Source organism: Enterococcus lactis (assembly GCF_015751045.1).
In the GTDB taxonomy this organism is placed as follows: domain Bacteria; phylum Bacillota; class Bacilli; order Lactobacillales; family Enterococcaceae; genus Enterococcus_B; species Enterococcus_B lactis.
Genome location: NZ_BNJW01000008.1, coordinates 1 through 57671, shown reverse-complemented (window position 1 = coordinate 57671; position 57671 = coordinate 1). Strand labels below are relative to the sequence as shown.

Here is a 57671-nt window from a genome sequence, read left to right as displayed (position 1 = left end):
CAATCAAGGCGAAGAAACATAGTAAGAAGCAGATCAACCTGTCCTTTGATGAATGGAATATTTGGTATCATTCAGCGGAACAAGATGAGCAAGCAGCGCCTTGGCAGATTGCTCCTCCTTTACTAGAAGATAACTATAATTTTGAAGATGCATTACTATTAGGCTGTCTATTAATCACTTTATTGAAACATGCAGACAGAGTAAAGATAGCTTGTCTTGCTCAATTGGTAAATGTTATTGCACCAATCAGGACAGAAACAAACGGAGAAGCTTGGAGACAGACGATTTATTATCCATTTATGCAAGCTGCTATGTATGGACAAGGAGAGGTGTTAAGCCCACAAATTCATTCAGCAAACTATGCGACGGAAGATTTTGAAGAAGTGCCGTATTTAGAAAGTGTAGCAGTAATAAATGACAAAGAACTTGTCATATTTGCAGTTAACCGTGGAGAAGAAGAAATGAATCTAACTGTTCGCTTGTCTGAATTATCAGTAGCAGGAGTGATTGATTTTTCTGAAATGAGTGGGTTTGATACGAAAGCAACCAATCTTCCTAAAAGTGAACAAGTAAAACCAAGCCATTCAACGAATGTAAAAGCTGAAGATGGGAAAATCAATTGTTTGTTGAAACCGCTATCTTGGAATGTAGTCAGATGTCATTTATCAGATGAAGGAGGAACAAAGAATGAAAGGTAAAAAATGGTTAATTGGCTCTTTATTGGTAGTTGCAACAGGTATTTTAGGTGCTTGCGGTGGCGGAAGTTCAACATAATCTGATTCTGATAAAGAAGTGACTTTGACTTTTTGGAATGGGTTTACTGCATCTGATGGGGAAATATTGCAAGAAATCGTTAATGAATTTAATAAAACAAATGATAAAAACATCAAAATTGAAATGGATATCATGACTTGGGCCAATTTGAATGAAAAACTTCCTACAGCGATTTCTTCTAAAAAGGCACCTGACTTTATTGCATTAAATTATCCAGATTTTGCACAGTATGTAGAAAACGGAGCGGTACAACCATTAGACGATTTCTGGGAATATGATGGAGTAGATAAATCTGATTTTAAAGAAACGGCTGTTGAATTAGGTCAAGTAGAAGGTAAACAGTATTTTGTCCCCATGCAGGTACAAGGAATGTATATGTATTGGAATAATGATTTGTTTAAACAAGCTGGTTTAGACACTGAACAACCACCTACTACTTGGGAAGAATTGACAGAAATGGCACCACAATTAACTGATAGTAGTAAAAATGTATCAGGTTTTGTCTTCAATAAGGATGGAACTGCACCATTATATAACTGGATGTTAGCAAATGGCGGTAAATTAGTGAACGATGATTATACTAAGTCTGAATTTGCCTCTCCTGAGAACCTTAAAACGTTAAAAGCAATCCAAAAAATGATTCATATAGACAAGACTGGCCCAGAATCGATTTCTGGCGCCGAAATGGACAATTTAATGAATGCTGGTCAACTAGCCATTGAAATCAATGGGCCATGGTTAAATAACGGATTGAAAGCAAACGAGATTGATTATAATGTGACTACCTTACCACAAGGGAGTGACTTGGACAAAAAAACAGCTATTTTAGATGGCGTAGGATATGCCATTCCGGCAAGTACAGATAATAATAAAAAAGAAGCTATCTATGAGTTTTTGAAATATTGGAATACAACTGAAATTGGTAAAAAATGGAGTATCGAAAATGGGTTTCCTGCCTACTTGGATTCAGTAGCAAAAGATGAAGAAGTCAAAAATGATCCTATTGTTTCTGAATTATCGAAACAAATGGACTATGCAGAGCCATATTTACCAGGTTTTACCCAAATCTCTGCGATTAATAACGATATCATCAACCCATTGATTGAAAAATTATTAGCGGGAGAAGACCCTGAGACACTCATGAACGATGCAGATGATGCCATCAATCAATTATTGCAAAAATAGTACAGACCTTTATATAGGATAGACTGTTAACAAGATACAGATATCTGAATGATCGATGTAGTGTTTACAGATAGGTGTTATTGCAGAAATCACAGCGATCGTTCGGATATCTTATTCAGATTCGATTAAACCAAGCTCGTATATTTTATCAAAATGAAAGATGAGGTGGACTATATGAACGGATTTACCAAATATTGGAATCGCCCTGAACGTGCTGCGTATTTGTTTTTGACTCCATCTTTTTTAGTTTTATTATTATTTACTGTCATACCGCTTTTAGGAACATTTGCTATTAGTTTTACAGATTTGAATATTTTCTTTACATCAAGAAATTTTGTAAGTTTTGAAAATTTCACACGTATATTTAGTGATGAACGAGCAGTTAATTCGTTGATTCATTCTTTATATTTTACCGTACTTGAAACGCCAACACAAATTATCGTTGGTTTATTAGCAGCAGTAGCATTATCTAAAAATACCAGATTCAATCGGTTTTGTCGTTCAACGTTTTACATTCCAGTTATTTGTTCATTGACGTCAATTGCGATTATTTTTTCTATGTTACTTGATCCGAATGTAGGGGCGATTCCTTACTTGTTTTCACAAGTCGGCTTGCCGATTCCTCAATTTTTTCGCGATCCAACTCTTGCCATGCCAACTGTAGCCATCATGACTGTTTGGAAGAATTTTGGTGTTACTATGACGATTCTCTTGACTGCTATTCAGGGAATCTCTCCCTCTTTGTATGAATCTGCTCAAATGGATGGTGCAACAAATCGGCAGCAGTTTTTTAACATCACACTACCTCAGATCGTTCCCTCCTTAGGTTTTTGTGTTTTAACGAATCTGATTGGTTCGATGCAAGTGTTTGACCAAGTATATGTTGCAACCGCTGGTGGCCCACAATTTAAGACAGAAACAGCTGTTCAATATATTTACAGTCGAGGATTTACAGCACCTTATGAATTGGGTTATGCATCAGCATTGTCTTCGGTTTTGTTTATCATTGTTGCAACTATAGCTATCTCCACTAATGTGTACATGTCACGGAAAGAAAAACAAATGAAATAGGAGGGAAACCTGTATGGCACCAGAAAGCTCGATTACAGTTACTGTGAATAAGAGGAAAGCAGTTAGTGGTAAAAAAATCATTCGAACGATTAGTATGCTAATTATATTGTTTGTTATTGCTTTTCCTTTTTTGTGGCTGATTATTTCTTCTTTTAAACACGAAAAAGACATTATCTCATTTCCGCCTAGAATATTTGCAGACAGCTATACCCTAGATAACTATATTAAGGTTTGGACAACGATCCCTTTATTAGATTACATCAAAAATACAGTAATTTTTGCTGGAGGGACAGTGATTACTTCTGTATTCTTTGATTCTCTTGCGGGGTACGCATTTGCTCGTATGCGTTTCAAAGGGAAATCAGTTTTGTTCTATTTCGTTTTACTGACAATGATGATCCCATTCCAAGTCTTCATGATTCCTCTATTTATTGAAGTCAATTTGCTTGGCATGCTTGATACTTATGCAGGTTTAATCATTCCTCGTATGACAACTGCATTTGGTATCTTCATGATGCGCTCCTTTTTTATCACTTTACCAGATTCTTTGGAAGAGGCAGCACGCATTGATGGACTAAGTGAGTTTAATATTTTTTTGAAAATCATGTTGCCATTGAGCAAACCTACTCTTTTATCATTAGGGATTTTCACGCTGATGAATAGTTGGAATGACCTGCTTTATCCATTGATATTGACAAGTAGTTCAAAAATGAGAACTTTACCAGCAGGGCTAGCTTTATTTACGGGGCAGAACATTTCTTTCTATGGACCTGTAATGGCTGGAACTGTTATTTCAATGTTGCCATTACTAGTGGTTTATATTTTTGCACAGAAATATTTTGTTCAAGGAACAGCTATGTCTGGAATGAAAGAGTGAGGAAGATGAAAATAGTTGAGACAAAATTTTATGGACAGTTGATTGTGGTTTCTGATCACATCTTATTAGGAATTCTCTGGGTAATCGTGTGTTTGCCGGTTATTACTATCGTGCCTGCTACATGTGCTGTTTTTTATGTAATGGCGCAATGGAAAGGTAAGGGATCAGGACACATCATTTATTTTTTCTTTCAAGGAATAAAGCAACATTTTGGTAAGAACTTGTTCCTTAGTATGTTAACGACCGTTATTTATTTTCTTGTTAATCAATTATTAGAAGAACAGACAATCGGACTTTCAATTAGTGGATATGTAGTTGCACTTATTTATTCCATGTTTCTTTTATCCTGGGTATATGTGATTTCTGAAAATAAAGATACTTCGTTTCTACAAATTTTTGAACAAAGTACATGGAAAGTATTTTTTGATTTTTTGAGAAATATTCTTTGTTGCGCTTTGTTATTAGGTTTTGTACTACTCATATTTCTTTTTCCTCCGTTTATTTTTATCTTTGCTGGTGGCGTATGGAAACTTGTATCTATTATCTTGACTATAGGAAATGAAAGGTAGGGAAAGCTGTTGGACGAAGAAATAAAAGTAAAAATCAGAGAGGATTTTACAGTAGGAGAGATCAGTTCTCGGCTGTTTGGCTCATTTGTTGAACATATGGGAAGTGTCGTCTATACAGGTATTTATGAACCGAGCCATGAAACAGCTGATGGTGACGGGTTTAGACAAGATGTCCTCTCTTATGTAAAGGAATTGGAATTAGGTGTCATTCGCTATCCTGGAGGGAACTTTACATCTGGTTATGATTGGTTGGATACTATAGGTAGGAAAGAACAGCGACCGAAAAAGATTGATTTAGCATGGCGAGGTATAGAACCAAATTCTTTTGGAATCCACGAATTTTTTAAATGGATCAGTCATGTACAAGCGGAACCGATATTCACAGTGAATTTAGGAACAAAAGGCATCGATGAAGCAAAAAATTTAGTAGAATATTGTAATTTTCCAAAAGGAACCTTCTGGAGTGATTTGAGAATAAAAAACGGGCAAAAAAAACCTTTTGGCGTTAAATTATGGTGTTTAGGGAATGAGCTAGATGGGCCATGGCAAGTGGGTGCTAAGAGTGCTTATGAATATGGTAGGTTAGCAAATGAAGCCTCGAAAGTCATGAAGTTAGTAGATGATTCAATTGAAACAATCTTAGTTGGAAGCTCTACGCCACGTTTACCATCGTACCCTAAATGGGATCGTATCGCATTAGAAGAAGCATATGAGAACGTAGATTATTTAGCTTTGCATAACTATATTGACAAGTATGATGAAGAAGACTTGACTAAACCTCCTAAAAATGAGCGTGATGATACAGCGACATACCTGGCAAAAGCTTATCGATTCGATCGTCAAATTGAAGAAATCGTTGCTACTTGTGATTATGTAAAAGGATATTTGAGAAGTGAGAAAACAATGTATCTAGCGTTCGATGAATGGAACGTACATGCCCAACCGGAAAAAAGACACAGGGATTTTGAAATCGGTAGTCCCATTGATTGGTGTTACTTTACTATGGAGGATACATTATTATTTGGTTCATTAGGATTGGCTATTTTACGACATGCAGATCGCGTAAAGATTAGTTGTCAATCATTGTTAGTAAACACAATACCTTTAATACTGACAGATGCTAAAGGCCAAGCATGGAAGAATCCAACTTATTATGTGATGCAACACTTATCGAAATATGCTAAAGGTCAAGTATTGGAACAACAAATCATTTGCCCTGTTTATGATTGTGAAAAGATAAAAAAAGTTCCTTATGTAGACAGTGTGGTCGTAGATAACGGCAATCAACTGACTATTTTCTTGATCAATCGCACTAATGAACAACAAAATGTAATGATTGAACATGATTTTAATTTGCTAGATCAAGGAGAGCACTACACATTGACCAGTAGTGATCTATTGGACAAAAATACACGTGAAGAACCAGAAAAGATAAAACCTGAAATAAACTATTTTTCAATAGAAAAACATGACGAGTTAAATGTAGGGATAGAAAAATACTCTTGGAATGTAATTAGAATAAAGAAAATGTGAGGAAATTTGTTATGATGAAGACACTTTATAATAATCCTATCGTTCAGCAACGGGCAGATCCTTGGGTATATAAACATACAGATGGTTATTATTATTTTACAGGATCGGTTCCCGGCTACCAAGTGATTGAATTAAGAAGGGCAAAGTCACTGAATGAATTAGAACATGCTGAAAGCCTGATTGTATGGCAGGCTCATGAAGAAGGACCGATGAGTGAATTGATCTGGGCACCTGAAGTCCATTATATCAATGGAAAATGGTACATTTACTTTGCTGCAAGCAATCATAAAACCATACGTGATGAATCCCATCATCACCGCATGTTCGTACTTGAAAATCAGCATATGGATCCAATGAATACAGATTGGATAGAAAAGGGACAAATAAAAACGAAAAGGGAAACTTTCAGTTTAGATGGAACAACTTTCTCTTCTCAGGGAAAGTTATATTACGTGTGGGCTCAACAAGATCCTGAAATTGCTGGGAATTCTAATCTTTATCTATCCGAAATGGCTAATCCTTGGACGTTAAAGGGAGAGCAACTCCTCCTTTCTATACCTGAGTATGAATGGGAAAAACGGGGTTTTTCAGTAAATGAAGGTCCAGCAGTCCTTACTCGTAATGGGAAAATATTCATTACGTATTCTGGTAGTGCAACGGATGAAAACTATGCCATAGGTCTGCTGTGGGCTGATGAGCACAAGAATCTTTTATTAAATGAATCATGGCATAAATTATCGGAGCCAGTATTCGTTTCTTCTGAAAAAAATAAGCAATTGGGGCCTGGTCACAACTCGTTTACGATTTCAGAAGATGGATGCTTTGATATTTTGATTTATCATGCTCGACCAGAGAAGAACCAAAAAGGGGATCCATTAGACAATCCCAATCGGCACGCGAACGCGCAATGCTTTACGTGGAATGAGCAAGGATTTCCAGAATTTGGTGAACCTGTACCGTATGACTTATGAGAACAAGAAACCTTGATTTTTGCTTGAATAAACCTTGCAGACTCGTTATGATATATGTACGTACAAATAAAAAGGGGCAAGGTAAATGGCAAAATATCAAGATATTGCAGAAGAAATAAAACAAAAGATTCTTCATGAGGAATACGAAGTAAATACAACCATTCCCTCAGAATTCAAGCTGCAAGAAATATATGACGTCAGCAGACATACGATTCGGCAAGCAATCGCTGTGTTGGTAAATGAGGGCTATCTGCGTAAAGAAAAAGGATCGGGCACATATGTAGATGACAGCTATAAGACAGAAAAAGCACCATTGAACAGAACAAAAACGATCGGTGTCATCACCACATATCTCTCTGATTATATTTTTCCGTCGATTATCCGAGGAATCGAAAATGAATTACGAGAATCTGGGTATTCATTGCTTTTAGCCAGTACGAATAACGATCACGAATTGGAGAAAGAGTGTTTGAAGAAAATGATTGCTTATGGGGTAGATGGTTTGATCGTTGAGCCTACGAAAAGTAATCAGTATAATCCAAACTTAGCACTTTATGTTGCTTTGAGAGAACAAGGCATTCCGATGGTGATGATCAATGCTGCTTATGAAGAGTTAAATGCCTCTTATATTTGTTTAGATGATGTGAAAGTCGGTTTTATGGCAGCAGAATATTTGATAAAAAAAGGACATCAACGTCTGTTGTTCATTACAAAAATCGACGATCTTCAAGGAAAATACAGGATGAAAGGTTTTATCAGCGCGTGTGAACAGTATAATGTGCGATTTTTGACAGAAGATATCATTACTTTCACCACGGAAACACGAGAAACGATCGCTGAAAAAACAGTACAACGGTTGAAAGAAGAACAAGCTTTAGATGGCATCATTTGCTATAACGATCAAATAGCTAGTTTATTGCTAGATAAGCTGACAGAAAATGGTTATCAAATTCCAGATGACCTATCGATCGTAGGAACAGACGATTCTTCTTTAAGCCATTTAGGAAATAAAAAATTGACAACATTGACGCATCCAAAAGAAAAGTTGGGACAAGATGCCGCACGGTGGATCGTCACAACGATTGAAAAAGGACAGGCACAGCCGAATATTCTTTATGAGCCTGTACTAGTTGAACGGGAAACAGTAAAAGAAAACGAAAAATAAGAGACGGGTTTTTACCGCCTCTTATTTTTTATATCAATTTGAGACTGTGGCAAAAATCATCAAACATGAGAAACTGTGTTTTGAACTTGTTCCTTGTGACTCGGAACTAAGCGGCTCCTCTTGTTTCTTGAAGTTGCCTACTTCTGTCACAACCTCTTTAAGAATGATGGATAGAAATACGTTTAGGATAAGTTTTTTTAGATGCACTTTGTTCGATTTCCTCTAAAGATTTCCCACGAGTCTCTGGTACGATCTCTTGAATAAATAAAACCCCTAAAAAGCAGATGATCCCAAAAATACCGAAAACGATTTCTTGAGACATAGAAGCAGTCATCACAGGAAAAAGCAAGCCGACTAGGAAAGAACCAATCCAATTGAAAGAAGAGGCCAGGCCAGATGCTCGCCCGCGGACAGCTAGTGGGAATATTTCGCCTACGATTACCCATGTCAGTGGAGCCCATGTGCAAGAATAAAATGCGACATAAATACATAAAAACAAGAGAATCAACAACGAATTTGTATGAGCATCCAGTACAGTTCCTAAAACAGCTGGTAGGATGAAAGAAAGTCCCATCACGCTACCGCCTATTTTCAATAAAGTTCGCCGATTGAACTTGTCTGCAATAACCAAAAAGAGCAAAGAACCAGCAACTAAAATGATTCCTTGGATGATCGGCCACATCAATGCATCGCTCGCTGCATGCCCAGTCGCTTTTTCTACGATCAGTGGAATATAGTAAAAAATAGCATTAGCTCCTTGAAATTGCTGGAATACTGCTACACCAATACCGGCAATAACTAACGAACGATACTTTTCTAAAAATAAAGTATGCCAAGAAGTTACGGTTGTCTTTTCTTGTTTGACATTCAGCTGGATTTGTTCGAATTCCTGTTCAGCTTCGTTTGGTGTCCGAATATAGTTCAATACTCTTTTTGCCTCTTCCAAGCGACCAGATTGCACAAGAAAACGCGGTGACTCTGGTAGAGCTAAAACGCCGAAAAATAAAATCAGTGCAGGGACAGCAGCGAGTCCTAACATCACGCGCCAAGCCATCGTTTCAGGTAACCCTTTTAGCAAATAATCTGCAACATAGGAAAGGAGCATGCCAGAAGCAATCATCACTTGATTGATCCCTGACAATCTTCCCCTTAGTCTAGCAGGAGCCATTTCAGACATATAAGCAGGAACTAGGGCAGATGCAGCGCCAACAGCTAAACCTAGAAGAATCCTTGCTGCAATCAGAAAATAAGAACCATTGTGAGGGGCAGATGCAGAAAGGACAGAACCAGCCATAAAAATAAGTGCAGAAAGAAGAATCATTTTTCGTCGTCCAAGCTTATCAGAAAGAAGACCAGATAAAGAGCCACCAAGGATCGCACCTAACATGACCGAAGACGTGATCCATCCTATCAAAGAAGCCTTACCCGCCAAACCCCAATCATGTTGTAAAAAAGGTAAAGCGCCGGTCATAACACCAATATCATATCCAAATAGAATGCCACCAAATGCGCCAAAAAAATAAATAAACGATGAGGAAACTTTTTTTTCTTTTTTCATAAGTATTCTCTCCTTCTAGAATTTCGAGAAGGCGGTTGATCAGATTTTGTAAGCAATTTCATTCTATAACTTATGTACGTACAAAACAAGCGTTTTTTATTATATTCTTGAAAATAACCACTTGACATGTACGTACAAAAGTATACAATAATCATTGTAAGCGCTACTAAAAAAGACGGTTTGATCAGGTTTGACGAGAAGGAGGGAGTTAAATCATTATGAAGGAAGTAAATGCGCAAAGTATGTTAGATGTCATAGATGGTCGTACATCTTTAGGAATTGAGTTTGGATCAACTAGGATCAAAGCTGTATTGATTGATTCATCTTTTACTCCTATTGCCGCTGGTAGTTATGAGTGGGAAAACAAACTAGAAAATGGTATCTGGACCTATTCATTAGAAGATATTTGGAAAGGACTGCGCGTCAGTTACCGAAAAATGGCAGCAGAAGTATTCGAAATCTATGGCGAGAATCTTACAACGATCGGGTCGATTGGGTTCAGTGCAATGATGCACGGTTATCTAGCATTTGATAGCAAGGAACAGTTACTAGTACCATTTCGTACTTGGCGAAATACAATCACTGAAGAAGCAGAACGAATATTAACGGAAAAATTTCAATACAATATTCCGCAGAGATGGAGTATCGCTCATTTGTATCAAGCTATCTTGAATAAAGAAGAACATGTGAGAGAAATTGATTTTTTGACAACGCTTGCAGGGTATGTTCATTGGCAGCTTACTGGTGAGAAAGTACTAGGCGTAGGAGATGCATCAGGCATGTTTCCTATCGATCCTTCAACGAAAACCTACCATCAAGAAATGAAAAATATTTTTGGTCAATTAATCGAAAAAGAGCGTATAGCGATTGATTTGGATCACATTTTGCCTAAAGTTCTAGTAGCAGGAGAAGAAGCTGGCAAGTTGAGCGAATCAGGGGCTTATCTGATCGACCCTACGGGAAACCTGAAGCCAGGAATCCCGATTTGTCCGCCAGAAGGAGATGCAGGAACCGGTATGGTCGCTACGAACAGTGTAGCCAAACGGACAGGGAACATTTCGGCTGGTACTTCCGCCTTCGCTATGATCGTATTAGAAAAAGAACTAGAAAATGTCCATCCGGAAATCGACATGGTCACTACACCTTCAGGAGAACTAGTAGGTATGGTTCATACGAATAACTGCTCTTCGGATATCAATGCTTGGGTCAATATTTTTGAAGAATTTACCAATTCTTTGGGTATGGAGATAAGCAGAGATAAATTATTCACGGTATTATTCAACAAAGCGCTAGAAGGCGATACGGATTGCGGGGGATTACTTTCTTATGGTTATTTTTCCGGTGAAAACATTACAGGAGTAAATGAAGGAAGGCCATTATTTGTACGTACACCAGGTAGCCGTTTTGATTTAGCGAATTTCATGCGGATCCATTTAGCCAGTGCTTTTGGCGCAATGAGAATCGGAATGGATATATTGAAATCTGAGGATGTCCAAATTGATCGTTTAGTGGGGCATGGGGGGATTTTTAAAACACCAGAAGTTGGACAGCGGATTCTAGCATCTGCTATGGAGGCGCCAGTTACAGTGATGGACACAGCCGGAGAAGGTGGAGCGTGGGGGATCGCGTTATTAGCAGCCTATATGATGTATCGACACGGGAAATCTTTAGAAAACTTCTTGGCAGAAGACGTGTTTGGACAAGACCAAGGAATCACCATCACACCTTCAGCAGAAGAAATAGCAGGCTATCAGATATTTATGAGTCGTTACCGTGAGGGGATCGACATTGAAAAAACAGCGATTCATCAATTGCAAGAAAAAGGAGTGATAGAAAATGCTGGAACAACTGAAAGAAGAAGTGTATCAAGCAAATCTTGACTTGCCTAAACACGGACTTGTCAAATATACATGGGGAAATGTGAGCGCTTTTGATCCTGATACACGATATTTCGTTATCAAACCTAGCGGGCTCAGCTATGAAGAGATGATAGCAGACGACATGGTCGTTGTGGACTTGGACAATCATATCATTGAAGGTAAACTCAATCCCTCTTCGGATACGCCTACTCATGCTGTTTTATATCGTTCATTTCCTCAAATCGGAGGAATCGTCCATACTCACTCGACATGGGCGACGATCTGGGCACAAGCAGGATTGGATGTTCCTGCGATGGGGACGACGCATGCAGATACTTTTTATGGATCGGTACCTTGTGCTCGATTTTTGACACAACAGGAAATCGACAGCGGATACGAATATGAAACAGGAAAAGTTATCATAGAAACATTCAAAGAACGCAAAATTGATCCCTTAGCAATTCCAGGGGTACTTTTACACGGACACGGTCCATTTACTTGGGGGAAAGATGCGCAAAGTGCGGTAATGAACGCAGTCGTACTAGATGAAGTATGCAAGATGAATTTATTTACCAGACAGCTCAATTCATTTTCAGAAGAGCTGCCTCAACGGATTTTAGATAAACATTATTTACGAAAACACGGAAAAAATGCGTATTACGGACAAAACAAATAAAAGGAGTGGCTAATTATGTTGAATATTGGAGAAAAAGAATTTTGGTTTGTTGTAGGATCACAGCATTTATATGGGGAAGAAGCACTGCGAGAAGTAAAGAAACATGCACAAGAAATGGTCGATGAACTGAATGAAAATGGCCAATTGCCTTATCCTATCCGCCTTCAAGAATTAGCAGTTACTGCTGATACGATCACAAAAATCATGAAAGAGGTCAATTATCGAGAAGAAGTAGCAGGTGTGATCACTTGGATGCATACTTTCTCACCAGCAAAAATGTGGATCCATGGGACAAAGCTTCTACAAAAACCATTGCTTCATTTAGCTACGCAATATAACGAAAGCATTCCTTGGAAAACGATCGATATGGATTTCATGAATTTAAATCAATCCGCTCATGGCGACCGCGAATATGGGTTCATCAATGCTCGATTAAATAAACAAAATAAAATCGTCGTTGGCTACTGGAAACGACCTGAGATCCAAAAAGAGATTGCTGATTGGATGGATGTTGCAGTAGCCTATAATGAAAGTTTTGGAATAAAAGTGGCTCGTTTTGGTGACAACATGAGAAACGTGGGTGTCACAGAAGGAGACAAAGTGGAAGCACAGATTCAATTTGGATGGACTGTTGATTATTTTGGTATCGGAGATCTTGTACAAGTAATCGATCGCGTGTCAGACGAAGAAGTCGAACAATTATTTGAAGAGTACAAGGAATTGTATACCTTCGACTATGGTGATTATGAAGAAAAGACATGGGAAGAACATGTAAAAGTACAAGCTCAGCAGGAAATCGGTATTCGCCGTTTCTTAGAAGAAGGAGGCTATAACGCTTTTACGACTAATTTTGAAGACCTTTATGGAATGAAACAACTGCCCGGACTAGCTGTACAACGTTTGATGGCAGAAGGATACGGTTTTGCTGGGGAAGGCGACTGGAAAACTGCAGCGATTGATCGGTTGCTGAAAATCATGGCTCGAGGAAAAGATACAGGATTCATGGAAGATTATACTTACGAGCTAGCTAGTGGCCAAGAAGCAATCTTGGAATCCCATATGATGGAAGTAGATCCGACGCTTGCTGCGACGAAACCAAGAATCGTTGTTTCTCCTTTATCAATGGGAGATAGAGAAGATCCGGCGCGTCTTGTATTTGATGGGAAAGCAGGAGAAGGGGTAGTCGTATCGATGGCAGATTTCGGTACGCATTATAAACTGCTGATCAATGAAGTAGAAGCCTTTGAACCAACGACTGAAGCACCTAACTTGCCTGTTGCACGTGTGTTATGGAAAACTAAACCGAATTTCCATGAAGGTGTCCATTCATGGATTCAGGCAGGTGGCGGTCATCATACCGTTGTCTCGCTAAATCTAACAACAGATCAAATTGAAACATGGGCAAAATTATTTGAGTTGGAAACAGTTGTTATTAGATAAAAAGAGGTTGTGAAAAAGCCACTTAGTTTTAAGAAATAAGAAGAGATTGACGAAATTTGCTTTTCAACTATTTTTGAAATTTTGGCTTATTATCAATGTCAGCTAACTGAACACCATTTATCAAGAAATCTCACCCACAATATTTTGCTCTCAAAAATAAGGCTTATGGCAGTAACTTGTCATGGCCTTATTTTTATCACTAAGCCTACTCTGCTCTAACTGCTATTTTTGTTTCTAGGAAGTCAAATGGTAAACAGTTGTCTAATTGCAAAAATTTCGAGATACTTGTTAGTAAGGAGGGGGTTTTATGTATCACGTTCATTTGATTGATGCTATTCCAGAACAAGAGATAGAAAAGTTACAAGGGGAATATTTCAAAATAATAGATGATTTGCCAGCCGAAGGAATAGTCATTCGTAGTACGAAAGTGAAAGACGAATGGCTTACACCAGATTTGCTAGCAATTTCAAGAGCTGGTGTTGGGGTGAACACGATCAACGTTGAAAAAGCTTCTGAAAACGGGACGATCGTCATGAATACACCAGGTGTAAATGCTAATGCAGTAAAAGAGCTTGTTTTGTGCTGTTTGCTCTTATCTTCCCGTCCGATAATCGAAGCAAGTCGTATGGTACAAACACTAACAGGTCCTAATATTTTAGAACAGGCAGAAAACAAAAGAAGTGCTTATGTGGGACGAGAGTTGCAAGGCAAAACCATTGGCCTTCTTGGTCTTGGCGCGATAGGTACAAAAGTAGCGCTAAGTTGCTATGGCTTAGGGATGGATGTCTTGGGTTATTCTATCCGCGATGCCCAGTTGGATTATGTTCGGCAAGTAGATTTAGAAACAGTTCTTTCTGCCTCGGATTACATCGTAGTCATGCTGCCATTGACAGAAGATACAAAAGGATTGATCGATCAGGTGAATATAGAAAAAATGAAAAAAGATGCTGTACTTATCAATGTAGGAAGAAGTGAAATCGTTGATAAATATGCTGTTATGCAAGCATTGGAAAAACAACATCTGGCCAAATACGTGACTGATTTCCCAGAAGAAGAGTTCTTAGAAAATGACCGTATACTTATGTTGCCTCATCTAGGGGGATCGACTCAGGAAGCTTTGGCAGACAGCGGACGTTTGGCAGTTGAAGCCTTAAAAGATTATCTTTTGTTCGGTACGGTTAGAGAAGCGGTCAATTATCCATCCGCACGAATGTTTTTCCAAGCGCCGTTTCGATTCACTATATTTTATCAAAAGAAAACCAATATATTAGCAGAGATATTTTCTCTGCTGAATGAGAACGAGCTAGCGATCGCAGATATATCGCGTAACCATAAGAATGAGCATGTCTACATATTGATTGACATAGACAGTACTGATTTTGAACAGCTCAATCAAGTGAAACAACAGCTAGAAAAAATTTCTGGAGTACGAAAAGTCCGCTTATTAAAGAAACCAGAAAGGTCATAAAGCAAGAGAATATTTGGATTTCATTAATTCTTCTTTCCGTTCTTTACTTTCGAATTTCGTACAACTAAAATAAGAGAAACAACATTCTTTTGTTGATAGAAATGAAGGAGCAAGCATTTGAAAAGATATATAAGCAGACTTTCAACCAAACAGAAAAAGATTTTAAAAGGAACAGCAACGATCATCAGTATCTTTTTTCTTGTTGTTTTTAGTAATTTGTTTTTGCAATGGTGTCAAAATGATCTATCCGTAGACCTTGCGTTGAAATTTGCTTTTTCTTGGCATACGGAAAAATTCTTCTTAGCCTGTCTCGTCTTGCTGATCATTCTTATTTTTCTGATTGCACTAGCAGGATCTGTCCCTTTAGGTTCCCTTACGTATGTCGTAACCATCGGTGTGTTAGGTTTTGCAAATTATATGAAAATGAGTTATCGGCAAGAACCGATTTATCCAGACGATTTGAAGATGATCACTGAAATCGGATTGCTGAAAGATATGACCGGCACTATGCTGTTTACAGTGATCTTAGCTGCCGCAGGAACCGTGCTAGGATTGTTTTGCTGGTACATGTTTCGAAGCCTGAAAAAAGGAAGGCGATTCCAATTGATCCGATTAACGACACTGCTTGTGGCAATTGGACTACTAGGGTATATCAGTAATTTCAACAATCCCGATAATTTGTTGCGAAAAGCATATAATAAAACGGCACTATGGATACCTTACAGTCAGAAAATGAACTACTATAACACTGGTTTTATCGGTGGTTTTTTGTACAATCTGAAGGTAGAACCAATGGATGAACCTGAAGGATATTCGAAAGCAAAGATCAAAGAAATCACTGAAAAATACCAGAAGCTAGCAGATGAAAAAAATAAAGCTGTAGAGGAAGAGTCGCCGAACATCGTGTTCGTGATGAGTGAAAGTTTCTCAGATCCTAGTCGATTAAACGGCGTAGAAGTATCTGGTGAGCCATTGGCAGATTATTATGAAGTAGCTGATCAAACATATAGTGGCAATATGCTTTCTCAAAACTATGGCGGTGGAACAGCAAATATCGAATTCGAAGCATTGACTGGTTTTTCTATGGCGTTATTTAATGCGCAACTCACCACCCCTTACACGATGCTTGTACCAAAAATGGATCAGCTTCCTTCTATCGTTTCAGCGTTAAACGCACAATCATACCAGACGACAGCGATCCATCCATACAATACTTCGATGTATAAAAGAGAGGATGTTTATCAGACATTAGGATTTGACCAGTTCATCAGCGAGCGTACGATGACCTATACGGATACGATAGAGAATAATCCATATATTTCTGATGAGTCAGCTTACAAAGAAGTAATGACACTTCTCAAGGAAGAAAAAGCACCTCAGTTCATTCATTTAGTCACGATGCAGACACATATGCCTTACAATGGAAAGTATGATAGACTGGGCTATTCTGCAGAAATTTCAGATGGAAGTGGGACGCTTGACTTAGAGAATTATCTGCAAGATATTTCCTATAGCAGCGCGGCACTGAAGCAATTCACGGAAGAATTGAAGAATCTTTCTAGAAGGACACTAGTTGTTTTTTGGGGGGATCATCTGCCAGGAATCTATTCAGATACCATCCAAGCCAAAAATGATAAACAAACATTACATGAAACACAATTCTTGATGTTTGACAGTAAAGGGAAATTAGAAAAGCAAACGACTCAAGATGCAATCACCAGTCCTTTTTATTTTGCAGCGAATCTAATGGAACAGACGAATCAGACAACGAATGGCTTTTATCAGCTGCTTTTATCATTAGAACAAGAACTTCCGGCGTTTGAACGAGAACTGTACTATCAAAACGGACAGTGGTATAAAGAAGCGCAATTCAATCGCTCGCAACAAGAGATTTACGACGAATATCAATTGATCCAATATGACATTGTCGCAGGGAAACAATATAGTTTAGCAGATGGTTTCTTTGAGCACGAATAAGAATGGCGAGCTGTATAGAAACCATTAAATTTTTTCAAGTACTTGTCATTTGAGGATAAAAACAAGTAGAATAAATAATAACAACAATGGAGAAAGTAGGAAAACAAGCATGTTACCGAATATTGGCTATTATGTGCAGTCCATCGATCAAATCGTCAAGGAAACCGAAGCAATCGGAGAAGGAATGCATCCGAAATATGAAGTGATCAGAAACGCAATCGATGAAGGAAAAACAAGTGAACTGGACAGATCGACCCTTGAAGAGACCGTCCAGTTATTTGAAGAAGGAACAAAAAAATATCGGGCAATGCTTAAGAAAGTCAGTACATTGCGCCCACCAGCAAAAGCAATGGGCATTCATAAAAATTTTGAAAAAGCTTATCTTTCATATGTAGCAGGCTGTGAAGAAATGATTCAAAGTATTGATCTTGAGTCAGGAGTAGATAAAGATTTATTCAATACATCTGAAGCAAAACAAGACCAAGCGACTGACCAATTGACAGCTGCCATCCAAAAAATGACTAATTTGTTATTGAAAAAATAAAAGAAAACTTTGATGACAATAAAAACTAGAGTTATCTAATATAAATGTAATATTGTCTTTATGATAGAGTGAACAAAATCCTTTATGATAAGAACATACCTATAACCAACAACCTTGTACTTACTCAAAATTGAGTAAATACTCCTTTTCCGCAGAGTCTAACCAACTCGGCGGTTTTTTTATTTATAGAAAAGGACATCAGAACAGACGAAAAAGTCTTGCGCTGATGTCCTTTTCAGATAGTATGGAAGGTTGATTAGTTTTCTACATTCCGTACATATTGTTCAAAGTAGTTCTGTAAATCGGCTTTGAGTTTCTGATATTCCTCTTCGCTATACTCTTTATCTTCGATTTTTCCATCAAAGAAAGGAATATTCAGTTCTTCCCGCAGCCTGTCTAATACGTCTTGCTGATTCATTTTATTCTCCTTTTCTTGCTAACGATCAAAATAAACACAGACACATTCTGGTGCATAGACATCTTTTTGCAATAATTCCAGTAATCCTGTTTCAGGATGACGGCGGTATAATGTCAGATTATCGGTATTCTGATTGGCACATACGACAAAACCATTGCTTGGATCTAGTGCGAAATCGCGAGGGAAATCGCCTTCTGTTGAGATGATTTGTTTATTTTGGATGTGAGAACCATCTTCGGAAACTGCGAATACGGCAATCGAGTTGTGTCCCCGATTAGAAGCGTAAAGGAACTTGCCATCATTGGAAATGCGAATAGCAGCCCCTCCATTTTCACCATCGAATTCTTCTGGCAAGGTCGATATTTTCTGTAATTCTTCAAAATCACCTGTTTCTTTATCATAAGAAAGCACTCGGACTGTGCTGTCTAATTCACCAAATAAATAGGCGAATTGTCCATTCGGATGAAAGACGAGATGGCGAGGGCCTGTTCCTGGCTCTGCAGTGAAGGTAGTTACAAGATTCAATTTGCCGTTTTCGGACACATCATAAGTATACACACGATCTGTACCAAGATCACATACGACTAATCGTTGGTCAGGAGTCAGATCCGTATAATGGACATGCGCATGATCTTGGTTTTTATGAGGGCCTGTCGCTTCTTGATGGAATACTGAATCCGCTGCTTTCAGCTCGCCATCTCCTAATATGTGATAGACATTTACTTCGCCTTTATGGTAGTTGGCCCCATAGAGCAATTGCCGTGTTTCATCAACCGCTACATAACATAAAGGAGCCCCAGACTCTGTTACCGCATTCAAAAAATGAAAATCCTTATCGTACGCACCGGCACCACCTAATCCGTCTACACTGGTAACCGTGTAAAGATTGCCAGCTTTGCTTTTTGCTAGGTAGGTAGGGCTGTTCTCTTCAACAGCCAATGAAAGACTGGATAATTCTTCTTTTTCTGTATCAAGATCGATCGTATAGATTCCTTTGCTTTCGCGGCGCGTATAGGTTCCTAAAATTATCTTTTCGATCATATGAGCTGATTCCTCCTAATGGTAATGAAATAGTTTTCGTTTTTATTCTATCACATAATTATTCCCCACGGCTAAAGAATGAGAATGTGTTATACTGTTTTTGAAAGCAAGTAAAGGAGAGAGTGCGATGATTCAGGCAACGATTACAGAAATTGGAACAGAAGCAATAAACAAGGAAGAACCGATGCTGATTTTGTTCGATAAAACAGCAACAGCTGCCTTGCGAAAATATTCGGTGATTCAAGAGGTGTCGAAAGATGAACCTTTTTCTTTGAAAGCAGGCGGAACGATTACTTTTGATGGTCAGTCGTATACAATCGATTATGTCGGTCCGATGGCCAATGGAAATTTAGAGACGGTAGCTCACGTATCATTGATTTTTGATACCTGTCCAGAAGAAGGACAAATTGCAAACGGAATCTATCTCCATCCACATGAACTGCCTGCTATTGGTTTGGGAAGCCAAATTATTTATAACTAACGGGAGGACTTATGGAAGGGAAAAATAAGAAGAACAGACCGGTGTCTTGGTTTTGGCGCTGGTTTTTAAATAATCAAGTGGTCACAGCTTTACTTGTTGTATTGTTAATATTGCTGATCGTCTTTTTATTTACAAAAGTTTCTTATTTGTTTGCACCGATCTGGCAATTTTTAGCAATCGTAGGACTACCTATCATTCTAGCAGGCATCTTGTATTACTTGATGAATCCAGTAGTTGATTACTTTGAGAAGCGAAAAGTACCAAGGCTCTATAGTATCATTGGGCTGTTTGTTTTGGTCGTTGCATTAATCGTATGGGGAAGCGTAGTGATCATACCTAAGATCCAGGAACAAACAGTCAGCTTTATCAGTAACTTTCCTCAATACGTTGATACGATCGATAATAAATTGACCGAGATCTTGAGAGACCCGCTGTTCAACCAATTTCGAGAACAGTTGGAAACAGCAGGTGATAAGTTCATGAATTCAGCAGGTGATATGATCCAAGACATATCTAAGAGTACAGTTCAGAGTCTTGGGAGTTTTGTTGGTGCGGTAGCGACTATTTTAGTAGCTTTGCTGACGATGCCGTTTATCTTATTTTATTTATTGAAAGATGGTAAGCGATTAGCCCCTTATTTCGTCAAGTTTTTACCAACACGCATGCAAAAACCGACGTTGAATGTGCTGAGTGAAATGAATAGTCAAGTTTCCTCATATATAAGAGGGCAATTAACTGTGGCTTTTGCTGTGGCAATCATGTTTATGATTGGTTTTGCAATCATTGGTTTAGAATATGCTGTCACGTTGGGAATCATTGCAGGGTTCTTGAATCTGATCCCATACTTAGGCTCATTTTTAGCAATGATTCCAGCCATCTTTTTAGCTATTGTGGCAGGTCCATTCATGATCATCAAGGTACTGATCGTTTTTGCAGTAGAACAGACAATAGAAGGACGCTTGATCTCTCCGTTAGTATTGGGAAATCAGTTAGCAATCCATCCAGTAACGATCTTATTAGTGCTGCTGACGTCAGGGAAATTGTTCGGGATCGTTGGTGTGATCTTGGGGATTCCTGTTTATGCAGCAGCTAAAGTAGTGATCACTCATGTTTTTGAATGGTATACAACGATTTCTTCTCTTTATGAAGAAAATCCGTTGAAAAAGCAGAAAGAATAACAAAAAGAGACAGAGGAAAATATCCAAAGCACAAATGTTGCTTTGAAGATTTTTCCCTCTGTCTCTTTTATATACATTTACCTCAATTTTAAAATGATTTACCTAAAGCAGCAGCTTTATCTAATGCATTTTGCATCAACTCATCTGCACGGTCAGGGTCATAATCGATTCCTTCGATGAATAGTTGTTCTACTTGATCGATGCCTGCAAAGTTCAAAATACCTTTTACATATTGAGAGGCAAAGTCTTGTCCGTTGTATACACCGCCATTAGATTGGATGTGCAGTGCTTTTTTACCTGTCACTAATCCTTCTGGCCCGTTTTCTGTATAGCGGAACGTTTTTCCAGCTACATTGACAGTATCGAACCAAGCTTTTAATTTTGTTGGGATATTTAGATTCCATAAGGCGTTTGCGATAACGACTTTATCAGCAGCAAGGAACTGCTCAGTCAATTCATTGAAACGAGCGATTTTTTGTTGTTGACTTTCTGATAAGGAAGTGAATTCTGCACCAGCACGTAATGCTTCCCAACCTGATAATAATTCTTCATCAATTTCTGGAATATCATCGCGATAAAGTTCCAAAACAGTCACTTCATCATCTGGATGATTTTCTTTATAACTTGTTAAAAAAGACGTCAATGCCTTAACTGTACGTGATTCTTCTGCAGTTAGGGGATGACCTTTGACTACTAAAACAGATGCCATATGCTTACCTTCTCCTTTTATTGCTATGATTGTTATAACTATGACTAACAAAATCAGTTTACTCGAAAAAGAAAAGGCTATCAAGTCATATTGATAAGGTTGAAGAATAAATAACTAAAAAAACAGGATATAAAAGAGGCTGTGACACGATTTTTGTCACAGCCCCCAGCAATGTTCAAGCAACGCTTGACTGAAGAGCTTCCATCCCACCAATGATATAAACAGCACGAAATCCGCTAGCAGTAAGTTGATCGGCTAATGCTTCTGATCGTCTGCCTGTGTAGCTTAGAATATAATAAAGTTTTTTTGGATCTAGATTTTTTAATTGTCTTGGCAAGATAGCAGCGGGGATAGAAAGCGAGTGGCTTAAGTGTTTTTTTGTGTAATCTAAAGTATTTCTTGTATCTAAAACGATGCTGTCAGCATCAAGAGGCAATTTATTGAAGTCTTGGACACTAATTGATTGGGCCATTTATCTCATCCTTTGTTTAGTATGTGGCTATTTTAATGGGCAGCTCTCATTAATTCAAATGAAAGGATTCCTCTTATCATTTTTTTAATGTATCGGATAATAATGAAAAAAACTATGCAAATGTCTTGCAAAACAGGTGGGAGGTGTTATAATGACATAGCGTCATATGACAATGTGTCATCTTAGAAGAAAGGAGGATCCATATGCCGACACAGACATTTTTCCATTTGCCGAAAGAAAAACAAAAAAGGTTAATTGAAGCGGCGAGAATCGAGTTTTCTAGAGTACCTTTGAAAGAAGCCTCGATTGCTAATATCGTCAAATTAGCGGATATCCCTAGAGGCAGTTTCTATCAGTATTTTGAAGATAAAGAGGATCTTTATTTTTATTACTTTGAGACAATGAGACGTGACAGCTCTAAAGATATGTTGCAACTAATGAAAGAATCCGATGGTGATCTATTCAAAGGATTCGAATCCTATTTTTCTAAAATGATTTATGAGATTTTGGAAGGTGAGAATGCTTCTTTTTATCGTAACTTGTTTATGAACATGGATTACCGTGCCTCAAGAAAAGTCGCTCCTCATACGAGTCGCCAAAAAACGCCTCATGATCCACATAAAGAACACAAACAAGATGCAAAAGAGTTGCTTGAATTGATTGATCGGACGAAGTTGAAAGTAAAAAATGATCATGAATTGGAGTTACTGATCCAATTAGTCATGAATACTGTATTTACAACAATTGCGCATTCGTATCGCTTATTTTCAACATCCGAAGATTACTCAGCAGAGCAAGCAATCAGTGAATTCAATTTGAAACTTTCTTGGCTGAAAAACGGAGTATATAAATAGAAAGAAGGGAACTAGATGCTAAAAATCGTAAAACGGATCTCCTTGACTTCAGCAATTGCAGCTGCAGTTTTCATGGTGATCCAAGTACTGGCAGATTTATATTTGCCGACACTTACCTCCAATATCATTGATAAAGGGGTAGCGCAAGGAGATGTCGATTATATTTGGCATACAGGTTTTGTGATGATCGGTTTTTCTTTGATCAGTATCTTAGCCGCTATTGCAAATACATTTTTTGCTACTCGAGAATCACAGAAACTGGGTAAGCAATTGCGTACGGATGTCTATAAAAAATCAGAGAGCCTGACAAAAGATGCGTTTGACAAATACGGAACGGCCTCTTTGATCACAAGAACCACCAATGATGTGACTCAAATCCAAATGGTCACACAAATGTTTTTACGTATGATGATCAATGCACCAATCACGTTGATTGGCGCGAGTATACTTGCTTATCAAAAAGATCATCAGTTGACAAAAATCTTCTTAGTCGTCATCCCAGTAATGATTATTTTGATTGGCGGAATCATGTATTTTGCTGTTCCATTATTCAAAAGCATGCAAAAGAAAACTGACCGTTTGAACCTGGTATTTCGAGAAGGGTTGACAGGTGTCAGAGTCATCCGCGCATTCGATAAGACGCGCTTTGAAGAAAATCGTTTTGATTTAGCGAATAAAGACTATACAAATACGGCAATCAAAGTGAATACGATCGTCGCATTGATGATGCCGATGATGACATTGATCATGAGCGGTACAAACGTAGCAATCACTTGGTTTGGTGGACACTACATAGCAGATATGACCTTAGAAGTCGGTAATCTGATTGCATTTATGACTTATGCGATGCAGATCTTGATCAGCTTTATGATGCTTTCCGCTATTTTCATCATGGTACCTCGTGCACAAGCTTCAGCTGACCGTATCAATGAGGTGTTGGATGAAAAAATCGGTATCCATGACCCTGAAAATCCTAAAACCGTTTCTTTTGCTGGAAAAGAAGCAACATTGGCCTTCAATCATGTCAATTATCGATATCATGGAGCAGAAAAACTTGCATTGGAAGATATTGATTTTCAAGCTAAGTCGGGCGAGATTGTCGCAATCATAGGAGGAACTGGTTCAGGTAAAACGACCTTAGTCAATTTGATCCCCCGATTATATGACATCGAATCTGGTTCGATCCAAATAAACGGAACGGACGTCAGTGAAATGACTCAATATAATTTGCGGGAGCTAATGGGCTTTGTTCCTCAAAAAGCAGTTCTTTTCTCTGGAACGATCCGAGACAATATGCAGTATGGTAAGCCGGATGCAACAGATGAAATGATTTGGAAAGCATTAGAAATCGCACAAGCTAAAGATTTTGTTTCAGAGATGGAAGATGGCTTAGACAGCCATGTGGAACAAGGAGGAGGAAACTTCTCCGGCGGACAAAGACAGCGTCTAGCAATTGCACGGGCATTAGTCAAAACAGCAGACATTTATGTGTTTGATGATTCCTTCTCAGCATTGGATTTCAAAACGGATGCCAATCTTCGCCAAGCATTGAAAACGAATATGAAAGAAAGTATCACGGTTTTAGTTGCTCAACGAGTAAGTACAGTAATGGATGCAGATATGATCCTTGTACTAGATGAAGGAAAACTAGTTGGCAAAGGAACACATGAAGAACTATTGGCAACAAATGAAACTTATCAAGAAATCGTTCATTCACAACTAAGAGAGGAGGACTTAGCATGAGTAAAACAAACACACGTCCCTCTCACGGACCAGCAGGCGGTCCAGGACACGGCGGACCTGGCAGGAATCTAGGTGTAAAAGGGGAAAAGCCTAAAAATTTCTGGGGAACAGTACGCCGATTGTTTGGCTATATGTCTAAACGTATGGTTGCAATCATCGCTGTATTTGTACTAGCAATAGCAGCCGTGATTTTCCAAATCCAAACACCAAAAGTTTTGGGGAAAGCAACTACAGAAATATTCAAAGGTGTAATGGCTGGCGCGCAACAGATGCAACAAGGGCAACAAGTAACAAAATTTCCGATAGATTTTGATAAAATTGCGCAAATCATTGCAACAGTAATCGTGATGTATTTGATCTCAGCTGTATTCAACTTTTTACAGCAGTTTATTATGACACGTGTTTCACAGCGGACAGTTTATGAGTTGCGTCATGACTTGGAAGCCAAAATGAATCGTGTACCGATTTCCTATTATGATACACATACAAATGGCGATATCATGTCTCGAGCAATCAATGATATGGATAACATCGCAAGCACGCTGCAACAAAATTTGACTCAATTTGTAACTAGTGCAGTCACATTGATCGGGGTCATCGTGATGATGCTTTCAATCAGCTGGCAATTAACGTTAGTCGCGTTATTGATGATTCCTTTAAGCTTGATCATCGTTATGGTCGTTGCGCCAAAATCACAAGTGTTTTTCGCAGATCAGCAAAAAAGTTTAGGTTTATTGAATAACCAAGTAGAAGAAACATATGGTGGTCATACGATCGTTAAAACATTCAATCATACTGAAAAAGATCAGGAAGTATTTGAAAAAGAAAATCAGAATCTGTATGCCGCTGGTTGGAAAGCTCAATTTATTTCGGCAATCATCATGCCGTTGATGAATTTCGTTAAAAATCTAGGCTATGTGTTCGTCGCTGTACTAGGCGGAGTAAAAGTTGCAAATGGGAACATGACATTAGGGGATGTTCAAGCATTCTTACAATATACGACACAGTTCTCTCAACCAATCACTCAACTTGCAAGTTTGATGAACACTATCCAATCAACAGTTGCTTCAGCCGAACGGGTATTTGAAGTGTTGGATGAAGAAGAGATGTCCAATGAAAAATCTGGCCTTCCAGAAGAAAAAGATACACCATACAAAGTTCGTTTTGAAAATGTTCAATTCGGCTACACACCAGATAACTTGCTAATGACTGATTTCAACTTGGATGTCAAACCTGGTGAGATGGTCGCTATTGTAGGGCCAACCGGTGCAGGAAAGACGACACTGATCAACCTTCTTGAACGGTTTTACGATGTTTCTGGAGGCAGTATTCGTTACAATGGTGTAGATACCCGTGACCTTTCACGTGATGAATTGCGCGCACAGTTTTCAATGGTACTACAAGATACTTGGCTGTTTACAGGAAGTATCTATGACAATATCAAATATGGGAACGACGATGCAACAGATGAACAAGTCATTGAAGCTGCTAAAGCCGCTCACGTAGATGATTTTGTTCGTAAATTGCCAGAAGGATATAACACTGTATTAAACGAGGATGCAAGCAATATTTCGCAAGGGCAGCGTCAGCTGATCACTATTGCGCGAGCATTCTTAGCAAATCCGGATGTCCTGATCCTTGATGAAGCAACATCTAGTGTAGATACACGAACAGAAATACTGATTCAAAAAGCGATGAATCGCCTATTGGAAAACCGAACAAGTTTTGTTGTCGCTCACCGCTTGTCTACAATACGCGATGCAGACAACATTATTGTGATGAATCATGGTTCGATTGTAGAAACTGGAAACCACGATACATTGATGGAAAAAGACGGATTCTATGCAGATCTTTATAACAGTCAGTTTTCTGAAGAAGAAGCTTCATAGAAACGTACAAATTTATTATTTTTCTTTACCGCATGAAGCACATTTCAAGAAAATGAGTTTCATGTGGTTTTTTACTCATTTATTTACAAAAAACAAGTAAAATGCGAAGTTTCTCACACTTTTTTTAACAAAATCAAAGTTATTGCTTGAAAGAAGAAGAATCCATCGTTAAAATAAAGCTTGACGTAGAGGGGAGCAAGAAATATGAGAGATTTTCAATTGGGGGCTGCCACCTATTTAAAAAGTGTAGCCATTCGGGTGAAAGACCGAGATAAAATGATTGATTTTTACAAGAACGTTGTTGGCTTTGATTTGAAAAGAGAAGAAAACGAATTAGCCATTTTAGGAACAGAAGAAGCTGGAAGTGAAATGTTGCTGCTGGAAGAAAGTCCTAGAGCGAATGATCACATGGGGGAGATCAAAAAGCTGAACCGTTTCTCATTGATTATCCCTAGCACAGAAGAAATGGCAGATATTCTTTGCCGTATTCGTAAAATGAATTATCCAATCAAAGAAGCTTTAGAAGATCATGGACGTATGGGGATCTTACTCGTAGACCCAGAAGAGAATGAATTAGAAATTTACCATGAAGAGAATAAGAATCACCAAAGAGAAGTTCCAGAGACGATGGATCAAGAAGCGTTGTTAAGAAAATCTGAAGAAAAATTCAGTAAACTAACAGCAGGATCTTATTTTGAAAAAATCCATTTAAATGTTACTGATTTAGCAAAAGAACGCCAATTTCTTAATCGTGTCCTTGGTTTGAAGGTACATAATGAAGAAGAGGGCATCCATGTATTGAATGAAGGAGATTTCCATGTTGGATTGACAGAAGCAAGTGGTGGTGCCATCGATTTGCCTACAGATGAAGTGATTGGCCTTGATTTTCTGAAATTCATGATTGATACTGAAAGCATGGAAGGACTGATTGCTCACTTGCAGCAATTATCAGTCGATTTCTTCTTGGACAAAAAGCATACAGTACTCACAATCTATGATGCCATAGGAATCGAATGGTGGTTCGTCAGTGAGCCAAAAGAAAAGAATAAAACTGACATTCGATGCGACGCTTAACTTTTTCTTTCTTAACGATTGTCGCATGTCTCGTCATTTTATAAACGGTCATACTATTACTTGTTATAGAGATAGAAAGAGCAAACGGTATACCGAATGAAACTGCGTGGTTTTCAGCGCAGTTTTTTTTGTGTAAAAAGGTTGATTCCTCATAGATTAAGCTTTAAGCTTGGACTGTAAGAATTTGACAGAAAAGCAGGAGAAAAAGATGTACCCACAAACGAAACAGCTTATTTTGAAAAAAATGGAAGAAGGATTTTATCCAGGTGTAGCAGCCGCCTTCATCAAAGAAAATCAAGTAGAATCATTTACAGCTGGCTTTGCCCAAGTCGTTCCTGAAAAACAGCCGATGACAGAAGATCTGTTGTTTGATGCAGCATCACTGACGAAAGTCGTTGCAACCACTTCATTAGTTTTGCGTCTATTAGAAGATGGAAAAATAGAACTCGATCAACCACTGCATAAATATCTTTCTGAATTTGAAAATCAGACAATCACTTTGCGTCATTTACTGACACATACTTCTGATATCAAAACATGGATACCAAACAGAGATGAGCTATCTCAGGAAGAATTGATTGCCGCTTATTTAAAGCTAGAGCCAGGTGAGCAACTAGGAAAAGAAGTAAAATATACAGATGCCGGAACGATTCTTCTTGGATTGATGCTGGAAAAAATTTACCAAGAAACTGCAGTGGAAATCTTTCAAGAACAAGTATTGGAACCATTAGGAATGATGAACAGCTTATTTCTTCCTTTTCCTTCCAAAAAAATCGTTCCCACAGAACAACTGCCTTCGGGTGAGGTTTTGTGTGGACAAACTCATGATCCGAAAGCAAGAGTTTTAGCTGAACATGCAGGAAATGCTGGGCTCTTTATCGATTTGAACGACAGCATTACTTTTGTCCAAATGTATTTGAACAAGGGAAAAATCAGTAATGGTCGGTTTTTAGAAGAAGAAACGATTGATTCTTTGCTACAAGATCAAACTCCAGAAAGAAATGGCTATCGTTCTCTAGGGTGGGATCTAAAAAAAGATGTAGGAGACGGTCATGCGATTCTTTTTCATACTGGTTATACAGGTACGTTTTTCTTGATTGATATAAAAACACAAGAAGCGTTGATATTTCTGTCCAATCGCGTACATCCTGTCGATCATCGTGCGGAGTATCTCATATGTCGAGATGAAATTGTTGAAAACTTTTTGAAAGAGAAAGCGGTATTACAGAAATAATGCTATAATAGCTATGAAAAATGAGAGGAGTTTGAATTATGCAGGAACCTATGTTTTTAAAACCAGTTTTTCAAGAAAAAATTTGGGGAGGAAGCCGTTTACGTTCCGTCTTCGGTTTTGATATCCCTAACGATAAAATCGGAGAAGATTGGGCGATCAGCGCGCATCCTCATGGTGTCAGTGTAGTAGAAAATGGCGAATTCAAAGGGAAAAGATTAGATGAACTATGGTCAGAACACAAGGAATTGTTTGGGCATCCTTCAGAACCAGTGTTTCCATTGTTGATCAAGATCTTAGATGCAGAAGATGATCTATCTGTACAAGTACATCCAGATGATGCCTATGGGATGAAACATGAAGGTGAATTGGGAAAAACTGAATGCTGGTATATCATCGATGCTGAACCTGGTGCAGAAATTATCTACGGTCATCATGCAAAGACAAGAGAAGAACTAGCTGAGATGATCAAAGAGGGGCGCTGGGATGACCTTTTGAAGAAAGTACCAGTTAAAAAAGGTGATTTCTTTTATGTACCAAGCGGAACGATCCATGCTATTGGTAAAGGGATCATGATTTTAGAAACACAACAAAGCTCCGATACGACTTATCGCGTATATGACTATGACAGAAAAGATGCGCAAGGACAAACAAGAGAGCTGCATATCCAACAATCGATTGATGTAACAACTGTCCCTGCCAAAACACCAGAATTACAAATCAAAGAAGTCCGAAAAGGGAATTCATCGATCGTCACTTATTTAGAAACTGAGTTTTTCAATGTATATGAGTGGGATATTAAAGGAATCACATCTTTCAAAAAACAAGCCCCTTATACGTTGATGACAGTGATTGAAGGAGCAGGAGACCTTGTTGTTGACGGAAAAACATATCCATTAGAAAAAGGAACAAGCTGTATCATTCCAAGTGGCGTTTCTGAGTGGACGGTCCAAGGTGAACTAGCAATCATTGCGTCTGAACCAGGCAAATAGTTCCCAGATAGCTGAAAGCGGCAGACGGTTTTCGTTTGCTGCTTTTTCTACATAAAATCCGTCTATCAATAAATAGAAGTATGGTGAAAAAGATGGAATACAAATGGAAAGCAAACGGCAGCAGTCGAGTGTTTACGAAACAACTGAGAAAAGCCGGACACCACTTGAATGAAATGATCATGCCAAACCTAAGTCTGTTTATTGCTTGGGGAATCTTGTCATTAGTAATGAAAGGTGTGTCTGGCGATTTGCATGCCACGTTGGAAGAGGTATGCCACTGGATGATTCAACTGCTTTTACCAATCTTGATCAGCTATTCAGGCGGAAAATCGGTAGGGGGACAAAAAGGGGCAGTCGCGGGCGCAATCGCTTCTTTAGGGTTGATTGCTCGTTCCGATGCCCCGCAAATCGTAGGAGCGATGATTATAGGACCGCTTGCCGGCTTCTTGTATGAACAATTTGTTTCTAGATTTCATGCGAAATTCAAAGCTGGGTATGAAATGCTTGTCAGCAACTTACTAGTAGGGCTGATTGGTAGTGTCATTTGTATAATTGGAATCGTTTTTATTGAGCCAGCTTTAAATAGTTTCCACCTGTTGCTTGTCTCCGTCGTGTCTTGGCTAGTCAAAATGAATCTGTTGCCGCTTGTCAGTTTGATCCTAGAACCTCTAAAAGTATTATTTTTTAATAATGCAATCAACCATGGTGTGTTGACACCTTTAGGAATCGAATTCTCACAAGCAGTCGGACACTCTTACCTGTTTTTGATGGAGGCAAATCCGGGACCTGGTTTAGGGATCTTACTTGCTATCCTTTGTTTTGCAAAAAAACAGGAAAAAGTAAACGCAAGTGGAGCGTTGATGATCCATGCGATTGGTGGGATTCACGAAATTTATTTTCCGTTTGTCTTGTTGCGTCCATATCTGTTTTTAGCTGTAATGGTTGGTGGAGCAAGCGGCACGTTGATATTCCAATGGTTAGATGCGGGATTAGCTACTCCTGTATCGCCCGGGTCACTACTCGTGATTTTTGCCAATACGCCTTATCCGCAACTAGCTGGGGTAAGTATAGGGATAGCAATCAGTACATTTGTAACCTTCATTTGTGCAACGCTGCTATTGAAATTACCGAAAAAAGAAAAAGGAGACAACACGGTCAAAGAAAGGGGAGAAATCTTGGAACTATCTACCATTCATTCTGTCGTTTTTGCGTGTGACTCAGGCATGGGATCAAGCGCTATGGGAGCCGCCTTGCTGAAGAAAAAATTAGCAGCGGAAAAAATTGATCTCGCTGTTGGATACAGCTCTGTCTATGAATTGAACAATCAAGTAAATCAGCTTGTTATCGTCCAACATGAATTAGCGGATCTTGCAAGAGAAAAAGTACCTCAAAGTCAAATTTTCGTACTGGATCACTTTTTGGAAACAGATATCTTGCTGTCACGAATAAAAGAAGCGATCCACGAACCAAATTGGAAAGAAAAAAAAGAGAGAGTAGAAGTAGTAGAACAGAAAAAGTCGCCCGTTAACGTTGTGTTTTTGTATAAAAATAATAGACGTGGTTCACAAACCATGGGCATGGCGATTTTAAGTCAATTAGCAAAAAAAGAGAAAAAACAGTTTGTTATCTTAAAGGAACCAATCGAACAGCTCAAAATCCAAGAAGAAACGATTTATATCGCCCAAAGAGAACTAGCTGTAAATGAACAGCTAAAAGAAACGATCCCTCAGCTAGTCCTAGTGGAACATTGGGTAGCTACGAATGAATACGAAAAACTCGTGAAGGGAGAAAAATAAGATGTACTTATCGCCCAGAGAAAAACAATTATTAGCAGAATTTCTCAGCAGTCCCTCACCTGTGACTATCCAAAAAATGATGAATTTATTGAAAGTCAGCAAGCGGACCGTTTACCGCGAATTAGATAATCTTGAAGTCTCATTGAAATCGGTAAATGCTTCTTTGAAAAAAGTAGCAAGAGGTTCGTTTGTCATTGAGGCATCGGAAGAAGTAATGGAGCAATTAAAAGAAAATACAGATGGGAAAAGCGATGATTTGCCTACTGCTAAACGACAGCACGCAATTTTAGCCGAGCTGTTACTAACGACAGAACCGTTGAGTCTTGCCCATTTTATGGAATTATACCGCATCAGTAATACTACTTTTTATGCAGATATCAAACAGTTGGAAGAAAGTACCCGCCAACTGCCTTTGGAAATCATTCGGAACCAAGGATATGAGATCGTAGGACCGGAAAAATACCGTCGGCTTCTAACAGCGAATGTATTAGAATTAGAAATCAATGAATATGAACTTTTTCATAGTATTTCTTTTGATTCATCGCTGAATTACTTTTTTCGATTCGTTGATCCGCAACATCTGTCTCTTGCACGCCAAGTAGTCGGGGAAGAATTGATCCAAAAAAAGACCAATCTAAGTGATAGAAAACTTGAACATTTGGTTTTGATGCTGACATTGACGATGGATCGTGTAACGAAAAATCATTTACTGACAAATGAGACGTATAATGGTCTGGCAAACAAAGAATTGCTTCAGACCGCTAAACGATTATTCTCACGGATTGCTTCTGAGACAAAACAACTTTACCCAGTAAATGAGATCGTCTTTTTTGCAGGATTATTAAATGACTTCACGAACTCATTTGATCAGAATTTCTTTGAAGAAACGTTCGATACACAGCTTGCTTATTTAGTAAAACAACTGATTCAAGAAGTAAGTGAAGAGACGAATGTCCATTTTTATGAAGATGAAACCTTGTACAAAATGCTTTTGACCCATTTGTCTGGTGTGTTTTCAAGAGCCATTTTACAAGAAGAGACACTGACTAATCCGATTTTAGAAAAAATCATGGTTCAATATGAGGAAATTGCCAATGCAATCCGCCAAGCAGTAGAGCGGATTTTTCAAGAAAAGAAATTATCAGAAGAAGAGATCGCATATATGGTCCTTCATTTTGCAAATTCATTGGAAAAAAGTCCGAAAGAAAGCAATATCAGTATTGCAGGATTTTCACCAAGCGGCTTAGCTTCTACTAGCATGTTGGAACTGCGTTTGAAACGGTATTTTCCTTTCATTCAACAGATTCATTTCTATCGGATCGCTGATTTGAAAAAAATTGATTTACAAGAAGAATATGATATTGTTATTTCTACATCTATTCTACCAGGATATGATGGAACATATATTTTAGTCTCCCCGCTACTGCTGGAAGAGGAAGTCAAGCAGCTAAAAGAAGCTTTTTCGCATATTGAGAAGAAAAAAAGGCAAAAAAATACGTATAACAGCAATAACGAGTTGATGCTAGAAGATACTTATGAGGAAACGATGCATTTCATGGAGCAAATCAATCAATTACTTGATCGTTTCTTTATTCAAGAACTAGATAACCCTGATACGGTCTCCGAAACGATTCGCAGTTTATTTCCTTATTTTCCTGAAGGACTAGTAACGGATGAAGAGGTGGTTCATCGCCGACTGCTTAAGCGATATGAACAAGCACCTATCGGAATTCCTCATACAAATATGGGGTTATTCCATACATCCAGCTCATTGGTTTCTAAACCGATCTTTTGTATTTTCAATTTGAAACAACCGTTGACAATTGACGGGATGGATAGACAGCCAATCGAATTGTCCCGTATGTTAGTTATGCTGGCGCCTTCGCCAATCCAAGAAAAAGACGGGATTCTTTTAGGAAAAATCAGTGGAGCAATCATCATGAACGATTTGAACACCGAGATCTTCCGTTCAGGAAATAGAGAAATCGTTTATCAATTGTTAGCGAAAATCCTGATTGAAGAAATAAAGAAATGAGGGTGAAAAGATGATCCAGCTACCAGCAGAAAAAATATTGCTCGATCAATCCTATCAAAATTGGAAAGAAGCGTTGACCGAGATCGGCCAGTGGATGACCCAACAAGGGAGAATCAAAGCGGCATATATCCAATCAATGATTAAAAGACAAGAAAAATCGAGTGTCTATATCGGGAATTTCGTAGCCTTGCCACATGGGACTGACAAAGATGAAGAAGTAATAGAAGAAGGGATCTATTTAGTCCAAGTGCCTGATGGTGTGAACTTTGGAACAAAAGAGGAACCAAAAATCGCGACACTCTTATTTGTAGTGGCTTTAAAAAAAGAACATCAGTTAGCTGTGCTCCAAGATTTAGCCTTTTTCTGTTCAGACATCGACCAAGTAATGGCACTCAGTGATGCGGAAACCATTGAAGAAGTCCAAATGATTTTTGAACATGGACATATATAACCAATGTTCTCAGTAAAAAAGCTGCCTTGCATCAAGTAATAACTTCAACCAAGGGAAAAATAGGAGGAACTATTTTTGTTTGGTCGCTCTTATTACTGCGGATGCAAGCTTTTGAAAACTATTTATTCTAGAAAACCGTTTATTTGAAATAGGAGACGGTGACAAGATTTTTGTCACAGCTCCTATTATTTTTGTGTTTTAATAACTCTTTTTTATATAGATAGCGGCCATACCTATGAATAATAGAACGATACTCCATGTACCAAGTGTCAAGATACCATTCATGAAAGTAACCTGTTCTGAAGCTAGTGGCGAGAACATATCTCCTCCTCCGATCACATTTTGAAAATCAACATAAGAAGTTGGCAAGTAATGACTGATTGATTCTATCCATCCAATCGAAGAAAACAAGCGATACTCTGCTAAGAAAAGACAAAGAAGTGTACCTAAAAGATTGACTAGAGAATGTTCAAATAAAGCAGATAGAAGAAAACTGATTGTACTTAAAAAGAGTACCCACAACAACAAGAACAGAAAACTCTGGAAAAGATACGCATACATCGGAAGGATTCGTATCTCCTGACCAATGATCGTTCCTACAGGATAACGGAAGTCGCCCAAACCATTTTTGATTACTACTAGTATAGAGACGAACAAAAATGGAATCACGAGACTTAGCATAGCTGCACCATAATAAACGGTAAAACGGATGCTATGTTTCTTTACCATACTATCCGGTAATAGATTGACTAGAGAGATTACCTGCTTTCTTTTTTCATAAAAGATGATCGAGGAAAGAAACAAGGCGGTTATACATAAAATCAAAAAACTAGAAATCATTCCTGAAAAAATATTTTCGTAGTAATTCGCTAAAGGGAGATGCGCTGGCAAGTCAAAAATAGAATATCTTTGGATCTAATGTTCTTTCATATAATGGAGCAACTCGACACGTTTTTGTTGTTCAATGATTGGAATTCCTTGTCTTTGACCAGAAATCAGTCGATCCAGTATATCTTTTTCATAATGATAAGTTGCTTCGACCATTTCCTGGACATTCCCTGTGTTTTTTGCATGTAAGATTGCTTCAATCAGTTTGTTGCTTTTCTCTAAACTTTCCACAAATTCTTTCTCATTCTCATCTTCTTTCAATGTTTCAATCAAACGTTGCGTCTCTTCATAGTTATGATTCAGTTCATCGAATTCTGTATAAGCAAGTTCATAATCAAAAAAAAGTGGGAATGCAAAGAGCACGATCAACAAGAGAGGAAATAAAAAGTTTACTTTGTTTTTTAGTAAGAGATTGCGTTCAAATGTAAATAAAGTCATAGTTACACCTCATACAATTGACGATAAATAGCTAAAATCTCTTCCATATTTGAGGATTCTGTGACGATTTCTCCATTTTTTAGAAAACATGCTTTAGAACAAATCGATTGGATATTCGCGATAGCGTTGGAAGAAAGAAGAATCGTCTTCCCCTCTTCCTGCCATTGTCTGATCAGCCTATTCAAGATATCAATACTTCCTGGGTCTAACCCGTTCAACGGTTCATCGAATAACATGACAGATGAATCACTGATCAAGTAAGCAGCAAGCAAGACATGTTGTTTCATTCCTAGAGACATTTTTCCAATCGGCAAAGTAAGGTACTCAGTCATCTTCAATCGTTGGAAAACAGTTTGGCATTCTACTTTGCTCTGCCAATAGTATTTGATCAAAGTCAAATAATCAACAGCCGTTAGATAGTCGGATAACTGATTCGTTGATTCTAGAAAAAAGAAAGACCGGCGATAATCTGTATAAGCAGTAGGAGAGATGTTGTGAAGGGACAATTGATCATAAGTTGTTGGCAGCAGTTGGGCAATGCCGTTCAGCAAAGTTGTTTTGCCAAATCCGTTCGGGGCAATCAAAGCAGTTACTTCTCCTGATTCTACTAAAAGATCCAATTGTCGAATCACACGCTTTTTACCACGTTTCATGTTCATGTTTTTGATCAGTAATGTCATAGATAGGCCTCCAATATAAATTTTAATATCATAATAAAACAAAAAATATCCAAATAAAATGCTGACAAAAGTTATTATTTACATATTATAAAAAAGTTAAAATAACATGTTTATTTAAAAGTAAAGTTTGCTGATCCCAAAATTTTTTTATTTTGCTGATATCCTCAAACCTTTGGCACAAAGTTTCGTGCCAAAGTACGACTATTTCTCTTTTTAGTAAGCGGATACAATTAGAGTATCAAAAGGAGAGAGGAAGAGACAAAATGGAACGGACGATTCCCAAAAACAACATTTCGCTAAAAGCGAGGGTACAAAAATTAGGCAGTACCTTATCAAGCATGGTCATGCCAAACATTGGAGCACTGATTGCTTGGGGTGTGTTAACGGCTTTATTTATCCCAGATGGTTATTTGCCAAATGAAGCTTTTGCTACCATGGTAAGCCCGATGCTAACTTATCTGATTCCTTTATTGATCGGCTATACTGGCGGAAAAGTAATTGCTGGTGACCGCGGATCAGTTGTGGGAGCAATTGCAACGATGGGCGTGATTGTCGGAACAGATATTCCAATGATGCTAGGTGCGATGATTATGGGACCTCTTGGTGGATATGCCATCAAGAAATTTGATCAGCTGTTCCAAAAACGGATCAAATCCGGTTTTGAAATGTTGGTCAATAATTTTTCAGCAGGTCTTATCGGTTTTGGATTAGCGTTATTAGGTTTTTCTGCGATTGGTCCAGTTGTCGATGCATTGACTCAAGCAATGGCAAAAGGTGTAGAGATCATTTTATCTGCCCATTTGATTCCATTGACAAGTATTTTTATTGAACCAGCAAAAATCTTATTTTTGAATAATGCAATCAATCATGGGATTTTGACACCATTAGGAACTGAACAAGTAGCAGATGCAGGAAAATCTATTCTATTCTTGCTTGAAGCAAATCCTGGTCCAGGACTTGGCGTATTACTTGCTTTTACTTTGTTTGGCAAAGGAGCAGCAAAATCTTCAGCACCAGGTGCTATGATCATTCACTTTTTAGGTGGTATCCATGAAATCTATTTTCCTTACGTCATGATGAAACCGTTATTATTCTTATCAGTTATAGGCGGAGGAATGTCAGGAAGTTTCATTTTCCAATTGATGGATGCTGGACTAAGAGCACCAGCTTCTCCAGGATCAATCATTGCGATTCTAGCAATGACACCGTTCAATTCTTACCTTCCTGTTATTTTGGGCGTGATTGTTGCCGCAGCTGTTTCATTCGGTATTTCTGCAGTGATTTTGAAAGCGGATGCGAAAGATACAAATGAAGACTTTGAAAAGTCTGTGCAAGAGACAAAAGCAGCTAAACAAGCATCTAAAGGTGCCCAAGGTATTCCTCAAGGAACTGCGCTATCTGGCGTACAAAAAATCATTTTTGCTTGTGATGCAGGGATGGGATCAAGTGCGATGGGCGCTTCGATCTTGAGAAAAAAAGTACAGGAAGCAGACTTGCCTCAAACGGTGACTAACCAAGCAATCAGCCAACTGACAGATGACTCGAATACATTGATCGTTACTCAGGTCGAACTACAAGAAAGAGCAAAACAAAAAGCACCGAACGCGCGTTTTGTCTCAGTAGAAAACTTTTTGAATTCACCTCGATATGATGAAATCATTCAAGAATTGAGTAGCAAACAGGAACCATCAGCTTCTGAAACTAAGAACGAGCCAACAGAAGAGTTTCTTTCAGCAAACATCAAACAAATCAAAGAGATCCTACTTGTCCACGATGATCGTTCGGGGTCGGCAACAATGGGGATGACCGTGCTCAAAGATATATTAGACAAGAACCATTTAACTATCCCGTTACGAAAAGTAAACATCCAGGAGTTAAAAGGGGAACCTGATTCACTGATCGTAGCCAAAGAAAGTTTAGCAGAAAAAGCACGGATGGCTGCGCCTCAATCCATTCATTTATCGGTCAATAGCATGGTCAACCCACAAAAATTTGAATCGATTGCACAATATTTGAAACAGACAGCTTAAGGGAGGAAAACAGCATGCAAAGTTTGCCATTCGACATGATCGAGCTCAATCGATCATTTAAAACCAAAGAAGAAGCGATCCGCTATTGCGGTCAGAAGCTTGTAGAAGCAGGATGCGTTGATGAGGAATATATCGATGCCATGGTAGAAAGAGACAACATGTTATCTGTTTACATGGGGAATTTTATCGCGATTCCTCATGGAACAGATGAAGCAAAAAAATATGTGAAAAAATCCGGCATCTGTGTCGTACAGGTGCCAGACGGTGTCAATTTTGGTACGGAAGAAGAAGAAAAGATTGCGACTGTTTTGTTCGGTATAGCAGGAGTCGGCGATGAACATCTGCAGCTTGTACAGCAAATCGCACTTTATTGCAGTGATATGGACAATGTTGTCCAACTAGCAGATGCGCTCAGCAAAGAAGAAGTAACGGAAAATCTAGCAATTGCTTAAGGAGAGAGAAAAATGAGAGCAGTACATTTTGGTGCAGGAAATATCGGTCGAGGATTTATTGGAGAAGTTTTGGCAGCTAATGGATTTGAGATTACTTTCGTAGATGTGAATCACACGATCATTGATGCTTTAAATGAAAGAAAGGAATACGAAATCGAATTAGCAGATGAATCAAAAGAAAGAATCACTGTAAAAAATGTCAAAGGAATCAACAATCAAACAAATCCAGAAAAAGTAATCCAAGAAATCGCTGAAGCAGATTTAGTCACTACCGCCATTGGCCCGAATATCTTACCTTTTATTGCCGAGTTGATTGCAAAAGGGATCCAAGAAAGAGAAATGGAAGGAAACACAACACCTTTAGATATCATTGCCTGTGAAAACATGATTGGCGGTTCAGCATTTCTAGAAAAAGAAGTGTATAAATATCTTCCAGAAACATCATTTACTGACAAATATATCGGCTTTCCAAATGCAGCAGTCGATCGAATCGTCCCATTACAACACCATGAAGATCCTTTATTCGTCCAAGTAGAACCTTTCAAGGAATGGGTCATTGACGATAGCCAAAGAAAAAATAAAGAAATCCAATTAAAAGGGGTTTTATATGTAGATGATCTAGAACCATATATCGAACGCAAATTATTTAGTGTCAATACTGGTCATGCGACTGTCGCTTATACAGGTGCCTTGTTAGGTTACCAGACCATTGATGAAGCAATGCAAGATGCGTTAGTTGTGGCACAATTAAAATCAGTTCTGCAGGAAACAGGAAGTTTGCTGATTGCCAAATGGGGGTTTGATGCAGAGCAGCATCATGCGTATATTGAAAAAATCATCCATCGCTTCCAAAACAAATATATCTCTGATGCGATCACACGTGTCGCTCGGACACCATTACGTAAGCTAGGTTATCAAGAACGGTTTACACGGCCAGTGAGAGAACTGCAAGAACATAACTTGACTTGTCCACATTTGACGGCAACAATGGGTATTATTTTTAATTACTATGATCCTGAAGATGAACAAAGCCGTCAACTGCATGAAATGAAGATCCATGAAAACTTGGAACAATTGATCCAAGAAGTCACAGGAATCAATGATCCGAAAACAATTGGGAATATCAAGCAAAACGTGAACCGTTATGCCAAGCAAGTCGCTTAAAATAGGATACGAAAAAGGGGAATATGACGCAATTTTTGTCACATTCCCCTTTTTCGAATAACTAGGCTGTTTGTCCTTCAAGATAGGGCAGGTCCAACTCTTTACCGTAACGTTGTTCTAAAGCTAGGCGGATCAAGCGAGCTGCTAATTTCTCATTTCTTGCAAGGATAGGTCCATGGAAATAAGAACCGAAGACATTTCGGTAAATGACACCTTCGGATTGATCTTCCCCATTGTTCCCTTGACCTTGTACCACTTTCCCCAAAGGCCGTTCACCTTCACCTAAGAAAGTCCGACCATTGTGGTTTTCAAATCCATAATAAGTTTCATTGAATTCTTCATTATGGATGACAATGTCACCGATAAACCGGTTATTTTCCTGACTTAATGTGTAGTGATCCAGGGCACTGATACCTTGGATCTTTTCTCCGTTGGCTCCCATGTAGTAGTGACCTAGCAACTGATAACCACCGCAAATGGCTAACATGACACCATCATTTTCGATATAGTTGATCAAAGAATCTTTCTTTTTCTGGATGTCTTTTGAAATGATCAGTTGCTCAAAGTCTTGACCACCACCAAAGAAAACCAAGTCATATTTATCAGCATCAAAAGGTTCATGTATACTAACGATCTCCGTATGGCAAGAAACCCCCATTTTTTCTGCTACATATTTCAACATCAAAAGGTTTCCGTTATCACCATATGTGTTCATCAAATTTCCATAAAGGTGGGCGATATTGAGTTCATAATTAGCCATGATTCATTCCTCCTTTGATAAATCCTTGAGCCGCTAGTTCTTTACGTAGCTGCAATACAGCAGTGTAAGTAGCTAAGATATAGACATGTTCAGTTGGCAATTCTTTGATTTTTTCGATTACTTCTGGTAATTCTTTTGTTTCGGTCAATTTATTTTCTGGAATCCCGGCAACTTTCAGACGTAAAGTCATATCTGTATGACGGTCTCCTCCAGAAATAACGGCTGGGATATCCATATCGGCAAAGTTTTCAAAATTACCATCCCAAATCCAGCTGACATCGATTCCGTCTGCGTAATTGGCATTCAATAAAGCCACTAAAGAAAATGGATAAGGAGCTAGACCAATCATATCGATTACTTGATTGATGCCTACAGGATTTTTGACAAGTACTAATGTACATTTCTTTCCATTGATATTGATGACTTCTTGTCGGCCGAACACTTTCTCGTCATATCCTAAACCTTGTTTGATTTTATCAGGATCGACATTGAAGTACTCCGCCACTGCAGTAGCTGCTAAAGCGTTGTAGACGTTATACATACCACCAACTTCGATTCCATATTCATGACCATCGATCACAAAATCTGCTGAAACATTGTCCATCCGTACCATATCAGTCAAACGGTAATCCAGTTCAGGACGTTTGAAGTCACAATTTGGACAGTAATATTTTCCTAAGTTTGCATAAGTGATCATTTTATAATGCAGGATGTGATGACAATTTGGACACAAGACACCGTCTGTATTGTAATGCGCCATTTGTTCACGATCTTCTTCATGATCAAAGCCATAATATTTTCTAGGATTAACTGTTTCGATCGAATTGAAGATCGGTGAATCACCGTTACTGATAATCGTTGCATTTGGTGACTTTGCGGCACCGTCTACAATCATTTTATAGGTCGTATAAATTTCTCCATACCGATCCATTTGATCACGGAAAATATTTGTAAATAAAAATAGTTCTGGTTTCATGTATTCTGTGACTTTGCTCAAACTTGCTTCATCTATTTCTAGGACAGCAAATTTTTTCTGTCCTTTTTTTGGTTTTGCCTGCAAGAAAGTCGATACAATTCCTTGTACCATATTCGCACCAGTAGGATTGGTTAGAACTTCATCGAATTGCTGGCGCAAAATATTGACTGTTAAAGCGGTAGTCAATGTTTTACCATTTGTTCCGGTAACAACGACGACTTGGTAGTCTTTTGCCAAGCTATCCAATATATGTGGATCGACTTTCAGCGCTAGTTTACCTGGTAAACTTGATCCGCCTTTAAAAAAAGTTTTTAATGCCCATTGCGACGTTTTCCCAACTGCAATCGCAAAATGACTGCGTATTCCCATTATGTAACCTCCAAAAACGATTTGCTGACGAATAAATTCAACTAATCATACCATATGTTGAAAAAAAGGTTAAATTGCTTTTCTTATTCTTAAGAAAAGGTTACGGCTGAAAGTGCATGAAATCGGACAAAACCGCATGATTTAACAAAAAAACAGCTTGAAACAAAATGATTGTTTCAAGCTGCTGTGATTTTATTACTCCTCATCGGTCTTTTCATTATTAACCAATAATGATTTTCTCACTTGGATATTCATAGCCCAGATCTCGGGTTTCTTTTGGTACGAACAGCATCAATGTATACAGCATTCCAATCCGCCCAATAAACATCAGGGCAGCAATCGTGATTTTCCCTACAACAGACAAGTCGCCGGTAATCCCTAAGGACAAACCAGTTGTTCCAAAAGCAGAAGTTACTTCGACGATGATCGAGATCAGTGTTTGTTCCTCTGTAGCAGATAAAAAAACGATACAAAAGAAACACATACCAAGAGAAAGCATAAAGACAACGACTGACTTTCGCACATCATCTTGTTCGATTCTTCGTCCAAAAATATTGATATTATCCTCACTCTTGAGGAAGGAGTATAGATACAAACCGATGATCGCTACAGTAGTTGTTCGAATCCCGCCTCCTACAGAACTAGGACTGCATCCGATAAACATCAGTAAAGAAAAAATAATCAGTGTCGTGATCTGAAAATCACCCAAATCGTGAATCTGGAGACCGGCATTACGAGTCGTAATCGAATAAAACATCGAATTGATCCATTTGACACTCATACTGGAATCTTGGAATAAATGGTCCTTTTCCAATAGATAAATTAAGATAGTTCCCGAAACGAACAAGATGACAAAAGCCAACACAGCTAATTTGGTAAACAAGGAAAAACGAAATGGAAGCTTTGCACTGGAACGTTTATATAACAGCCACTCCCGGCACTCCATCAATACAGGAAAACCAATTCCGCCGACAAAAATCAAAAACATGATCAGAATCAAGAAAAAATAGTCATGTGCAAAGGGCTTGATGGAATCCCCAGTGACGTCAAATCCAGAGTTCGTGACAGCCGATATCGCCTGATAAAAACCATAAAAAACGGCATCACGCCAACGATCAAAATAGCCTCTATAATAAAAATAAATAGAAAAGAATGTCCCAAAAAGTAATTGAAACCAGATTAAAATAGCAAAAGTGATCCGAATCAGTCGGACGATACCAGACAAACGCGGTTGATTCATATCCGTCATGATCAGCTGCCGCTGTTTCAATGTGATTCGTCGTTTAGAAAAAATGACAAAAGCAGTAGAAATCATCATGATCCCCAAACCACCAACTTGAAATAATATTTCCAGCAGTATAATGCCGTTATCATTGAACACAGAATTGATATCAAAAGTCGATAGTCCAGTCACACTCACTGTACTGATTGCCATGAACAGCATGTCCACAAAAGAAACATGGCTATCTGGTTCGCGAAAAATCGGCAGATAAAATAGAACGAGTGATAAGACCGTCATCAATATATAATAAAAAACGATGATTTGGATCGATGAGAAATGATTGGCAGCAAACTTTTGTCCTCGCCGCTGCAGCCTTTGAAAGAATAAATCAACATGCACAGTACTATCCTCCTGACAATAGTCGTTTCTACCAGTATACAAGGGGAATCAGGAATACTCAAAGAAATTATTGAACAGATAACAATACAGCTTTCGATTAAAATAGAAATGGCTTATAATAAAGCAAATCCTAGAAAAAAGAAGGAGGAGGAATAACAAATTGATCAATGCCCAACAAATCGTAGAAAAAATGAAAAATCAAAAAATAAATTATGATACAGTTCTGAAAAAAATGATCATGCAATGGGAGAAAGAAGAAGTAAAGCCTAAGATATTAATACATACATGCTGTGCTCCTTGCAGTACGCACACGTTGGAATTCATGTCTCAATATGCAGATATCACGTTATTTTTTTCAAATTCGAATATCCATCCTAAAAGTGAGTATTTGCGGAGATTACATGAACAAAAACGATTTGTAGACCAATTTAATGAGAAAACTGACCATCATGTAGCGCTGATTGTTGATGAATACCGTCCAAGTGAATTCACCAAAATGGTTTTAACAAACCATCTTGAAGACGAAAAAGAAGGTGGTGCTCGCTGCAGTGCATGCTTCAATATGCGATTAGATCTTGTTGCGCAAAAAGCGCAAGAACTAGGATACGATTACTTTGGAAGTGCCCTGACGATCTCACCAAAGAAAAATGCAGCCTTGATCAATCAAATCGGAATGGATATCCAAAAGATTTACGGGACACAATATTTGCCAAGTGATTTCAAGAAAAACAAAGGCTATGAACGCTCTTTGCAAATGTGCAAAGAGTATGATATCTATCGCCAATGTTATTGTGGTTGCGTGTTCGCTGCCAAGCAACAAGGATGTGATCTGAAAAAAATCAATCGGGAAGCAAAAGCTTACGTAAAAACATCGACCGTAGTTTTTGATGAAAATTAAAGAAATCTTTCGGAAAAACGTAAGAAAAAAATAAAGAATTTATGGTAGAAATAAGGTAGACTGTATAATTTGTCCGTAGTAAAGTAAGGAAACAAGAATAAATTTCAATGAAGGAAGAGATAAGATGCGAAAAGTAGCACCTATTTTGAAGCCAATCGCTGTATTAACAATCTCGACGATTGTCGCGACTACTACAGGTATTGTGAATAGTTCCAGCTACCGTGCACCAAGTTCAAGTTCTAGTACTGTAGAAGAAACAACACCAACTACTTCAGTCTCGACATCTGAACCAACAACAACGGAAAGTTTGAATGAAACCACTACGACAAGTACATGGGACGATACAACAACTAGTTCGTCGTATGATGAGACATATACAACTGACAGCTCAAGCGAAACAAGTAATACGGTACCAGATGGCACTCCATCGGATTCAACCAATCCAAGTACAAGTCCGGATACAAGTGCTAGCTCCGAAACGATACCAAGCAGTACGACTGTAGATGATAACACGCAAAATGATGATGCAGCACGTACAGCACAGCAAAACCAAGATTCAGGAAATACCCAAACGTATAACCAGCAAGCAGGTGATTCTCAATGACATTTTTACTAGACCTTATCAACGGGGTGCATAAATTCCTTGGCTATTTAGACATCAGTCCTAAATATCTTAACCGTGGATATACGATTTTAAGTGTGATCCCCACGCTTTATTTATTGAGAATTGTTTATGGACTTTGGCAAAACCAAAACTATCTTCAATTTTTCTTATATGGACTTGCATTTCTAGTGCTTGTTTATTTTACTGTTTTAAATGTATTTTATTACTTTTTAGATAAAAACACGAAAGCCGATGTCACGCAGCTTTTTGTGAAGTATTTGCCTGACGAAGCGTTCAACATCCAGACAGAAGAAACGATCAATAATGGAAATTCGATCGATAAAGTGAATACACAAGAGGTCATGGTTTCGTATGATGAAGATTACCAATTGAAATTAGCCGAGAATATGCGGTATTTGATTGGAAATGGTGAGATCAAAACAAATGAACTCGGTCGCATGGATGGATTTTTGGTCGATAGAAATACGTTGTATCCTTATTACTATGTCAAGAAAACAGGCGAGAAAGAGTATGTTCTAAATATTGGACGAGGCTACTCGGACATGGAAAAAGTAGGGACCATTCGACTGAGCTCAACAGAAGACACATTGGAACCTGTCGGATTGTTCATCGTTGGCGGTGATTTTGTCAAAGACGGGTTGCGTTATCATGAGCCTTATCGCCTGAAATTAATTGCAAAAAAAGCACAATCACAAGAAGAACAAGTTGTTTATAGTCGAAGCCAAAGAAGAAGACATTCATAAGGGGATGTGACATGACTTTTGTCGTGTCCCTTTTTTATATAACGAGAAAAATAGAACGAACACGTCACTTATTCTTTCCTTTCATTTATAAACATTGTAGAATAAAGAGAGTACAACGAAATATCGTAAAAAAATGTAATAAATAACGAGGAAATATAAGTAGGAGGTAAGCTGTGAAAGAATTTTTGAAAAATTGGGGGATCCTGATCCTTGTATTAGCGGCTATTTTATTAGCTAGAGTGTACGTGTTTACACCAGTCACTGTAAACGGACATTCGATGGACCCTACATTAAGTGATGGACAACGACTGATTTCATCTAAAATCTCGAACTATGAACGAATGGATATCATTACTACGAAGGAACCAGGGGATGAAGAACGAATGATCGTTAAACGAATCATTGGTATGCCTGGGGACACAGTCAAGATGGAAAATGACCAATTGACCATTAATGGCAAAAAGTATGATGAGCCTTATCTAGATAAGTTCAAAAAAGAATTTTCAGAAGATAAGTTACAAGGAGAGTATGCTTATAGTTCAGGGTTCCAAGCACAAGCAGAAAGCGCCTCTACCTTTACGAGCGATTTTGAATATACTGTGCCGAAAGGAAAGTATCTTGTTCTGGGGGATAACCGTTTGATTTCAAAAGACAGCCGAATGTTTGGGTTAGTCGACAAAGATATGATCCAAGGCAAAGTTGTTTTCCGCTACTGGCCTCTTTCAGAAATCAAAATCATTTGATGAAAAAATAAAAAGAAGAGGTTGTGACAGAAGTGGTCAGCTTCAAGAAATAAGAAGCTGCTTTTGGAACACCGTTTAAACGAAAAAAGAAGCTGTGACATATTTTTGTCACAGCTTCTTTTTAAGCTTTTTGGCTGATGGATAAGAAAAGCGACGCATGTTTATTCATGAATAGCTTTTCTCCACGATGAAAAGTATGACTAGCAGTAGAGACAAAGCCAGTTTTTTTCAATCGATCGTTCAATTCTTCTTGAATAAAACCATTATGGACTTTCGGATGACTGATTTGTTCATTCTTGTCAAAATCTACAATAATCAGTTGACCGCCAGGAGCTAAAAGTTCGAAAAGTTTCATGAGAATAGTCTCTGTATCAGGAATGTGCAAAAGTACGAGTGATAGAAGGATCACATCTGCTTGGACAGCAGGAAATTCGACAGAGGCATCAGCGTGGATCGTGCGGACATTTTTCAGATCTGCTGCTTGGATCTTTTCTTCTGCCATTTTCAACATAGTTTCTGAAGCATCGGCAATGATCAGTTCTTTGAATCTTTCCGCAAGCGGTAAACTCACAAGCCCAGTTCCGCCTCCGTAATCCAGCAGGACTTTTTGGTGGCTGTCGCGCGGTAGATAAGTAGCTAGTTCTTCGCGAATAATCTTGGCTAATGCTTGACGGTCAGGGGAATCATAATGGTTAGCGATGGAATCAAAAATATTTTTTGTCATCAAATAGCTCCTTACATAAAACTTTGGAATTTTAACTTATTATAGCACGTGAAAAGAAAGAAAACATGCTATACTCAATTCAAAAAGAAAGTATTTAGCGGATGTACTTATTTTTATAACTCCTAAGAATTTTCAAGGACAGAAATTTTTCCAGAAAGATGAGAGAAATGGATCGCCTTATTTAGTTCTTGTCAAAAAGTTGGAACAAAAGTAAGCAAGGGATTTGAACGATAATCTGTGCTTGATGAAAATTCTCACTGTAAAAAATGTTGAAAATCAAGTATAATACCATAGGAACAAACTGGAAGGTGAAAAAGAGCATGGCACAACTATTTTTTAAGTATGGCGCAATGAATAGCGGCAAGACGATCGAGATCCTAAAAGTCGCTCATAATTATGAAGAACAAAACAAACCAGTTGTCTTGATGACAAGCGGTATTGATACAAGAGATGGTTTAGGCGTTGTTTCAAGCCGAATCGGACTGAAACGTGAAGCAATGCCGATATTTGAAGAAACAGACGTATTTGACGTGATTCAGAACATGGAAAGCAAACCCTATTGTGTGCTGATCGATGAAGCGCAGTTCTTAAAAAAGAAACATGTCATTGCTTTTACGAGAATCGTGGATGAATTGGATATTCCGGTTATGGCGTTTGGTTTGAAAAATGATTTTCGAAACGAGTTATTTGAAGGATCAAAATATTTATTGCTTTACGCAGACAAGATTGAAGAAATGAAAACGATCTGTTGGTTCTGCCACAAAAAAGCAATCATGAATTTACATTATATTGATGGGAAACCTGTTTATGAAGGCGATCAAGTGCAAATTGGCGGAAATGAAGCTTATTACCCCGTTTGTCGAAAACATTACTTTCATCCATCAATGATTACAGAAGGAGAATAAGCATGTACGATCAATTACAATCAATTGAAGACCGTTATGAAGAGCTTGGAGAACTTTTAAGTGACCCAGAAGTGATTTCTGATACAAAGCGCTTTATGCAGCTTTCAAAAGAAGAAGCAAACACGCGCGAAACAGTCGAAGTTTATCGTCGTTATAAAGAAGTAGTCCAAGGAATCACCGATACAGAAGAACTGCTTGGTGAAAAACTGGATGATGAAATGGCTGAATTAGCAAAAGAAGAATTATACGAGTTAAAAAAAGAAAAAGAAGTCTTAGAAGAAAAAATCAAGATCCTGCTTTTACCAAAAGATCCAAATGACGATAAAAATATCATCATGGAAATCCGTGGAGCAGCAGGTGGAGACGAAGCAGCCTTATTCGCGGGTGATCTTTTCAATATGTACCAAAAGTATGCTGAAGCGCAAGGTTGGAAAACAGAAGTGATGGAAGCGAACGTTACCGGAATCGGTGGATACAAAGAAGTGATCATGATGATTACCGGAGAGAATGTTTATTCGAAATTAAAATATGAAAGTGGTGCACACCGTGTCCAACGTGTTCCTTCAACTGAATCGCAAGGGCGTATCCATACTTCCACAGCAACAGTTGTCGTGATGCCAGAAGCTGAAGAAGTAGAGATCGATATTGAAGACAAAGATATCCGCACAGATATCTATCATGCTTCAGGTGCTGGCGGACAGCACGTCAATAAAACAGCATCTGCTGTACGTTTGACTCACTTACCAACAGGGATCGTCGTTGCTATGCAGGATGAACGTTCTCAGATCAAGAATCGTGAAAAAGCAATGAAAATCTTGCGTGCTCGTGTGTATGATAAGATCCAACAAGAAGCACAAAGTGAATATGATGCCAATCGAAAATCAGCAGTCGGAACTGGGGATCGTTCAGAACGGATTCGGACATATAATTTCCCGCAAAATCGCGTGACTGATCACCGTATCGGATTAACTATCCAAAAATTAGATCAGATTTTAGCAGGGAAATTAGATGAAATCGTTGATGCATTGATCATGTATGATCAAACATCAAAACTGGAAGCTATGCAAAATGGGTAAAATGACCTATCGAGAAGTCCTGTCACGGGCTTCTTCTTTTTTAGAGGATCATGGAAAAGAAGCATACAGTATCCAATTTTTATTTTTGGAACGGAAACAATGGAAAAAACTTGATTGGCTCCTTCATATGAACGAAGAGATTTCAGAAGAAGAACAACATTTGATCGAAACAGATCTGCGACTTCTGCTTGCAGATCATCCGCCTCAGTATTTGCTAGGATATGCAGATTTTTATGATCATCGGTTGAAGGTAACCGAAGCAACACTGATTCCTCGACCAGAAACAGAAGAGTTAGTGGAGTGGTGTTTAGACGAGACGCCTGATGTACCATTGGAAGTGATAGATATTGGGACAGGTACTGGGGCGATTGCTATTAGTTTGAAAGCAGCAAGAAAAAATTGGCATGTATCTGCCGTAGATCTTTCTGAAGAAGCGTTAGAAGTCGCGAAAGAAAATGCTCAGCACGAAGGAACGAAAATCAGTTTTTACCATGGGAATACATTGGAACCAGTACAGGATCGGCGATTTGATGTGATTATTTCTAATCCGCCGTATATCAGTCGGAATGAATGGGAACTGATGGATGAAAGTGTCCGGTCATTCGAACCTAAGATGGCCCTTTTTGCGGAGAACGATGGATTAGCTGTTTATGAAAAAATAGCAGTTGAAGCACCAAGCGTACTAAAACCAAATGGAACGATTTTTTTAGAAATCGGATTTCGCCAAGGTGAAGCAGTAAAAAAAATATTTCAGCAAGCATTTCCAGATAAAAAAGTAGCGATAAAAAAGGATCTTTTTGGTAATGAACGAATGATCCAAGTCTACAGTTGAAGTTGTGGATGAAAAAATTTTTATTTGTTTTTTTATTATAAAAAAACACTAATTTGACAAGGATGTAAACGACTTTTTGGCTTATCAACAAGTTTATCCACTATTGATAAATGGATTATCCACAGACAGTGGAAAACTTGAGGATAAAGTTGGATAAAACAAGAATGTATGAAAAAGGGGTTGTGGATAAACTGTGGAAACGAAACGTTATGATGAAACTGAATTAAAAGAGGCAGCCAAAGCACTGAAAGCAGGAGAACTTGTTGCTTTTCCTACTGAAACAGTGTATGGATTGGGCGCCAATGCTCTATTGCCCAATACTGTCAAGAAAGTGTTTTCTGTAAAAGGAAGACCTCAAGACAATCCATTGATCGTCCATGTCGCCTCTTTTGAACAAGTAAAAGAGTATGTGGACAACTTTCATCCAGAAGCAGAGAAGATTGTGAAGAACTTCTGGCCTGGACCACTAACTTTGATATTTAAAATCAAAAAAGACACCTTGCCCTCAGTTGTAACAGGAGGATTATCCACAGCTGCATTTCGTATGCCGGATAACAAAAAAACACTAGAAGTAATCGAACTTTCAGGGGTTCCGCTTGTCGGTCCAAGTGCAAATACGTCGGGAAAACCAAGTCCGACAACTGCAGATCATGTATTCCATGATCTACAAGGAAAAATTACCGGGATCATTGAGGATGGAGCTACGCGAATTGGTGTAGAATCCACTGTTCTTGATTTAAGTAATCCAACAGCCATGCCTATGATCTTACGACCAGGTGCAGTAACGAAAGAACAAATCGAAGCAGTTATCGGATCTCCTGTTGCTGTTGATCAGCATCTTGTAAAAGAAAATGAAACACCAAAAGCGCCTGGGATGAAATACAAACACTACTCACCCGATACACGTGTTCTGATGGTCAGAGATGGCGATTGGTCAATTGCAGTTCAATGGGCAAAAAATAAGAAGATCCGTGCAGGTGTCATAGCAAGCCCCGAAATTGCGGATCAAGTGCGGACAGATACTGCAGCTGTTTATATGTATAACGACAACTCAGTAGAAGCGGCGGCTAAAGGATTGTTTGCAGGTCTAAGAGGATTAGATGAACCAACACTTGGATTAGATTTGATTTTTGTACAAGTATATCCAGAAACTGGATTGGGGAATGCTTATATGAATCGCTTGAAAAAAGCAGCTGGGCAAAATTATTTTGAAAAATGATCAATTGGTTATTGCCGCATTCTTTTAGTATGATACAATGCTATCAAGTAAATCTTCTATCAGTGAACGAAAAACGAAGTGTAAATAGAAGAGATACGAATATTTGGCAATTTGTTTTTGATGGGAAAAATAAAATTGTAGGAAAATAAAAAGGAGCTGTTGTTTGTGGTAGATTACAAAACGTTTGACCCTGATCTTTGGGCTGCGATCGCCAAAGAAGAAGAAAGACAAGAACATAATTTGGAGCTGATTGCCTCTGAAAACTTTGTCTCCGAAGCAGTGATGGCTGCGCAAGGAAGTATTTTGACAAATAAATACGCAGAAGGTTATCCAGGGCATCGCTATTATGGTGGATGTGAATTTGTCGACATCGTTGAAAATTTAGCGATTGACCGTGCAAAAGAATTATTCGGAGCAAAATTTGCGAACGTCCAACCTCACTCCGGCTCTCAAGCCAACACGGCTGCTTATCTCGCTTTGGTAGAACCAGGGGACACGATCTTAGGAATGGATCTTTCCGCAGGCGGACATCTAACACATGGATCACCAGTCAACTTCAGTGGCAAAACCTATCACTTTGTTGCTTACGGTGTTGATCCGACAACAGAAGTTATTGATTATAATGTGGTACGTATTTTAGCTAGAAAACATCAACCAAAATTGATTGTAGCAGGTGCCAGTGCTTACGGACGAACGATCGACTTTGCGAAATTCAGAGAAATTGCAGATGAAGTAGGCGCAAAACTGATGGTAGATATGGCACATATCGCAGGATTAGTAGCAGCAGGACTTCATCCTAATCCAGTTCCTTATGCAGATATCACAACGACTACCACTCACAAAACATTGCGCGGACCTCGAGGCGGCATGATTTTGACAAACGATGAAGCATTAGCGAAAAAAATCAATAGTGCGGTCTTCCCAGGTATTCAAGGCGGACCTCTAGAGCATGTGATTGCTGGGAAGGCAGCGGCATTCAAAGAAGCACTAGATCCTGCATTTAAAGAATATAGTGAACAAATCATTGCCAATGCAAAAGCAATGGTCAAAGTATTCAATCAAGCAATCGGAACAAGAGTCATTTCAGGAGCGACAGATAATCATCTGATGCTGATCGATGTTCGTGAGTTAGGTATAAATGGAAAAGAAGCAGAGAGTATTTTGGACAGTGTGAATATCACGGTAAATAAAAACTCGATTCCTTTTGAAACACTAAGTCCATTCAAAACAAGCGGCATCCGAATCGGTACACCAGCAATCACTACTCGCGGATTCAAAGAAGAAGATGCTGTAAAAGTGGCTGAATTAGTTGTCAAAGCATTACAAGCAAAAGGCGACAATGCTCAACTAGACGAAGTCAAAACAGGTGTACGCGAATTAACTGAAAAATTTCCATTGCACAAAAAATAAAAATTTAAATTCCATATAAAACAGAAAAGTTCAATGCTGGACTTTTCTGCTTATTTTTTTGGAGAAAACGGATTCTTTGACAATATCGATGATGCTCTCTAGTATATGAGGTGTAATTTTAGTCTTCACATTAAATCTCAGGGAGGAAAAGTCATGACTGATCGTATCTCGTTAGAAAAGGAAGCCATAGCATTCAGTGATGCAAATGCACCTCATCCGCGAATCTATGAACTAGCACCGGAAGAAGGAAGAGCATTACTGGAAGAAGTACAAGAATCACCTGTGAACAAATATTCCGTTGATATTGAAGACTTGATGGTAGATACTGGCGAATGGGGAAAAATCAATATTCGTTTTGTACGACCAGAAGGAAATATAGATAAATTACCAGTTATTTTTTATATCCATGGAGCTGGTTGGGTCTTTGGCAGTGCTCAAACCCATGATAAATTGATCAGAGAACTTTCGGTCCGCACGAATTCTGTCGTTGTCTTTCCAGAATATAGTCGATCACCTGAAGCGAAATATCCAACAGCAATTGAACAAGATTATGCTGTGTTGCAACAGCTGAATAAATTAGCCAAGTCAAAAAATCTGGATCTCGAGAATCTAATTGTTGCAGGAGATTCAGTAGGTGGTAATATGGCTACAGTCATGACGATCTTAACAAAAGAACGAAAAGGGCTCCCAATATCTAAACAATTGCTGTATTATCCAGTTACCAACGCTGATTTTGATACAGATACCTATCATGAATTCGGAGAAAACTATTTTTTGACGAGAGATGGAATGAGATGGTTTTGGGATCAATATACGACGAATGAAGAAGAACGTGCTGAAATCACAGCTTCGCCTTTGAGAGCAGAACTGAATGAACTAAAAGATCTACCTCCAGCAATGATTCTGACAGGAGAAGCGGATGTATTAAGAGAGGAAGGCGAGGCTTATGCACGCAAACTTCGTGATGCAGGGGTTCCTGTTACACAAGTACGCTTCCAAGGAATCATCCATGATTTCGTCATGGTAAATGCTATGGATCAAACAAAGGCAGCGCGTGCAGCAATGGCATTATCTACTTCTTGGATCATGGAAAAAGAATAAGCTTTGCTTGTCAGCAGGAAAACTTCTTTTCAAAAAAGGATTTTCTTAGGAAAAATGGCGAGTTTGACTAGTCAATCACTTGATTTTGTTTTACAATTAAAAAGAAACGACAGAACAAAGGAGAGCTTAAAAAATGGGCAAATTTCAAGTGATCGATCATCCATTGATTCAACACAAACTAACTATTATTCGGGACAAAAACTGCGGAACAAAGGTTTTTCGTGAAGTAGTCGATGAAATCGCTATGTTGATGGCATATGAAGTATCACGGGATATGCCGTTGGAAGACATCGTGATCGAAACACCGATCACTGAAACAACACAAAAAACGTTGTCCGGTAAAAAAGTAGCGATTATTCCAATCTTGCGTGCAGGTATCGGAATGGTTGATGGTATCTTGGAATTGATTCCAGCTGCTAAAGTGGGCCATATCGGTCTTTATCGAGATGAAGAAACATTTGAGCCACATGAATATTTCGTCAAACTTCCAGAAGACATTGATGCACGTCAGTTGTTTGTAGTAGATCCAATGTTGGCAACAGGCGGATCAGCAATCATGGCAATCGATGCATTGAAAGAACGTGGCGCGTCGAACATCAAATTCGTTTGTTTGGTAGCAGCACCTGAGGGAGTAAAAGCTTTGCAAGAAGCGCATCCTGATATTGATATCTATACAGCTTCTCTAGATGAAAAATTGAATGAACATGGTTATATCGTTCCTGGACTAGGGGATGCGGGTGACCGTTTGTTTGGTACAAAATAAGTGAAAATGAAAAAGGATGTGACACAACTTTTGTCACATCCTTTTTTGGTCATTTTTAATGTTTGAGGCAGAGCAGCTTTTTCACAGCTTTCGTTTGTATATAAAAAAACCATCCCAAAAATGCAGAGATGGTCAAATTCAAATCTTTTTAAGTTCTTTGTAGTTAACGATTACTACACCCTTGCTTTGCGTCATCAAGTTCGCATTTTCTGCAGTTTCATCAATCTCAACAACAGCGGAATTTTTCAATTGTTTTGAAATCGTTCCAGTTTGCGGCTTGCCGTGAATCGTGAACATTACGTGAGTATTGATCTTGAATTTTTCACCAATTTCCGATGGTACGATAGTTGTATCAAATTTTCCAAAAGTTGCCATTTTCATAAAACCTGCCTTTCACATCAATTATACCACGTTTTATGAAAAATATCATGAAATTAAACTAATTTTCCATCGAACTCTTTACAATCAGCCAAATAGAGTATATAATTTCTTTTGGATAAGGCCAGCTTAGCTCAGTTGGTAGAGCAACGCACTCGTAACGCGTAGGTCGTAGGTTCGATCCCTATAGCTGGCATAAAGCAAAAGACAGATACCCTGATCGGGTATCTGTCTTTTTTATTTATGTCTGTGTGATTTAAAAACCATTAAAAATAGCGTATACTTTGTTTATAGAATGTAGTGGGGAGAAATATATTTCTGGGAGGAAATCGTGATGTCTAAAAGTGAAGAAATAGAAAACATGGTACTAAAATTATATGATCTCGTTTTAAATCCAGAGATCAATGAAAAGGAACGTATACTTCTGATAGAAGCAAAAACAGGCTTAGAAAAAGGTCAGTATTATCCTAAAGTCATGAATAATTTGGAACGTAGTTTACGTCCGTTAGCAATCAAGGGAGAATTGTCTAAACCAGTCTCACCGTTTTATATGGAGATATCAACAATAGGAAAATTTGAAAAAGAATTAGGTCGAGGAATGGCTTCGGCACCGATTACTTTTGGGCATTTATAAAAATGGATTATTCATCTCAATGAATTAAAAAGTAGCGTCAATCACAGAATACAGGCTAGGTTCGTTTATTTGAACAAAGTCTGTATTTTTTATATTGTGTTTTATTCTTTATTTAACATAAAAACAGCTGTTATAAAATAATAATGCTAATTAAAAGAATATTTTATGCAACTATAGTTATTTATGCACGTTGCATTTTTGTAAGTTAAAAATTGGAAATATAGATTGAAAAAATGAAAGCAATAAGTAAAATAAAATGAATATATGCGAAAAAATAATTTGCATTAGGAAAAACCTTGTAAAAACAGTTTTTTGGCATATTTATTTTTTATAAATATTTGTAAAATAACTATCAATTTTTTAGTTAAAAGATTGGAAATGAGTGGGGGAGGAATTGAAGAAAGGATTTTTGAGAGATGATATGGTAGGTTTTATTTTTAGTTAAAATAGGGGAGATAGAAAAAATGAAAAAGTGTAGAAATATTATTTTATCAATGTTATTTATTATTACTAATATAACATCACTGATTCCTGTTCATGTCTATGCGGATGCAGGCAGAGATATCAGCAGTAATGTCACTTCGTTGACCGTGGATCCAACGAATATTACAGATGGAGGAAACATAAAAGTAAAATTCTCGTTTGACGAAAAAAAACAAGACATCCAGCCAGGTGATTATCTTTGGATCAATTGGCCAAGTGAAGGAAATATTCGCGGTGAAGGATTTCAAAAAGAAATCCCATTAATGATTGAAAATAAAAATGTTGGAACTTTAACGGTCAGAAAAGATTCTGCACATGTTGTATTTAATGAAAATATTAAAAACATAGACTCAGTAGAAGGTTAGGGGCAATTTGAGATACAGGCCAGAAACGTAACCGATACTGGTGAAGAAAATACGGGGCCATTCACCGTGACGAGCGGTGACAAAACGGCTACTGTAAATGTGACAAAGCCAGCTTCTGGTTCTTCTTCTAGCGTTTTTTATTATAAAACAGGAGACATGCTTCCTGAAGATACTGAGCACATTCGATGGTTTTTGAATATTAACAATAACGGCACTTACGTTGAACAACCAGTTAAAATCAGTGATGAAATCCAAAGTGGACAAAGATTAGATCCAAGTACGTTTGAAATTAATCAAATACACTTAGGTGAACAGAAAGTTTACAGAGGAGAAGAGGGAATCCAACAATTTTTACAAGATTTCCCCGGTGCTACATTTGATTTTTCAGTAAATGATAATTACATTGAAATAACTATACCAAAAAACTTTGTCAATCTTAGAACAATAATGGTGAGTTATAAGACGATCATAGAAGAACCAGAACAAACAAGTTTTGAGAATCATTCGAAAGCTTGGTTTAAAGAAGTTAATAAACCTGCTGTTGATGGAGAAAGTTTCAATCATACAGTTAAAAATATTTCAGCTTCTGGTGGAGTCAACGGTACAGTTAGAGGCGAATTGAAGATTTTCAAATATATCAATGGCACAGAGATTGGTATCCCAAATGTGACTTTCGAATTAAGACGAGCAGATGAACAGCCTATTCAAGGACAGTCTAGTATCCTGTTGACTTCGAATGAACAGGGAGAAGTTAGTATCAAAGGTCTGCAAGTAGGAGATTATGTTGTAAAAGAAAAAGAAGCACCCAATTGGATTGATTTTGATCCACTAAGTTCAAATGAACTCAAATTCTCCATAAACGAAAATGATACAGAGGGAGTCAGTTTACCTGTTTATAACAAGAAAAAGGTTACGAACATCACAGCAACTAAAATTTGGAACGGTGGAACCACTCCCAGACCAAGTATTTATTTCAAATTATTCAGAGCAAGTACAAACAATTGGGAACCAGTTCCTGATGCAGAAACAAAACGATTAGACAATGGAATAACTTCAGTGACTTGGGAAGATATCCAACAGTATGATGATAGCGGAAACGAATATACGTTTAAAGTGCAAGAAGTAGACCAAAACGGAAATGATTACGTCCCTTCAGGTTATCAAAAAATTGAAAACGGGCTAGTCGTTACCAATGAGAATAAAGAAGTCATTTCAGTCTCAGGACAAAAAACATGGGAAGACAATGAGAATCAAGACGGCAAACGACCGACAACAATCACAGTGAATCTATTAGCCGACGGTCAACCGATCCAACACAAAGAAGTCAGTGAAAAAGATGATTGGCGCTATCGTTTCACAAATC

The 57671-nt window shown here is 38.2% G+C and carries 51 protein-coding genes, 1 tRNA gene and 3 pseudogenes (1 of these 55 running past the window's edge); 42 read left to right on the top strand and 13 right to left on the bottom strand.

The window, feature by feature from the left end:
• The 8 genes and pseudogenes from arfA to KFO35_RS05835 form a co-directional block, all read left to right on the top strand.
• Window positions 1-698: the final stretch of an arabinosylfuranosidase ArfA gene (gene arfA, locus KFO35_RS05870; RefSeq protein ID WP_070703951.1), read on the top strand. 820 nt of this gene lie to the left of the window's left edge; the window shows 698 of its 1518 coding nt (coding positions 821-1518); the start codon falls outside the window, past its left edge; the stop codon is at window positions 696-698.
• A pseudogene (locus KFO35_RS05865) lies at window positions 670-1959 on the top strand (ABC transporter substrate-binding protein). The gene arfA and the pseudogene KFO35_RS05865 overlap by 29 nt, the downstream one beginning before the upstream one ends.
• A gap of 174 nt (window positions 1960-2133) precedes the next feature.
• On the top strand, window positions 2134-3030 hold the full coding sequence (locus KFO35_RS05860; protein ID WP_002335207.1) for a carbohydrate ABC transporter permease: 897 nt from the start codon (window positions 2134-2136) through the stop codon (window positions 3028-3030).
• Window positions 3031-3043: 13 nt separating this feature from the next.
• The gene (locus KFO35_RS05855; RefSeq protein ID WP_002310062.1) at window positions 3044-3907 is read left to right on the top strand and encodes a carbohydrate ABC transporter permease; all 864 of its coding nucleotides are present in this window, start codon (window positions 3044-3046) and stop codon (window positions 3905-3907) included.
• Between the two features lie 5 nt (window positions 3908-3912).
• A complete protein-coding gene (locus KFO35_RS05850; protein WP_025477314.1) occupies window positions 3913-4476 on the top strand; it encodes a DUF624 domain-containing protein in 564 nt (187 codons plus the stop codon).
• Window positions 4477-4497: 21 nt separating this feature from the next.
• Window positions 4498-6009, top strand: a complete 1512-nt coding sequence (locus KFO35_RS05845) for an alpha-N-arabinofuranosidase (protein WP_181728962.1) — start codon at window positions 4498-4500, stop codon at window positions 6007-6009.
• Between the two features lie 11 nt (window positions 6010-6020).
• Window positions 6021-6980: a glycoside hydrolase family 43 protein gene (locus KFO35_RS05840; protein ID WP_025477315.1), complete on the top strand. Its 960-nt coding sequence runs from the start codon at window positions 6021-6023 to the stop codon at window positions 6978-6980.
• An 85-nt stretch (window positions 6981-7065) separates the two neighbouring features.
• Window positions 7066-8145 (top strand): GntR family transcriptional regulator, encoded by a 1080-nt coding sequence (locus tag KFO35_RS05835; protein ID WP_002315719.1) that lies wholly within the window; start codon window positions 7066-7068, stop codon window positions 8143-8145.
• Window positions 8146-8302: 157 nt separating this feature from the next.
• On the opposite strand, the gene KFO35_RS05830 is transcribed toward KFO35_RS05835, so the two are convergent.
• Window positions 8303-9703, bottom strand: a complete 1401-nt coding sequence (locus KFO35_RS05830; protein WP_002291459.1) for a sugar porter family MFS transporter — start codon at window positions 9701-9703, stop codon at window positions 8303-8305.
• A 218-nt stretch (window positions 9704-9921) separates the two neighbouring features.
• Here KFO35_RS05830 and KFO35_RS05825 point away from each other — a divergent pair, with 218 nt between their 5' ends.
• The 4 genes from KFO35_RS05825 to KFO35_RS05810 all read left to right on the top strand — a co-directional run bounded on the left by KFO35_RS05825 (window position 9922) and on the right by KFO35_RS05810 (window position 15146).
• Complete coding sequence (locus tag KFO35_RS05825) at window positions 9922-11583, top strand: xylulokinase (protein WP_002315720.1); 1662 nt, start codon at window positions 9922-9924, stop codon at window positions 11581-11583.
• Entirely contained in the window at window positions 11540-12238 is a 699-nt protein-coding gene (locus KFO35_RS05820) for an L-ribulose-5-phosphate 4-epimerase (RefSeq protein WP_156271964.1), read from the top strand. The genes KFO35_RS05825 and KFO35_RS05820 overlap by 44 nt, the downstream gene beginning before the upstream one ends.
• Window positions 12239-12253: 15 nt before the next feature.
• Complete coding sequence (araA, locus tag KFO35_RS05815) at window positions 12254-13678, top strand: L-arabinose isomerase (RefSeq protein WP_002315722.1); 1425 nt, start codon at window positions 12254-12256, stop codon at window positions 13676-13678.
• Between the two features lie 307 nt (window positions 13679-13985).
• Complete coding sequence (locus tag KFO35_RS05810) at window positions 13986-15146, top strand: NAD(P)-dependent oxidoreductase (protein ID WP_002315723.1); 1161 nt, start codon at window positions 13986-13988, stop codon at window positions 15144-15146.
• On the opposite strand, the gene KFO35_RS14150 is transcribed toward KFO35_RS05810, so the two are convergent.
• Window positions 15141-15263: a hypothetical protein gene (locus KFO35_RS14150; RefSeq protein WP_002291464.1), complete on the bottom strand. Its 123-nt coding sequence runs from the start codon at window positions 15261-15263 to the stop codon at window positions 15141-15143. The genes KFO35_RS05810 and KFO35_RS14150 overlap by 6 nt on opposite strands.
• On the opposite strand from KFO35_RS14150, the gene KFO35_RS05805 reads away from it, so the two are divergent.
• Both KFO35_RS05805 and KFO35_RS05800 read left to right on the top strand, forming a co-directional pair.
• Complete coding sequence (locus KFO35_RS05805; RefSeq protein WP_002291465.1) at window positions 15264-17123, top strand: LTA synthase family protein; 1860 nt, start codon at window positions 15264-15266, stop codon at window positions 17121-17123.
• Window positions 17124-17232: 109 nt separating this feature from the next.
• A complete protein-coding gene (locus KFO35_RS05800) occupies window positions 17233-17667 on the top strand; it encodes a hypothetical protein (RefSeq protein WP_002310078.1) in 435 nt (144 codons plus the stop codon).
• A gap of 256 nt (window positions 17668-17923) precedes the next feature.
• Here KFO35_RS05800 and KFO35_RS05795 read toward each other — a convergent pair whose 3' ends face one another.
• Window positions 17924-18085 (bottom strand): hypothetical protein, encoded by a 162-nt coding sequence (locus tag KFO35_RS05795; protein ID WP_002310079.1) that lies wholly within the window; start codon window positions 18083-18085, stop codon window positions 17924-17926.
• 18 nt (window positions 18086-18103) lie between these two features.
• Window positions 18104-19126, bottom strand: coding sequence for a lactonase family protein (locus KFO35_RS05790; protein WP_002315724.1), 1023 nt, complete (start codon window positions 19124-19126; stop codon window positions 18104-18106).
• A 127-nt stretch (window positions 19127-19253) separates the two neighbouring features.
• Here KFO35_RS05790 and KFO35_RS05785 point away from each other — a divergent pair, with 127 nt between their 5' ends.
• Both KFO35_RS05785 and KFO35_RS05780 read left to right on the top strand, forming a co-directional pair.
• Window positions 19254-19607 carry a PTS glucitol/sorbitol transporter subunit IIA gene (locus KFO35_RS05785; RefSeq protein WP_002315725.1) on the top strand — a complete coding sequence of 118 codons (354 nt, stop codon included), beginning with the start codon at window positions 19254-19256 and terminating at the stop codon, window positions 19605-19607.
• 11 nt (window positions 19608-19618) lie between these two features.
• On the top strand, window positions 19619-20785 hold the full coding sequence (locus tag KFO35_RS05780) for an AI-2E family transporter (protein WP_002291475.1): 1167 nt from the start codon (window positions 19619-19621) through the stop codon (window positions 20783-20785).
• Window positions 20786-20873: 88 nt separating this feature from the next.
• Here the strand turns inward: KFO35_RS05780 and KFO35_RS05775 are convergent, their stop codons facing one another.
• Together KFO35_RS05775 and KFO35_RS05770 are read right to left on the bottom strand one after the other, a co-directional pair.
• Window positions 20874-21494 (bottom strand): NAD(P)H-dependent oxidoreductase, encoded by a 621-nt coding sequence (locus KFO35_RS05775; protein WP_156271966.1) that lies wholly within the window; start codon window positions 21492-21494, stop codon window positions 20874-20876.
• A gap of 175 nt (window positions 21495-21669) precedes the next feature.
• The gene (locus KFO35_RS05770; RefSeq protein WP_002291478.1) at window positions 21670-21966 is read right to left on the bottom strand and encodes a rhodanese-like domain-containing protein; all 297 of its coding nucleotides are present in this window, start codon (window positions 21964-21966) and stop codon (window positions 21670-21672) included.
• Window positions 21967-22169: 203 nt separating this feature from the next.
• On the opposite strand from KFO35_RS05770, the gene KFO35_RS05765 reads away from it, so the two are divergent.
• The 9 genes from KFO35_RS05765 (at window position 22170) to KFO35_RS05725 (ending at window position 34031) form a co-directional block, all read left to right on the top strand.
• Window positions 22170-22820: a TetR/AcrR family transcriptional regulator gene (locus KFO35_RS05765; RefSeq protein WP_024635844.1), complete on the top strand. Its 651-nt coding sequence runs from the start codon at window positions 22170-22172 to the stop codon at window positions 22818-22820.
• A gap of 15 nt (window positions 22821-22835) precedes the next feature.
• Window positions 22836-24563: an ABC transporter ATP-binding protein gene (locus tag KFO35_RS05760; RefSeq protein ID WP_002315729.1), complete on the top strand. Its 1728-nt coding sequence runs from the start codon at window positions 22836-22838 to the stop codon at window positions 24561-24563.
• Complete coding sequence (locus KFO35_RS05755) at window positions 24560-26452, top strand: ABC transporter ATP-binding protein (RefSeq protein ID WP_156271968.1); 1893 nt, start codon at window positions 24560-24562, stop codon at window positions 26450-26452. Before KFO35_RS05760 ends, KFO35_RS05755 begins: the two co-directional genes overlap by 4 nt.
• Window positions 26453-26656: 204 nt before the next feature.
• Window positions 26657-27526, top strand: coding sequence for a VOC family protein (locus KFO35_RS05750; RefSeq protein ID WP_002315730.1), 870 nt, complete (start codon window positions 26657-26659; stop codon window positions 27524-27526).
• A gap of 208 nt (window positions 27527-27734) precedes the next feature.
• On the top strand, window positions 27735-28760 hold the full coding sequence (locus KFO35_RS05745; protein ID WP_002291488.1) for a serine hydrolase domain-containing protein: 1026 nt from the start codon (window positions 27735-27737) through the stop codon (window positions 28758-28760).
• 38 nt (window positions 28761-28798) lie between these two features.
• Window positions 28799-29749 (top strand): mannose-6-phosphate isomerase, class I, encoded by a 951-nt coding sequence (gene manA, locus KFO35_RS05740; protein WP_002291489.1) that lies wholly within the window; start codon window positions 28799-28801, stop codon window positions 29747-29749.
• Window positions 29750-29841: 92 nt separating this feature from the next.
• A complete protein-coding gene (locus tag KFO35_RS05735; RefSeq protein ID WP_025477318.1) occupies window positions 29842-31545 on the top strand; it encodes a PTS transporter subunit EIIC in 1704 nt (567 codons plus the stop codon).
• Window position 31546: 1 nt separating this feature from the next.
• A complete protein-coding gene (locus KFO35_RS05730; protein ID WP_156271970.1) occupies window positions 31547-33580 on the top strand; it encodes a BglG family transcription antiterminator in 2034 nt (677 codons plus the stop codon).
• Between the two features lie 10 nt (window positions 33581-33590).
• Window positions 33591-34031 (top strand): PTS mannitol transporter subunit IIA, encoded by a 441-nt coding sequence (locus tag KFO35_RS05725; protein ID WP_156271972.1) that lies wholly within the window; start codon window positions 33591-33593, stop codon window positions 34029-34031.
• 198 nt (window positions 34032-34229) lie between these two features.
• Here KFO35_RS05725 and KFO35_RS05720 read toward each other — a convergent pair.
• Window positions 34230-35357, bottom strand: a pseudogene (locus KFO35_RS05720) (ABC transporter permease).
• Window positions 35358-35359: 2 nt separating this feature from the next.
• Window positions 35360-36037: an ATP-binding cassette domain-containing protein gene (locus KFO35_RS05715; RefSeq protein WP_070703961.1), complete on the bottom strand. Its 678-nt coding sequence runs from the start codon at window positions 36035-36037 to the stop codon at window positions 35360-35362.
• A 263-nt stretch (window positions 36038-36300) separates the two neighbouring features.
• Here KFO35_RS05715 and KFO35_RS05710 point away from each other — a divergent pair, with 263 nt between their 5' ends.
• Genes KFO35_RS05710 through KFO35_RS05700 form a run of 3 tightly spaced genes read left to right on the top strand, consistent with a single transcriptional unit; the run spans window position 36301 to window position 39683 of the window.
• Window positions 36301-38067: a PTS mannitol transporter subunit IIBC gene (locus KFO35_RS05710; protein WP_002291496.1), complete on the top strand. Its 1767-nt coding sequence runs from the start codon at window positions 36301-36303 to the stop codon at window positions 38065-38067.
• A 14-nt stretch (window positions 38068-38081) separates the two neighbouring features.
• Window positions 38082-38519: a PTS mannitol transporter subunit IIA gene (locus tag KFO35_RS05705; RefSeq protein ID WP_002291499.1), complete on the top strand. Its 438-nt coding sequence runs from the start codon at window positions 38082-38084 to the stop codon at window positions 38517-38519.
• Between the two features lie 12 nt (window positions 38520-38531).
• Entirely contained in the window at window positions 38532-39683 is a 1152-nt protein-coding gene (locus KFO35_RS05700; protein WP_002315737.1) for a mannitol-1-phosphate 5-dehydrogenase, read from the top strand.
• A 61-nt stretch (window positions 39684-39744) separates the two neighbouring features.
• On the opposite strand, the gene KFO35_RS05695 is transcribed toward KFO35_RS05700, so the two are convergent.
• The 3 genes from KFO35_RS05695 to KFO35_RS05685 form a co-directional block, all read right to left on the bottom strand.
• On the bottom strand, window positions 39745-40443 hold the full coding sequence (locus KFO35_RS05695) for a type 1 glutamine amidotransferase (RefSeq protein ID WP_002315738.1): 699 nt from the start codon (window positions 40441-40443) through the stop codon (window positions 39745-39747).
• The gene (locus tag KFO35_RS05690) at window positions 40436-41788 is read right to left on the bottom strand and encodes a Mur ligase family protein (RefSeq protein WP_002310102.1); all 1353 of its coding nucleotides are present in this window, start codon (window positions 41786-41788) and stop codon (window positions 40436-40438) included. Before KFO35_RS05690 ends, KFO35_RS05695 begins: the two co-directional genes overlap by 8 nt.
• A gap of 220 nt (window positions 41789-42008) precedes the next feature.
• Entirely contained in the window at window positions 42009-43409 is a 1401-nt protein-coding gene (locus KFO35_RS05685; RefSeq protein WP_070703963.1) for a TrkH family potassium uptake protein, read from the bottom strand.
• Window positions 43410-43569: 160 nt separating this feature from the next.
• Between KFO35_RS05685 and KFO35_RS05680 the strand changes: the two genes are divergently transcribed.
• The 4 genes from KFO35_RS05680 to lepB all read left to right on the top strand — a co-directional run bounded on the left by KFO35_RS05680 (window position 43570) and on the right by lepB (window position 46418).
• Complete coding sequence (locus KFO35_RS05680; RefSeq protein ID WP_002315740.1) at window positions 43570-44307, top strand: epoxyqueuosine reductase QueH; 738 nt, start codon at window positions 43570-43572, stop codon at window positions 44305-44307.
• A 124-nt stretch (window positions 44308-44431) separates the two neighbouring features.
• Window positions 44432-44911, top strand: a complete 480-nt coding sequence (locus KFO35_RS05675; protein WP_002294107.1) for a hypothetical protein — start codon at window positions 44432-44434, stop codon at window positions 44909-44911.
• A complete protein-coding gene (locus tag KFO35_RS05670) occupies window positions 44908-45675 on the top strand; it encodes a DUF6681 family protein (protein WP_156271974.1) in 768 nt (255 codons plus the stop codon). The genes KFO35_RS05675 and KFO35_RS05670 overlap by 4 nt, the downstream gene beginning before the upstream one ends.
• A gap of 173 nt (window positions 45676-45848) precedes the next feature.
• Window positions 45849-46418 (top strand): signal peptidase I, encoded by a 570-nt coding sequence (gene lepB / locus KFO35_RS05665; RefSeq protein ID WP_002316795.1) that lies wholly within the window; start codon window positions 45849-45851, stop codon window positions 46416-46418.
• 121 nt (window positions 46419-46539) lie between these two features.
• On the opposite strand, the gene KFO35_RS05660 is transcribed toward lepB, so the two are convergent.
• Window positions 46540-47142 (bottom strand): class I SAM-dependent methyltransferase, encoded by a 603-nt coding sequence (locus KFO35_RS05660; RefSeq protein ID WP_002315741.1) that lies wholly within the window; start codon window positions 47140-47142, stop codon window positions 46540-46542.
• 320 nt (window positions 47143-47462) lie between these two features.
• Between KFO35_RS05660 and KFO35_RS05655 the strand changes: the two genes are divergently transcribed.
• From KFO35_RS05655 to upp, 7 genes are all read left to right on the top strand, one after another.
• Window positions 47463-48047 (top strand): thymidine kinase, encoded by a 585-nt coding sequence (locus KFO35_RS05655; RefSeq protein WP_002291517.1) that lies wholly within the window; start codon window positions 47463-47465, stop codon window positions 48045-48047.
• A 2-nt stretch (window positions 48048-48049) separates the two neighbouring features.
• On the top strand, window positions 48050-49123 hold the full coding sequence (gene prfA, locus KFO35_RS05650; RefSeq protein WP_156271976.1) for a peptide chain release factor 1: 1074 nt from the start codon (window positions 48050-48052) through the stop codon (window positions 49121-49123).
• Window positions 49116-49955, top strand: coding sequence for a peptide chain release factor N(5)-glutamine methyltransferase (gene prmC, locus KFO35_RS05645; RefSeq protein ID WP_156271978.1), 840 nt, complete (start codon window positions 49116-49118; stop codon window positions 49953-49955). Before prfA ends, prmC begins: the two co-directional genes overlap by 8 nt.
• A 193-nt stretch (window positions 49956-50148) precedes the next feature.
• Window positions 50149-51174, top strand: coding sequence for an L-threonylcarbamoyladenylate synthase (locus KFO35_RS05640; protein ID WP_025477320.1), 1026 nt, complete (start codon window positions 50149-50151; stop codon window positions 51172-51174).
• Between the two features lie 165 nt (window positions 51175-51339).
• Window positions 51340-52584, top strand: a complete 1245-nt coding sequence (gene glyA, locus KFO35_RS05635; protein WP_002291533.1) for a serine hydroxymethyltransferase — start codon at window positions 51340-51342, stop codon at window positions 52582-52584.
• A 153-nt stretch (window positions 52585-52737) separates the two neighbouring features.
• Window positions 52738-53685: an alpha/beta hydrolase gene (locus tag KFO35_RS05630; protein ID WP_156271980.1), complete on the top strand. Its 948-nt coding sequence runs from the start codon at window positions 52738-52740 to the stop codon at window positions 53683-53685.
• A gap of 133 nt (window positions 53686-53818) precedes the next feature.
• A complete protein-coding gene (gene upp, locus KFO35_RS05625) occupies window positions 53819-54448 on the top strand; it encodes a uracil phosphoribosyltransferase (RefSeq protein WP_002291540.1) in 630 nt (209 codons plus the stop codon).
• A gap of 138 nt (window positions 54449-54586) precedes the next feature.
• Here the strand turns inward: upp and KFO35_RS05620 are convergent, their stop codons facing one another.
• Window positions 54587-54829 carry a hypothetical protein gene (locus KFO35_RS05620; RefSeq protein ID WP_002291542.1) on the bottom strand — a complete coding sequence of 81 codons (243 nt, stop codon included), beginning with the start codon at window positions 54827-54829 and terminating at the stop codon, window positions 54587-54589.
• 120 nt (window positions 54830-54949) lie between these two features.
• Here KFO35_RS05620 and KFO35_RS05615 point away from each other — a divergent pair.
• The 3 genes and pseudogenes from KFO35_RS05615 to acm form a co-directional block, all read left to right on the top strand.
• Window positions 54950-55022, top strand: a tRNA-Thr gene (locus KFO35_RS05615).
• Window positions 55023-55160: 138 nt separating this feature from the next.
• Window positions 55161-55460 carry a bacteriocin immunity family protein gene (locus KFO35_RS05610; RefSeq protein WP_002291543.1) on the top strand — a complete coding sequence of 100 codons (300 nt, stop codon included), beginning with the start codon at window positions 55161-55163 and terminating at the stop codon, window positions 55458-55460.
• A gap of 464 nt (window positions 55461-55924) precedes the next feature.
• A pseudogene (gene acm / locus KFO35_RS05605) lies at window positions 55925-57671 on the top strand (collagen-binding MSCRAMM adhesin Acm); the annotation flags it as partial.

Coding starts and splice junctions, on each gene's coding strand:
- KFO35_RS05770 (WP_002291478.1), bottom strand. CDS start 21,966: ATGGCCCAATCAATTAGTGTCCAAGACTTCAATAAATTGCCTCTTGAT.
- KFO35_RS05745 (WP_002291488.1), top strand. CDS start 27,735: ATGTACCCACAAACGAAACAGCTTATTTTGAAAAAAATGGAAGAAGGA.
- KFO35_RS05820 (WP_156271964.1), top strand. CDS start 11,540: ATGCTGGAACAACTGAAAGAAGAAGTGTATCAAGCAAATCTTGACTTG.
- KFO35_RS05690 (WP_002310102.1), bottom strand. CDS start 41,788: ATGGGAATACGCAGTCATTTTGCGATTGCAGTTGGGAAAACGTCGCAA.
- prfA (WP_156271976.1), top strand. CDS start 48,050: ATGTACGATCAATTACAATCAATTGAAGACCGTTATGAAGAGCTTGGA.
- KFO35_RS05710 (WP_002291496.1), top strand. CDS start 36,301: ATGGAACGGACGATTCCCAAAAACAACATTTCGCTAAAAGCGAGGGTA.
- KFO35_RS05830 (WP_002291459.1), bottom strand. CDS start 9,703: ATGAAAAAAGAAAAAAAAGTTTCCTCATCGTTTATTTATTTTTTTGGC.
- KFO35_RS05675 (WP_002294107.1), top strand. CDS start 44,432: ATGCGAAAAGTAGCACCTATTTTGAAGCCAATCGCTGTATTAACAATC.
- KFO35_RS05780 (WP_002291475.1), top strand. CDS start 19,619: ATGGAAGGGAAAAATAAGAAGAACAGACCGGTGTCTTGGTTTTGGCGC.
- KFO35_RS05755 (WP_156271968.1), top strand. CDS start 24,560: ATGAGTAAAACAAACACACGTCCCTCTCACGGACCAGCAGGCGGTCCA.
- KFO35_RS05860 (WP_002335207.1), top strand. CDS start 2,134: ATGAACGGATTTACCAAATATTGGAATCGCCCTGAACGTGCTGCGTAT.
- KFO35_RS05795 (WP_002310079.1), bottom strand. CDS start 18,085: ATGAATCAGCAAGACGTATTAGACAGGCTGCGGGAAGAACTGAATATT.
- KFO35_RS05810 (WP_002315723.1), top strand. CDS start 13,986: ATGTATCACGTTCATTTGATTGATGCTATTCCAGAACAAGAGATAGAA.
- KFO35_RS05610 (WP_002291543.1), top strand. CDS start 55,161: ATGTCTAAAAGTGAAGAAATAGAAAACATGGTACTAAAATTATATGAT.
- KFO35_RS14150 (WP_002291464.1), bottom strand. CDS start 15,263: ATGCTTGCTCCTTCATTTCTATCAACAAAAGAATGTTGTTTCTCTTAT.
- KFO35_RS05790 (WP_002315724.1), bottom strand. CDS start 19,126: ATGATCGAAAAGATAATTTTAGGAACCTATACGCGCCGCGAAAGCAAA.
- KFO35_RS05785 (WP_002315725.1), top strand. CDS start 19,254: ATGATTCAGGCAACGATTACAGAAATTGGAACAGAAGCAATAAACAAG.
- KFO35_RS05670 (WP_156271974.1), top strand. CDS start 44,908: ATGACATTTTTACTAGACCTTATCAACGGGGTGCATAAATTCCTTGGC.
- KFO35_RS05700 (WP_002315737.1), top strand. CDS start 38,532: ATGAGAGCAGTACATTTTGGTGCAGGAAATATCGGTCGAGGATTTATT.
- KFO35_RS05840 (WP_025477315.1), top strand. CDS start 6,021: ATGATGAAGACACTTTATAATAATCCTATCGTTCAGCAACGGGCAGAT.
- KFO35_RS05705 (WP_002291499.1), top strand. CDS start 38,082: ATGCAAAGTTTGCCATTCGACATGATCGAGCTCAATCGATCATTTAAA.
- KFO35_RS05730 (WP_156271970.1), top strand. CDS start 31,547: ATGTACTTATCGCCCAGAGAAAAACAATTATTAGCAGAATTTCTCAGC.
- KFO35_RS05715 (WP_070703961.1), bottom strand. CDS start 36,037: ATGACATTACTGATCAAAAACATGAACATGAAACGTGGTAAAAAGCGT.
- KFO35_RS05695 (WP_002315738.1), bottom strand. CDS start 40,443: ATGGCTAATTATGAACTCAATATCGCCCACCTTTATGGAAATTTGATG.
- KFO35_RS05855 (WP_002310062.1), top strand. CDS start 3,044: ATGGCACCAGAAAGCTCGATTACAGTTACTGTGAATAAGAGGAAAGCA.
- KFO35_RS05775 (WP_156271966.1), bottom strand. CDS start 21,494: ATGGCATCTGTTTTAGTAGTCAAAGGTCATCCCCTAACTGCAGAAGAA.
- manA (WP_002291489.1), top strand. CDS start 28,799: ATGCAGGAACCTATGTTTTTAAAACCAGTTTTTCAAGAAAAAATTTGG.
- KFO35_RS05800 (WP_002310078.1), top strand. CDS start 17,233: ATGTTACCGAATATTGGCTATTATGTGCAGTCCATCGATCAAATCGTC.
- KFO35_RS05825 (WP_002315720.1), top strand. CDS start 9,922: ATGAAGGAAGTAAATGCGCAAAGTATGTTAGATGTCATAGATGGTCGT.
- KFO35_RS05660 (WP_002315741.1), bottom strand. CDS start 47,142: ATGACAAAAAATATTTTTGATTCCATCGCTAACCATTATGATTCCCCT.
- upp (WP_002291540.1), top strand. CDS start 53,819: ATGGGCAAATTTCAAGTGATCGATCATCCATTGATTCAACACAAACTA.
- araA (WP_002315722.1), top strand. CDS start 12,254: ATGTTGAATATTGGAGAAAAAGAATTTTGGTTTGTTGTAGGATCACAG.
- KFO35_RS05630 (WP_156271980.1), top strand. CDS start 52,738: ATGACTGATCGTATCTCGTTAGAAAAGGAAGCCATAGCATTCAGTGAT.
- KFO35_RS05750 (WP_002315730.1), top strand. CDS start 26,657: ATGAGAGATTTTCAATTGGGGGCTGCCACCTATTTAAAAAGTGTAGCC.
- KFO35_RS05725 (WP_156271972.1), top strand. CDS start 33,591: ATGATCCAGCTACCAGCAGAAAAAATATTGCTCGATCAATCCTATCAA.
- KFO35_RS05760 (WP_002315729.1), top strand. CDS start 22,836: ATGCTAAAAATCGTAAAACGGATCTCCTTGACTTCAGCAATTGCAGCT.
- prmC (WP_156271978.1), top strand. CDS start 49,116: ATGGGTAAAATGACCTATCGAGAAGTCCTGTCACGGGCTTCTTCTTTT.
- KFO35_RS05655 (WP_002291517.1), top strand. CDS start 47,463: ATGGCACAACTATTTTTTAAGTATGGCGCAATGAATAGCGGCAAGACG.
- KFO35_RS05765 (WP_024635844.1), top strand. CDS start 22,170: ATGCCGACACAGACATTTTTCCATTTGCCGAAAGAAAAACAAAAAAGG.
- KFO35_RS05735 (WP_025477318.1), top strand. CDS start 29,842: ATGGAATACAAATGGAAAGCAAACGGCAGCAGTCGAGTGTTTACGAAA.
- KFO35_RS05620 (WP_002291542.1), bottom strand. CDS start 54,829: ATGAAAATGGCAACTTTTGGAAAATTTGATACAACTATCGTACCATCG.
- KFO35_RS05835 (WP_002315719.1), top strand. CDS start 7,066: ATGGCAAAATATCAAGATATTGCAGAAGAAATAAAACAAAAGATTCTT.
- KFO35_RS05850 (WP_025477314.1), top strand. CDS start 3,913: ATGAAAATAGTTGAGACAAAATTTTATGGACAGTTGATTGTGGTTTCT.